Annotated in this window: 57 protein-coding genes and 6 pseudogenes (2 of these 63 running past the window's edge); 25 read left to right on the top strand and 38 right to left on the bottom strand. The window is 70.5% G+C overall.

The genetic code is table 11. The features are described 5' to 3' along the window. The 16 genes and pseudogenes from QTQ03_RS26380 to QTQ03_RS26455 all read left to right on the top strand — a co-directional run. Positions 1-1,847: the 3' portion of a [protein-PII] uridylyltransferase gene (locus QTQ03_RS26380; protein WP_289280408.1), read on the top strand. It extends 523 nt beyond the left edge of the window; the window shows 1,847 of its 2,370 coding nt (coding positions 524-2,370); its start codon lies off the left edge, out of view; the stop codon is at positions 1,845-1,847. 174 nt (positions 1,848-2,021) lie between these two features. Beyond that, positions 2,022-3,569: a signal recognition particle protein gene (ffh, locus tag QTQ03_RS26385; RefSeq protein WP_289280409.1), complete on the top strand. Its 1,548-nt coding sequence runs from the start codon at positions 2,022-2,024 to the stop codon at positions 3,567-3,569. Between the two features lie 235 nt (positions 3,570-3,804). After that, complete coding sequence (locus QTQ03_RS26390) at positions 3,805-4,884, top strand: amidohydrolase family protein (protein ID WP_289280410.1); 1,080 nt, start codon at positions 3,805-3,807, stop codon at positions 4,882-4,884. A 131-nt stretch (positions 4,885-5,015) separates the two neighbouring features. Continuing rightward, positions 5,016-6,422, top strand: coding sequence for a proline--tRNA ligase (gene proS, locus QTQ03_RS26395; RefSeq protein ID WP_289280411.1), 1,407 nt, complete (start codon positions 5,016-5,018; stop codon positions 6,420-6,422). A 148-nt stretch (positions 6,423-6,570) separates the two neighbouring features. Beyond that, positions 6,571-7,218, top strand: a complete 648-nt coding sequence (locus tag QTQ03_RS26400) for a ribonuclease FAU-1 family protein (protein WP_289280412.1) — start codon at positions 6,571-6,573, stop codon at positions 7,216-7,218. A 241-nt stretch (positions 7,219-7,459) separates the two neighbouring features. Beyond that, positions 7,460-7,918, top strand: a complete 459-nt coding sequence (rpsP, locus tag QTQ03_RS26405) for a 30S ribosomal protein S16 (protein ID WP_289280413.1) — start codon at positions 7,460-7,462, stop codon at positions 7,916-7,918. Beyond that, the gene (locus tag QTQ03_RS26410) at positions 7,893-8,153 is read left to right on the top strand and encodes an RNA-binding protein (protein WP_289280414.1); all 261 of its coding nucleotides are present in this window, start codon (positions 7,893-7,895) and stop codon (positions 8,151-8,153) included. The genes rpsP and QTQ03_RS26410 overlap by 26 nt, the downstream gene beginning before the upstream one ends. A 2-nt stretch (positions 8,154-8,155) precedes the next feature. Further along, entirely contained in the window at positions 8,156-8,698 is a 543-nt protein-coding gene (gene rimM, locus QTQ03_RS26415; protein WP_289281002.1) for a ribosome maturation factor RimM, read from the top strand. 72 nt (positions 8,699-8,770) lie between these two features. Then, the gene (gene trmD, locus QTQ03_RS26420; RefSeq protein ID WP_289280415.1) at positions 8,771-9,544 is read left to right on the top strand and encodes a tRNA (guanosine(37)-N1)-methyltransferase TrmD; all 774 of its coding nucleotides are present in this window, start codon (positions 8,771-8,773) and stop codon (positions 9,542-9,544) included. Positions 9,545-9,688: 144 nt separating this feature from the next. Beyond that, positions 9,689-10,045, top strand: coding sequence for a 50S ribosomal protein L19 (rplS, locus tag QTQ03_RS26425; RefSeq protein WP_289280416.1), 357 nt, complete (start codon positions 9,689-9,691; stop codon positions 10,043-10,045). 182 nt (positions 10,046-10,227) lie between these two features. Further along, a complete protein-coding gene (gene lepB, locus QTQ03_RS26430; RefSeq protein WP_289280417.1) occupies positions 10,228-11,172 on the top strand; it encodes a signal peptidase I in 945 nt (314 codons plus the stop codon). Between the two features lie 9 nt (positions 11,173-11,181). Further along, a complete protein-coding gene (lepB, locus tag QTQ03_RS26435) occupies positions 11,182-11,817 on the top strand; it encodes a signal peptidase I (RefSeq protein ID WP_289280418.1) in 636 nt (211 codons plus the stop codon). Positions 11,818-11,836: 19 nt separating this feature from the next. Continuing rightward, positions 11,837-12,391: an NUDIX hydrolase gene (locus QTQ03_RS26440; RefSeq protein ID WP_502889825.1), complete on the top strand. Its 555-nt coding sequence runs from the start codon at positions 11,837-11,839 to the stop codon at positions 12,389-12,391. Next, positions 12,385-13,197, top strand: a complete 813-nt coding sequence (locus QTQ03_RS26445) for a ribonuclease HII (protein WP_289280419.1) — start codon at positions 12,385-12,387, stop codon at positions 13,195-13,197. The genes QTQ03_RS26440 and QTQ03_RS26445 overlap by 7 nt, the downstream gene beginning before the upstream one ends. Then, the gene (locus QTQ03_RS26450; RefSeq protein ID WP_007075222.1) at positions 13,194-13,517 is read left to right on the top strand and encodes a DUF2469 domain-containing protein; all 324 of its coding nucleotides are present in this window, start codon (positions 13,194-13,196) and stop codon (positions 13,515-13,517) included. Before QTQ03_RS26445 ends, QTQ03_RS26450 begins: the two co-directional genes overlap by 4 nt. A gap of 994 nt (positions 13,518-14,511) precedes the next feature. After that, a pseudogene (locus QTQ03_RS26455) lies at positions 14,512-14,931 on the top strand (murein hydrolase activator EnvC family protein); the annotation flags it as partial. 55 nt (positions 14,932-14,986) lie between these two features. Here QTQ03_RS26455 and QTQ03_RS26460 read toward each other — a convergent pair. From QTQ03_RS26460 to QTQ03_RS26495, 8 genes and pseudogenes are all read right to left on the bottom strand, one after another. Next, positions 14,987-16,168, bottom strand: coding sequence for an aminotransferase class V-fold PLP-dependent enzyme (locus tag QTQ03_RS26460; protein ID WP_289280420.1), 1,182 nt, complete (start codon positions 16,166-16,168; stop codon positions 14,987-14,989). 60 nt (positions 16,169-16,228) lie between these two features. Next, positions 16,229-17,212, bottom strand: coding sequence for a tyrosine-type recombinase/integrase (locus QTQ03_RS26465; RefSeq protein ID WP_289281004.1), 984 nt, complete (start codon positions 17,210-17,212; stop codon positions 16,229-16,231). Positions 17,213-17,412: 200 nt separating this feature from the next. Then, complete coding sequence (locus QTQ03_RS26470; RefSeq protein ID WP_502889826.1) at positions 17,413-18,705, bottom strand: DNA-processing protein DprA; 1,293 nt, start codon at positions 18,703-18,705, stop codon at positions 17,413-17,415. Further along, positions 18,702-19,988: pseudogene (locus tag QTQ03_RS26475) on the bottom strand (YifB family Mg chelatase-like AAA ATPase); the annotation flags it as partial. The pseudogene QTQ03_RS26475 and the gene QTQ03_RS26470, both read right to left, overlap by 4 nt. Before the next feature lie 337 nt (positions 19,989-20,325). Then, positions 20,326-20,502 (bottom strand): hypothetical protein, encoded by a 177-nt coding sequence (locus QTQ03_RS26480; protein WP_289277950.1) that lies wholly within the window; start codon positions 20,500-20,502, stop codon positions 20,326-20,328. Positions 20,503-20,943: 441 nt separating this feature from the next. After that, positions 20,944-22,503, bottom strand: coding sequence for a hypothetical protein (locus QTQ03_RS26485; protein WP_289277951.1), 1,560 nt, complete (start codon positions 22,501-22,503; stop codon positions 20,944-20,946). Continuing rightward, complete coding sequence (locus QTQ03_RS26490) at positions 22,500-23,333, bottom strand: deazapurine DNA modification protein DpdA family protein (protein ID WP_289277952.1); 834 nt, start codon at positions 23,331-23,333, stop codon at positions 22,500-22,502. The genes QTQ03_RS26485 and QTQ03_RS26490 overlap by 4 nt, the downstream gene beginning before the upstream one ends. Beyond that, positions 23,330-24,316: a bifunctional DNA primase/polymerase gene (locus QTQ03_RS26495; RefSeq protein WP_289277953.1), complete on the bottom strand. Its 987-nt coding sequence runs from the start codon at positions 24,314-24,316 to the stop codon at positions 23,330-23,332. Before QTQ03_RS26495 ends, QTQ03_RS26490 begins: the two co-directional genes overlap by 4 nt. A 265-nt stretch (positions 24,317-24,581) precedes the next feature. On the opposite strand from QTQ03_RS26495, the gene tcmP reads away from it, so the two are divergent. Further along, complete coding sequence (gene tcmP, locus QTQ03_RS26500; protein ID WP_289277954.1) at positions 24,582-25,775, top strand: three-Cys-motif partner protein TcmP; 1,194 nt, start codon at positions 24,582-24,584, stop codon at positions 25,773-25,775. Position 25,776: 1 nt separating this feature from the next. Here tcmP and QTQ03_RS26505 read toward each other — a convergent pair whose 3' ends face one another. The 19 genes from QTQ03_RS26505 to QTQ03_RS26595 all read right to left on the bottom strand — a co-directional run bounded on the left by QTQ03_RS26505 (position 25,777) and on the right by QTQ03_RS26595 (position 35,547). Further along, on the bottom strand, positions 25,777-26,541 hold the full coding sequence (locus QTQ03_RS26505) for a DUF5131 family protein (RefSeq protein WP_289277955.1): 765 nt from the start codon (positions 26,539-26,541) through the stop codon (positions 25,777-25,779). A gap of 193 nt (positions 26,542-26,734) precedes the next feature. After that, positions 26,735-27,037, bottom strand: a complete 303-nt coding sequence (locus tag QTQ03_RS26510) for a hypothetical protein (RefSeq protein WP_289277956.1) — start codon at positions 27,035-27,037, stop codon at positions 26,735-26,737. After that, positions 27,037-27,369: a hypothetical protein gene (locus QTQ03_RS26515; protein WP_289277957.1), complete on the bottom strand. Its 333-nt coding sequence runs from the start codon at positions 27,367-27,369 to the stop codon at positions 27,037-27,039. Before QTQ03_RS26515 ends, QTQ03_RS26510 begins: the two co-directional genes overlap by 1 nt. A gap of 52 nt (positions 27,370-27,421) precedes the next feature. Continuing rightward, positions 27,422-27,871 carry a hypothetical protein gene (locus QTQ03_RS26520; protein WP_289277958.1) on the bottom strand — a complete coding sequence of 150 codons (450 nt, stop codon included), beginning with the start codon at positions 27,869-27,871 and terminating at the stop codon, positions 27,422-27,424. Between the two features lie 199 nt (positions 27,872-28,070). Further along, on the bottom strand, positions 28,071-30,338 hold the full coding sequence (locus QTQ03_RS26525) for a P-loop NTPase family protein (protein WP_289277959.1): 2,268 nt from the start codon (positions 30,336-30,338) through the stop codon (positions 28,071-28,073). Between the two features lie 106 nt (positions 30,339-30,444). Then, positions 30,445-30,669, bottom strand: coding sequence for a hypothetical protein (locus QTQ03_RS26530; RefSeq protein ID WP_289277960.1), 225 nt, complete (start codon positions 30,667-30,669; stop codon positions 30,445-30,447). A gap of 84 nt (positions 30,670-30,753) precedes the next feature. Next, positions 30,754-30,912, bottom strand: a complete 159-nt coding sequence (locus tag QTQ03_RS26535; RefSeq protein ID WP_289277961.1) for a hypothetical protein — start codon at positions 30,910-30,912, stop codon at positions 30,754-30,756. A 35-nt stretch (positions 30,913-30,947) separates the two neighbouring features. Continuing rightward, positions 30,948-31,148, bottom strand: a complete 201-nt coding sequence (locus tag QTQ03_RS26540; protein ID WP_289277962.1) for a hypothetical protein — start codon at positions 31,146-31,148, stop codon at positions 30,948-30,950. Positions 31,149-31,244: 96 nt separating this feature from the next. After that, entirely contained in the window at positions 31,245-31,412 is a 168-nt protein-coding gene (locus tag QTQ03_RS26545) for a hypothetical protein (RefSeq protein ID WP_289277963.1), read from the bottom strand. Between the two features lie 356 nt (positions 31,413-31,768). Beyond that, positions 31,769-31,939: a hypothetical protein gene (locus tag QTQ03_RS26550; protein ID WP_289277964.1), complete on the bottom strand. Its 171-nt coding sequence runs from the start codon at positions 31,937-31,939 to the stop codon at positions 31,769-31,771. Positions 31,940-32,034: 95 nt separating this feature from the next. Continuing rightward, complete coding sequence (locus tag QTQ03_RS26555; RefSeq protein WP_289277965.1) at positions 32,035-32,196, bottom strand: hypothetical protein; 162 nt, start codon at positions 32,194-32,196, stop codon at positions 32,035-32,037. 14 nt (positions 32,197-32,210) lie between these two features. After that, a complete protein-coding gene (locus tag QTQ03_RS26560; RefSeq protein WP_289277966.1) occupies positions 32,211-33,386 on the bottom strand; it encodes a hypothetical protein in 1,176 nt (391 codons plus the stop codon). Between the two features lie 18 nt (positions 33,387-33,404). Further along, positions 33,405-34,073: an NUDIX domain-containing protein gene (locus QTQ03_RS26565; RefSeq protein WP_289277967.1), complete on the bottom strand. Its 669-nt coding sequence runs from the start codon at positions 34,071-34,073 to the stop codon at positions 33,405-33,407. Next, positions 34,073-34,381, bottom strand: coding sequence for a hypothetical protein (locus tag QTQ03_RS26570; RefSeq protein ID WP_289280772.1), 309 nt, complete (start codon positions 34,379-34,381; stop codon positions 34,073-34,075). Before QTQ03_RS26570 ends, QTQ03_RS26565 begins: the two co-directional genes overlap by 1 nt. 23 nt (positions 34,382-34,404) lie before the next feature. Continuing rightward, a complete protein-coding gene (locus QTQ03_RS26575; protein WP_289277968.1) occupies positions 34,405-34,581 on the bottom strand; it encodes a hypothetical protein in 177 nt (58 codons plus the stop codon). Then, a complete protein-coding gene (locus QTQ03_RS26580) occupies positions 34,578-34,733 on the bottom strand; it encodes a hypothetical protein (protein WP_289277969.1) in 156 nt (51 codons plus the stop codon). Before QTQ03_RS26580 ends, QTQ03_RS26575 begins: the two co-directional genes overlap by 4 nt. A gap of 48 nt (positions 34,734-34,781) precedes the next feature. Continuing rightward, positions 34,782-35,108 (bottom strand): hypothetical protein, encoded by a 327-nt coding sequence (locus QTQ03_RS26585; RefSeq protein ID WP_289277970.1) that lies wholly within the window; start codon positions 35,106-35,108, stop codon positions 34,782-34,784. Beyond that, positions 35,105-35,248 carry a hypothetical protein gene (locus tag QTQ03_RS26590; RefSeq protein WP_289277971.1) on the bottom strand — a complete coding sequence of 48 codons (144 nt, stop codon included), beginning with the start codon at positions 35,246-35,248 and terminating at the stop codon, positions 35,105-35,107. The genes QTQ03_RS26585 and QTQ03_RS26590 overlap by 4 nt, the downstream gene beginning before the upstream one ends. 38 nt (positions 35,249-35,286) lie before the next feature. Next, positions 35,287-35,547 (bottom strand): DUF6284 family protein, encoded by a 261-nt coding sequence (locus QTQ03_RS26595; RefSeq protein WP_289277972.1) that lies wholly within the window; start codon positions 35,545-35,547, stop codon positions 35,287-35,289. Between the two features lie 794 nt (positions 35,548-36,341). Here QTQ03_RS26595 and QTQ03_RS26600 point away from each other — a divergent pair. Then, positions 36,342-37,706 (top strand): NsdA family TPR-like regulatory protein, encoded by a 1,365-nt coding sequence (locus QTQ03_RS26600; RefSeq protein ID WP_289277973.1) that lies wholly within the window; start codon positions 36,342-36,344, stop codon positions 37,704-37,706. Between the two features lie 5 nt (positions 37,707-37,711). Here the strand turns inward: QTQ03_RS26600 and QTQ03_RS26605 are convergent, their stop codons facing one another. The 11 genes and pseudogenes from QTQ03_RS26605 to QTQ03_RS26650 all read right to left on the bottom strand — a co-directional run bounded on the left by QTQ03_RS26605 (position 37,712) and on the right by QTQ03_RS26650 (position 47,082). Beyond that, positions 37,712-38,617 carry a phosphotransferase family protein gene (locus QTQ03_RS26605; RefSeq protein WP_289277974.1) on the bottom strand — a complete coding sequence of 302 codons (906 nt, stop codon included), beginning with the start codon at positions 38,615-38,617 and terminating at the stop codon, positions 37,712-37,714. Beyond that, positions 38,607-39,320 carry a GntR family transcriptional regulator gene (locus QTQ03_RS30450; protein WP_353890586.1) on the bottom strand — a complete coding sequence of 238 codons (714 nt, stop codon included), beginning with the start codon at positions 39,318-39,320 and terminating at the stop codon, positions 38,607-38,609. Before QTQ03_RS30450 ends, QTQ03_RS26605 begins: the two co-directional genes overlap by 11 nt. Before the next feature lie 375 nt (positions 39,321-39,695). Beyond that, entirely contained in the window at positions 39,696-41,096 is a 1,401-nt protein-coding gene (locus tag QTQ03_RS26610; RefSeq protein WP_289277975.1) for a recombinase family protein, read from the bottom strand. Positions 41,097-41,123: 27 nt separating this feature from the next. Then, positions 41,124-41,375 (bottom strand): annotated as a pseudogene (locus tag QTQ03_RS26615) (magnesium chelatase domain-containing protein); the annotation flags it as partial. A gap of 172 nt (positions 41,376-41,547) precedes the next feature. Then, positions 41,548-42,963, bottom strand: coding sequence for an IS1380 family transposase (locus tag QTQ03_RS26620; protein WP_289277416.1), 1,416 nt, complete (start codon positions 42,961-42,963; stop codon positions 41,548-41,550). 119 nt (positions 42,964-43,082) lie between these two features. Further along, positions 43,083-43,436 (bottom strand): YraN family protein, encoded by a 354-nt coding sequence (locus tag QTQ03_RS26625; RefSeq protein ID WP_289280422.1) that lies wholly within the window; start codon positions 43,434-43,436, stop codon positions 43,083-43,085. A 234-nt stretch (positions 43,437-43,670) separates the two neighbouring features. After that, positions 43,671-44,087, bottom strand: a pseudogene (locus tag QTQ03_RS26630) (transposase); the annotation flags it as partial. A 26-nt stretch (positions 44,088-44,113) separates the two neighbouring features. Further along, positions 44,114-44,785: pseudogene (locus QTQ03_RS26635) on the bottom strand (ATP-binding protein); the annotation flags it as partial. 44 nt (positions 44,786-44,829) lie between these two features. Then, a pseudogene (locus QTQ03_RS26640) lies at positions 44,830-45,423 on the bottom strand (right-handed parallel beta-helix repeat-containing protein); the annotation flags it as partial. A 30-nt stretch (positions 45,424-45,453) separates the two neighbouring features. Beyond that, positions 45,454-46,659 carry an IS256 family transposase gene (locus QTQ03_RS26645; protein WP_289280611.1) on the bottom strand — a complete coding sequence of 402 codons (1,206 nt, stop codon included), beginning with the start codon at positions 46,657-46,659 and terminating at the stop codon, positions 45,454-45,456. A gap of 108 nt (positions 46,660-46,767) precedes the next feature. Then, the gene (locus QTQ03_RS26650; protein WP_289281005.1) at positions 46,768-47,082 is read right to left on the bottom strand and encodes a recombinase family protein; all 315 of its coding nucleotides are present in this window, start codon (positions 47,080-47,082) and stop codon (positions 46,768-46,770) included. A 519-nt stretch (positions 47,083-47,601) separates the two neighbouring features. Here QTQ03_RS26650 and QTQ03_RS26655 point away from each other — a divergent pair. From QTQ03_RS26655 to QTQ03_RS26690, 7 genes are all read left to right on the top strand, one after another. After that, positions 47,602-47,745, top strand: a complete 144-nt coding sequence (locus QTQ03_RS26655; protein WP_289280423.1) for a hypothetical protein — start codon at positions 47,602-47,604, stop codon at positions 47,743-47,745. Positions 47,746-47,999: 254 nt separating this feature from the next. After that, positions 48,000-49,952: a multicopper oxidase family protein gene (locus QTQ03_RS26660; RefSeq protein ID WP_289280424.1), complete on the top strand. Its 1,953-nt coding sequence runs from the start codon at positions 48,000-48,002 to the stop codon at positions 49,950-49,952. A gap of 569 nt (positions 49,953-50,521) precedes the next feature. Then, positions 50,522-51,508, top strand: a complete 987-nt coding sequence (locus tag QTQ03_RS26665) for a Gfo/Idh/MocA family protein (RefSeq protein ID WP_289280425.1) — start codon at positions 50,522-50,524, stop codon at positions 51,506-51,508. Continuing rightward, positions 51,505-52,461 (top strand): Gfo/Idh/MocA family protein, encoded by a 957-nt coding sequence (locus QTQ03_RS26670; RefSeq protein WP_289280426.1) that lies wholly within the window; start codon positions 51,505-51,507, stop codon positions 52,459-52,461. Before QTQ03_RS26665 ends, QTQ03_RS26670 begins: the two co-directional genes overlap by 4 nt. 135 nt (positions 52,462-52,596) lie before the next feature. Next, positions 52,597-52,812, top strand: coding sequence for a DUF5988 family protein (locus tag QTQ03_RS26675; protein ID WP_289280427.1), 216 nt, complete (start codon positions 52,597-52,599; stop codon positions 52,810-52,812). A 42-nt stretch (positions 52,813-52,854) separates the two neighbouring features. Continuing rightward, positions 52,855-54,048 carry a cytochrome P450 gene (locus QTQ03_RS26680; protein ID WP_289280428.1) on the top strand — a complete coding sequence of 398 codons (1,194 nt, stop codon included), beginning with the start codon at positions 52,855-52,857 and terminating at the stop codon, positions 54,046-54,048. Positions 54,049-54,087: 39 nt separating this feature from the next. Continuing rightward, on the top strand, positions 54,088-56,870 hold the beginning of the coding sequence (locus QTQ03_RS26690; protein WP_353890617.1) for a type I polyketide synthase. It continues 12,634 nt past the right edge of the window; 2,783 of the gene's 15,417 nt are visible here — the first part of the coding sequence; the start codon lies at positions 54,088-54,090; the stop codon falls past the right edge of the window.

Raw genomic sequence — 56,870 nt, forward strand, 5'->3', positions numbered from 1 at the left:
CCCATGGGGAACTGGCCTTCCTCCTGGAAGGCGACCTCAAGGAAGCGGCCGGTGGGCTGCGGGACGTGGGCATTCTCCGCGCCATCGCCGCCGCTGGTGTCACCGATGCACTGCGACCCGCCGTCCGCGCCGCCCACCTGCGGCTGCTCGACACCCGGGACGCCCTGCACACGCAGGCCGGTCGCCGGTTGGACCGGCTGGTCGCCCAGGAACGCGACGGCGTCGCGGCCCAACTCGGGCTGCGACAGGTTCCGCCCGATGCGGCGCCGGGGGCCGGCGCGGTCGGCAACGAGGGGGATGCGCTGCTGCGTCGGGTCGCGAGCGACGCGCGTACGGTCAGTCATGCGCTCGACGACGCCTTCCGGGCCGTCGATCGCCTCCGCGCCGGCCGCCGCCGGGGCGCCGACGGTCGCTCACTGCGTCGGCCCGTCGCGCGGGACGTGGTGGAGCACGACGGCGAGTTGGTGCTCGCGCGGACCGCGATCGGGGCGCGCCCGGATCCGAGCCTGTCGCTGCGGGTGGCCGCCGCCGCGGCCACCGCACGGCTACCGATCGCCCGGGCCACCTGCGAGTGGCTGGCCGCGTACTGCCCGCCCCTGCCGGCGCCCTGGCCGGCCGCGGCCAGGACCGCGCTGGTCACCCTGCTCGGCGCCGGTCCCGGCCTGGTGCCGGCGTGGGAGACCTGTGACCGGTACGGGCTGGTCGACGGCTGGCTGCCCGAGTGGACGCGGATGCGGAGCCTGCCGCAGCACAACCCGGTGCACCGGTTCACCCTCGACCGGCACCTGGTGCAGACCGCGTACGAAGCCAGCCGGCGCACCCGCGAGGTCGACCGGCCGGATCTGTTGCTGCTCGGCGCCCTGCTGCACGACGTCGGCAAGGGGCTCGCGGGCGGTGGCGCCGCGGCGCGGCCCGGCGGGCCCGGGCGCGGCGGCGTCTCCGACGATCACAGCGTGGTGGGTGCGCCGATCGCCGAGGCGGTCGCCGGCCGGATCGGCCTGCCGGCGCACGAGGTGGCCTTGATCGGCACGCTGGTCCGGCTGCACCTGCTCCTGCCGGACGTGGCCACCCGCCGTGACCTGGCCGACCCGAAGACCATCGCCGCAGTCGCCGGTCAGGTCGGCGACACCACCACCCTCGACCTGCTGCACGCCCTGGTCCGCGCGGACGCGGCGGCCACCGGGCCGGCCGCCTGGTCGCACTGGAAGGGACGGCTCGTCGCCGAGTTGGTCGCCCGGGTGCGCACCACGCTGGACACCGGCGTACCGCCCGAGCCGCCCGCCCCCGACCCGGCGCTGCTGGCCGGGCCGCTGCCGGTCGTACACCTGACCGGGGATCGGGTGGCGGTGGCCGCGGCGGACCGGCGGGGCCTGCTCGCGACGGTGGCTGGATGCCTCGCCCTGCACCGGCTGGAGGTGATCTCCGCGGACGCCTCGACCGTCGACGGGCGCGCGCTGGTCGAGTGCCGGGTGCAACCCCGGTACGGCCTCGTGCCTGATCCGGTCGCGCTCAGCTCGGACCTGCGGCGGGCGGTGACCGGCGACGTCTCGGTGAACCAGCGGCTGCGCGGGCGGGCTCTCGCGGCCAGCGGCGAGGGGGCCGCGCCCCGGGCTGTCTGGCACCGGGAGGCGGCCACCGACGCGGTGGTGCTGGAGCTGCGCGCCGCCGACGCCGCCGGCCTGCTCTACCGTGTCACCCGAGCCTTGGACGGGACCGGAGCCCAGGTGCGGGCTGCCCGGATCTCCACCCTCGGGGCGGACGTGGTGGATGCCTTCTACCTCGTCGGCGGTTGGCCGGACGATGCGACCCGGGCCCGCGTCGAGGCCGCCGTCCTCGCCGCGGTGTGAGCAAGGCTTCTCGGTTGCCGGGACAGTGGAGCGGCCCTTGCCAACCTTTGTCCCGCGGGCCCCCGACCGCAGGGCCGGAGCGGGGGTCCCGCGGGCCGGATACGCTAGCAGTGGCCGGACGGCTCGCCCGGCCACGCTCGTGCTCGCAAGAACACTGACAAACGGGATGTTCGCGTGTTTGACACCTTGAGTGACCGCCTGTCCGGGATCTTCACCAAGCTCCGCGGCAAGGGTCGGCTCACCGACGCCGACATCGACGCCACGGCCCGCGAGATCCGCCTCGCGCTGCTGGAGGCGGACGTCGCGCTGCCGGTGGTCAAGGGCTTCATCGCGAACATCAAGAATCGGGCCCGCGGCGCGGAGGTCTCCCAGGCGCTCAACCCGGCCCAGCAGATCATCAAGATCGTCAACGAGGAGCTGATCAATGTTCTCGGTGGCGAGGGGCGGCGACTGACGTTCGCCAAGCAGCCGCCGACCGTGGTCATGCTCGCCGGCCTGCAGGGCTCCGGCAAGACCACCCTCGCCGGCAAACTGGCCCGCTGGCTCAAGGCCCAGGGCCACCAGCCGCTGCTGGTCGCCGCCGACCTCCAGCGCCCCAACGCCGTCGGGCAGCTCCAGGTGCTCGGTGGTCGCGCCGGCGTCGAGGTGTACGCCCCGGAGCCGGGCAACGGTGTCGGGGACCCGGTGCGGGTCGCGCAGGCCTCGATCGAGCACGCGAGGCGGGCCGCGCGTGACATCGTCATCGTCGACACGGCCGGCCGCCTCGGCATCGACGCCGAGATGATGCAGCAGGCCGCCGACATCCGGGACGCGGTCAACCCGGATGAGGTCGTCTTCGTCGTCGACGCGATGGTCGGTCAGGACGCCGTCCGCACGGCCGAGGCGTTCCGCGACGGTGTCGGCATCACCGGCGTGGTTCTCTCCAAGCTTGACGGCGACGCCCGCGGCGGTGCCGCACTGTCCGTCCGGGAGGTCACCGGGCAGCCGATCCTGTTCGCCTCCACCGGCGAGAAGCTGGAGGACTTCGACGTCTTCCACCCCGACCGGATGGCCAGCCGGATCCTCGGCATGGGCGACGTCCTCACTCTGATCGAGCAGGCCGAGGCGGCCTTCGACGTCGATCAGAAGGAGAAGATGACCGCCAAGCTGATGGGCGGCGAGAACTTCACCCTGGAGGACTTCCTCGATCAGCTCATCGCGGTCCGGCGGATGGGCCCGATCGCCAACGTGCTGGCCATGATGCCCGGTATGGGGCAGATGAAGGATCAGCTCGCGGACCTGGACGACAAGCACTTCGACCGGGTCACCGCGATCATCCGGTCGATGACCCCGGCGGAACGGACCAACCCGAAGATCATCAACGGCTCGCGGCGGGCCCGGATCGCCAACGGCTCCGGTGTCACCGTGATGGACGTCAACCAGCTGCTCAACCGCTTCGCCGACGCCCAGAAGATGATGAAGCAGATGGGCGGCATGATGGGCCTGCCCGGTGGGGGTCGGCGCAAGGCGACCAAGTCGCCGAAGAACAAGCGCAAGGGCACCAAGGGCGGCGGTCGGCCGCGTACCGGCGCCGGGATGCCGGGCGGCTTCCCGGGCGGGATGCCGCAGCTGCCTCCGGGCATGGACCCGAACGACCTGGCCGGCCAGGGCCTGCCGCCGGGCTTCAAGCTTCCGAAGATCGACTTCAACAAGCTCGGCAAGGGGGACAAACGCCCCCGCTGAGCGGCCCAGCCCCGCGGGTTTCCGAGCCCTGCCCCGGTCACTGGTCAGCGGATGCTGCCCGCCGAGCCCGGTCGCCGCACGTCGGCCCGGTTCGGGCCGCCTCGCGGACGATGGGGGATTTCCCGGCCTCGGGCCACCGGGCGTTCGCCGGTTCGGCGCGTCCAGCCGAGCCGGGCGACCGGGAACGCGGGTGCCGCCCGGCGCGACCAGCGGCGGATCCGGTAGGACTGAGCGCATGGCTCTGCATCTGCGCGGCGTGCTCCTGCCCGACGACGAGGTCCGAGATCTCTGGCTGGTCGGCGACCGGGTCACCTTCGCCCCGGTGCCCGGCGCCGAGACGATCGCCGACGGCGGCTACCTGCTGCCCGGCCTGACCGACGCGCACTGCCACATCGGCATCGCCCGCGGCGGCACCCCTATCACCTCGGTCGACCAGGCCCGCGAGCTGGCCCGCACCGACCGGGACGCGGGGGTGCTCGCCATCCGCGACGCGGGCTCGCCGTACCCGTACCCCGAGCTCGACGATGAGCCGGACCTGCCGCGACTGGCCCGCGCCGGCCGGCACATCGCGCCGCCGAAGCGGTATTTGCGCGACATCGGGGTGGAGGTCGGTGCGGCCGAGGTGGCCGCCACGGTCACCGCCCAGGCGCGGGCCGGCAACGGCTGGGTCAAGCTGGTCGGCGACTGGATCGACCGGGGGGTGGGCGATCTGGCGCCGGCCTGGGACGCGGACACCATGACCGGGGCGGTCGCGGCCGCGCACGCCGCCGGGGTGCGCGCCGCGGTGCACACGTTCTCCGCGGCCGGCGTGGAGATCATGGTGCGGGCCGGGGTGGATTCGGTGGAGCACGGCACCGGCCTCAGCCTGGATCTGATCGACCTGATGGCCCGGCAGGGCACCGCGCTGGTGCCGACAATGATCAACGTTCGGACCTTCGGCGGGATCGCCGACCAGGCCCGGGCGAAATTCCCCGGGTACGCCGAGCACATGCTCGCCCTGCGTGACCGCTTCCCGGCGGTGGTGCGCGCCGCGTACGAGGCGGGAGTGCCGATCTACGTGGGGACGGACGCCGGTGGCGGCATCGACCATGGACTCGCCGCCGAGGAGATGCTGCTGCTGCACGAACGCGCCGGCATGTCCGCGGTGGACGTCCTCGCCGCCGCGTCGTGGCGAGCCCGCGAGTGGCTCGGGTTCCCCGGTCTGGTCGAGGGCGGTCTGGCCGATCTGGTCGTCTACCCCGAGGACCCGCGCCGCGACCTCCGCGTCGTGCGCGCCCCCGCCCGCGTCATCCTGCGCGGACGGGTCGTCCGCTGACCCGACCTCGGGCGGCGTCTCTCGATTCAGCCATGATGGATCTACGACGTGCCGTGGCGCGGGCGCCGCGCACCCGGTGCCGACCTGCCCGATGACGGACACCGTCCCGGCGCCGCATAAGATGTGCGGTCATGGCGCGCGTGCTCACTCCCCGTGCGGAGGACTTTCCCCGCTGGTACCAGGATCTGATCGCCAAGGCGAAGCTGGCCGACAACGGGCCGGTCCGGGGGACCATGGTGATCCGACCGGCGGGCTATGCCATCTGGGAGCGGATGCAGGCCGAGATGGACGCCCGGATCAAGGCGGCCGGCGCGGAGAACGCGTACTTCCCGCTGTTCATCCCGGAGAGCTACCTCAAGCGTGAGGCCGAGCACGTCGAGGGCTTCTCGCCGGAGCTCGCGGTGGTGACCCACGGTGGCGGCAAGCAGCTCGCCGAACCGGTCGTGGTCCGCCCCACCAGTGAGACGGTGATCGGCGAGTTCATGGCCAAGTGGGTCGACTCCTACCGAGACCTGCCGTTGCTGCTCAACCAGTGGGCCAACGTGGTGCGCTGGGAGCTGCGCCCGCGGGTCTTCCTGCGCACCAGCGAGTTCCTCTGGCAGGAGGGCCACACCGCGCACGCCACCCGCGAGGAGGCCCGGTCCTACGCCCGCAAGATCCTGCACGAGGCGTACGAGGACCTGATGGTCAGCGTGCTCGGGATCCCGGTGGTGGTCGGCCTGAAGACCGCGCGGGAGCGGTTCGCCGGCGCGACCGCCACCTACACCTGCGAAGGCATGATGGGCGACGGCAAGGCGCTCCAGTTGGGCACGAGCCACGAGCTGGGGCAGAACTTCGCGAAGGCGTTCGACATCAGCTATTCGTCGGCCGAGGGGGGCCGGGAGCACGCCTGGACCACCTCCTGGGGCACCTCGACCCGGATGCTCGGCGGTCTGATCATGTGCCACGGGGACGACAACGGCCTGCGGGTGCCGCCGAGGCTGGCCCCCGTCCAGGCGTACGTCATGGTGGTCAAGGACGGGGAGGGGGTCGGCGAGGCGGCGGCCAAGCTGCGCGACGCGCTGCGCGACGCCGGCGTGCGGGTCGCGCTCGACGACCGCACCGACACCCCGTTCGGCCGCCGGGCCGTCGACGCCGAGCTGCGCGGTTACCCGGTCCGCGTCGAGGTCGGCCCCCGCGACCTGGCTGCCGGCAACGCGGTGGTGGTCCGGCGCACGGAGGGCTCGAAGTCCCCGGTGCCGGTGGCGGACGTGGTCGGCTCGGTGCTCGCCGCCCTGGCCGACGACCAGCAGGCGCTGCACGACCAGGCGCTCGCCAACCGGGAGACCCGCACCCGCGAGGTGTCGACGCTCGCCGAGGCGATCGAGGCGGCCGCGACCGGGTGGGCCCGGGTGCCGTGGTCGGCAATCGGCGTGGCGGGCGAGGCCGAGGCGAACGCCCAGGGTGTCACCGTGCGCTGCCTGGTCCGCGCCGACGGCTCGGTGCCGGACTCCGAGGACGAGCCCGACCTGACCGCCATCCTGTCCCGCGCCTACTGACGGGCAAGGAAGGCCCCCTGCTGGTGCCGGACCTGGACAGGCGGCCCGCGCCGGCGGCGGCGCCCGTCCGCACGGTGCCGGCCTCCGGCGGACGGCGGACGGCCGACGGCGGACGGCGGACGGCGGACGGCTCGGTAGGGTCGGGGCCGTGAGGTTCGAACCGGGGCGTTTGGTGGTCCACCGGAATGTGCGGCGCGGGCGGATCGGGTGGGCCCGGCCCGCACGGGTGGTCAGCGACGACGAGCGGGGCCTGCTGCTCTGGGTCGCCCGGGACTCGGCGGTCGCCAGCGAGGTCACCGAGGCCGGGCTCGGGATGCGGGCGATCCCGTTCGCCGAGTGGATCGTCTCGACCTACCGGCTGGCGACCGGTCGGTGGAAGGGGCCTCCCCTGCTGAAGTTCCTGCCCACCGGCGCCGCGCACTCGGTGTGGTGGTTCCGGGACGTAGAGGGACGTTTCGCCCACTGGTACGTCAACCTGGAGGAACCGGGTGTGCGGTGGGACGATGGCGACCTCGCCGGCGTCGACGTGGTGGACCAGGATCTGGACGTGGTCGTCCACCCCGACCGTCGCTGGGAGCGGAAGGACGAGGACGAGTTCGCCGAGCGGCTCGACTTCCCCGAGCACTACTGGGTGGCGGACGCCGCCGCGGTCCGGGCCGAGGGGAAACGGGTGATCGCGCGGGCCGAGGCGGGGGAGTTCCCGTTCGACGGCACCTGGTGCGACTACGTGCCCCCGGCGGACTGGGTGGCACCTCGGGACCTGCCGCCCGGCTGGGACCGGCCTCCGGCGCGCTGAAGGTGCCATGTTCCCCTCACGTTCCGGCGACGGCGGATGACCCGGGCCGGTCCGGTGTGAGCGTTCCCGGACCGATCTGGCAGAATGGTTGGCTGGTATCCGGCGGGTGTCCGGCGCCCTCTACCCCGGGCACCGCCAGTCCACCGAGCAGCCTCCGGCCCAAACCCCACTGTGCCGGTCGGCGCTCACCCGTGCACCGCCCGTTCCGGGCCGGTGAGATCGCAACAGGAGCGAAAGAACTGTGGCCGTAAAGATCCGGCTCCTGCGGATGGGCAAGATCCGCAACCCGCAGTACCGCATCGTCGTCGCCGACTCGCGTACCAAGCGCGACGGCCGGGCGATCGAGTTCGTCGGGATCTACCAGCCGAAGGAGGAGCCTTCGGTGATCGAGGTCAAGTCGGACCGGGTGCAGTACTGGCTCTCCGTGGGCGCGCAGCCGAGCGAGGCGGTGCAGCGTCTGCTGGAGAAGACCGGCGACTGGCAGAAGTTCAAGGGTCTGCCGGCCCCCGAGCCGCTGAAGGTCGCCGCCGAGCGGGCCGACCGTAAGGCGGCCTACGAGGCTGAGGCGAAGGCCGCCGCCGGCCTGGCGGAGACGCCGGCCAAGCCGGCCAAGAAGGCGGCCGCCAAGGCCGAGCCGGCCGTCCAGGAGGCTCCGAAGACCGAGGAGCAGGCCGGTGCGGACTCCGGCGAGCAGGCCTGACATGGAACTGCGTCCGGCGTTGGAGCATCTGGTCAAGGGCATCGTCGACCACCCCGACGACGTTCGTGTCCGGTTGGTCGACTCCCGTCGGGGCAAGCGGCTCGAGGTCCGCGTGCACCCGGAGGATCTCGGCACGGTGATCGGGCGGTCCGGGCGGACCGCCAAGGCCCTGCGCCAGGTGATCGGCTCCGTCGGTGGGCGCGGCGTCCGCGTCGACATCGTCGACTCGTACTGATGCTGCTCATCGTCGGCCGGATCGGTCGGCCGCACGGGATCCGCGGCGAGGTCACCGTGGAGGTGCGGACCGACGAGCCCGAGGCGCGTTTCGCGCCCGGCATGGTGCTGCGCACCATGCCGGGCGCGAACGCGTCCGGCGAGCAGCCCGGCGCCTACCGGGTGCCGGAGGGCCTGACCGTCGAGTCCGCCCGCTGGCACCAGTCGCGGCTGCTGGTGACCTTCGAGGGCGTGCTGGACCGCGACGTCGCCGAGGCACTGCGCGGGACCCTCGTCGCGGTGGACAGCGCCGACCTGACGCCGCCGGAGGATCCGGAGGAGTTCCACGACCACCAACTGGTCGGTCTGGCCGTGGTCACGCCGGCCGGGGACCGGCTGGGTGAGGTCGCCCGGATCGACCACGCGCCGGCCTCCGACCTGCTGGTGCTGCGCCGTCCCGGCGAACGGGACGCGCTGATCCCGTTCGTCAGGGCGATCGTCCGCGAGGTCGACCTCGCCGGCGGCCGTGTCGTCGTCGAGCCGCCCGGCGGCCTGCTCGACCTCTGACGGGGACGTAGGCCGCGGTCGGCGGGCCAGCGGCGCCAGCCGTCCGGTCCGAAAGTTGTGGGAGCATCGCGTATGCGCGTCGACATCGTGTCGATCTTCCCGGAGTACTTCGCTCCACTGGACTTGTCGCTGATCGGCAAGGCCCGTGCCAGCGGCACGCTGCGGCTGGCCGTGCACGACCTGCGGACCTGGACCCACGACGTGCACCGCACGGTCGACGACACGCCCTACGGTGGCGGACCCGGGATGGTGATGCGGCCGGAGCCGTGGGGAGAGGCGCTGGACGCCCTCGCCGCGCCGGAGGCCGCCCCGCCCCGGCTGCTGGTGCCCGCGCCGACCGGCGCTCCGTTCACCCAGGCGATGGCCCACGAGCTGGCCGCCGAACCGCACCTGCTCTTCGCCTGCGGCCGGTACGAGGGAATCGACCAGCGGGTGCTCGACCACGCGGCGGGCCGGATGCCGGTCACCGAGGTCTCCCTCGGCGACTACGTGCTCTTCGGCGGTGAGGTCGCGGTGCTGGTGATCCTGGAGGCGGTCACCCGACTGCTGCCGGGAGTGCTCGGCAACGCGGGCTCGCTAACCGAGGAGTCGCACGCGCACGGGCTGCTGGAGGCCCCGATGTACACCAAGCCGGCGACGTGGCGGGACCTGGCGGTGCCGGAGGTGCTCCGCTCCGGCGACCACGGGCGGATCGCCCGCTGGCGTCGGGACGAGGCGTTGATCCGAACCGCCGGCCGCCGGCCGGACTTGCTGGCCGCCCTCGACCCGGCGTCCCTCGACAAACGGGACGTCGCGGCGTTGGAACGGGCCGGATTTCGACCCGCGCCGGGGAATGTGGCAAAGTAGGGGGGGTGCCGCAGCCGGCCGCGCCGCGGGCGGCTGCGAGGACCCTCGACCGGGGCCGGTCCGCACCGGCAACCACCCGGGGGTCAGGAATGCCCATCCGCGCACCGACTGACGGTGCGCCGTGAGCCTCACGAGGACGCAGCAATGAACATCCTGGACGCTCTTGACGCCCAGTCGAAGCGGACCGACGTTCCCGACTTCCGCGCCGGTGACACCGTCAAGGTGCACGCACGGGTCGTCGAGGGTAACCGGTCCCGGGTCCAGATCTTCCAGGGCGTCGTCATCCGCCGCCAGGGTGACGGTCTGCGGGAGACCTTCTCGGTCCGCAAACTCAGCTTCGGGGTGGGTGTCGAGCGCACCTACCCGATCAACAGCCCGGCCATCGACCGTATCGAGGTCGTGACCCGCGGTGACGTCCGTAGGGCCAAGCTCTACTACCTGCGGGAGCTACGCGGCAAGAAGGCGAAGATCAAGGAGAAGCGCGAGAAGCAGCCGAGCTGACATCTCGCTGCGCCACGCCGCCCGAGCTGCTCGTATGCCGTACCGACCGGACCGCACTACCCTGGTCGTACGGGCGCAGTAGGGCGGTCCCCACCGCGCGGTGGGAAGGCGTCCACTGCCGCCCGGGGAGCCTCGACGGGGTTCCCGGGCGGTAGTGTCATTTCTGCGGACCGGGGAGTGGCGTGGTGCAGACCCTCGATGAGGACGGCGCGGTCGACCCGTGGCGTCGACGGGCCCGTCGACGCCACCGGCAGATGCCGCTCTGGCAGGAGTTGCCGCTGCTGCTGATCGTCGCGTTCTGCCTCGCCGTGCTGATCCGCACCTTCCTGCTCCAGGCGTTCTTCATCCCCTCCGGTTCGATGGAGGACACTCTCCTCGTCGGTGACCGGGTGCTGGTCAACAAGGTCGTCTACGACGTACGGGACCCGGTGCGCGGCGAGGTGGTCGTGTTCCGGGGCACCGACCGCTGGGCCCCCCAGACCGACGGGCAGCCCGAGCCCGGCTTCGTCGGCAAGCTCGGCGCCACGATCGGCGACCTTGTCGGGGTGAGCCGTCCCGGCGAGAAGGACTTCATCAAGCGGGTGATCGGCCTGCCCGGCGACCGGGTGGCGTGCTGTGACGCCCAGGGCCGGGTGCTGGTCAACGGCACACCGCTGGACGAGCCGTACGTGATCCGCGACTCGCCGCTGGACGTTCCGCCGAACCCGCGCGAGTGCCGGTCCCGGCGGTTCGAGGAGATCGTGGTCCCACCCGGGCAGATCTTCGTGCTGGGCGACCACCGGCTGGTCTCCCAGGACGCCCGCTGCCAGGGGCCGGTGCCGATCGACAACGTGGTCGGCCGGGCGTTCGGCGTGGTCTGGCCGTCGTCGCGGTGGAGTTCGCTGTCCGTCCCGGGCACCTTCGCGGCCGTGCCGGGCCCGGTAGGCGCGCCGACGGGCATCGCGCCGCCGGGCATCGCGCCGACCGGCATCGCGCCGACCGGCATCGCGCCGACCGGCATCGCGCCGACCGGCATCGCGCCGCTCCGGCCCACCCCGGACGGTGGTGTGGTGCTGTTCCTCCCACTATCCGCCGTGCTGCTCCGTTCTCGCGCGTTCCGGACGCCGCTCTTCAGCCGGGCAACGTAGGCTCCTTGCGTGATTGACGAGCAGACCGACAAGTCCCGCAGCTCCTTCTGGAAGGAACTGCCGATCCTCCTGGGCGTGGCGATCCTGGTCGCGGTGCTGGTGCGAGCCTTCGTGCTACAGACCTTCTTCATCCCCTCGCCCTCGATGGAGAACACGCTACAAATCGACGATCGGGTGCTGGTCAACAAGCTGGTGTACGACTTCCGGTCGCCGCACCGGGGTGAGGTGATCGTTTTCAAGGCGCCGGTCGAGTGGAGCGGCAACCCCGACGGGGAGGACTTCATCAAGCGGGTCATCGGCGTCGGTGGGGACCAGGTGGTCTGCTGTGACGAGCAGGGGCGGATCACGATCAACGGCACCTCGCTGGACGAGCCGTACCTGTACTCCGTCGACGGTGAGCGGGACAAGCCAGCCGACCAGGAATTCGACGTGACCGTCCCGGAGGGGCGGCTCTGGGTGATGGGTGACCATCGGTCCGCCTCGGGCGACTCGTTGCAGCACTGGCAGCAGTCCGGGCAGGACGTCACCGAGGCGACCATCCCCGAGAACGACGTTGTCGGCCGTGCCTTCACGGTCTTCTGGCCGTTTGGCCGAGCGCGTCTCCTGAGCGTGCCCGAGCAGTTCGACGCCGTTTCCAGTTCCTGACCGTAGACCCGGTGGGGGCATGGGCGTAGTCGGCGACGTCTGGCAGGCTGGGGCGGTGACCGTCTACACCCCTCGTCGCGCGGCCCGGGTGCTGCTCGTGGACGCGGCCGGCCGCGTCCTGCTCTTCGAGGGCAGCGATCCGGCGCGCCCCGGCCACCGGTACTGGTTCACGCCGGGCGGCGGGCTCGACCCGGGGGAGAGCCCGGCCACTGGCGCCGCTCGTGAGCTGGCCGAGGAGACCGGGCTGCGGCTCGCTCCGGCGGAGTTGGGCGCGCCGGTGTGGTCGGAGACGGTCGAGTTCCCGTTCGACCGTGTCTGGTACCGGCAGGAGCAGGAGTTCTTCCTGGTCCGGGTGGCCGCCTGGGAGGTCGACACGGGAGGCTTCAGCGCTGTCGAGCGGGCCAGCGTCGCCGGGCACCGCTGGTGGTCACCGGCGGACCTGGCGGCCAGCGGCCAGCGTTACTACCCGGTCGACCTGCCGGCGGTGCTGGCCCAGGCCCTGGCCGCCGCGCCCGCCGTGACCGATGCCGAGGTCCTGCCGACCGCCGGGGCTGACGGGGGTGGGCCGTGCTGACGCCCCCGCGCACGGTCGTCCGGCGGGATGGCGGACTGTACGCGTTGGAGCGTGCCCTGCAGCGGCGCGGCTTCCGGCACGTGGCCGGCGCCGATGAGGCTGGCCGGGGCGCCTGCGCCGGTCCGCTGGTGGCGGCCGCCACCATCCTGCCCGAGGGACGGCGCGGCGAGATCGACGGTCTCGCCGACTCGAAGCTGCTCACCCCGGCGAGCCGGGAGCGGGTGTACGCGGAGGTGGTGGCCCGCGCCCTGGCGTACTCCGTGGTGGTGATCCCGGCGGCGGAGGTCGACGCCCGGGGTCTGCACGTGTGCAACCTGGCTGCGATGCGCCGGGCGCTGGCCTCGCTCACCACCCCGCCGGAGTACGTGCTCTCCGACGGTTTCGGTGTCGACGGCCTGGACGTGCCGGGGCTGGCGGTGTGGAAGGGTGACCGGGTGGCGGCCTGCGTGGCGGCGGCGAGTGTGCTGGCCAAGGTGACCCGGGACCGGATCATGGTCGAGCTGGACGGGACGTTCCCGGGCTACGGGTTCGCGGAGCACAAGGGGTACATCACCACCGAGCATTCGACGGCGCTGCGGGAGCGTGGGCCCTGTCCGGAGCACCGGTTCTCGTACGTGAACGTTGCCGCGGTGTCCGGCCGGACCGGCGCCCCGCCCCGGGCACGTCGACCGCTGGGTGCGAGGCCGGACGAGCCGATGGAGCGTACCGGCGCGCCAGGGGGTACCGTCGGCGTGGCGTTGGGCGAGCGGCCTGGGCCCATGGCGCCGGTGGGGGAAGATGTGGTCATGGAAGGCGGAGAGGGATGAGCGCGGAAGATCTCGAGAAGTACGAGACAGAGATGGAGCTGCAGCTCTACCGGGAGTACCGCGACATTGTCCGCCAGTTTTCCTATGTGGTGGAGACCGAGCGCCGCTTCTACCTGGCGAACCAGGTTGACCTCCATGTACGCAATTCGGACGGCGAGGTCTACTTCGAGGTCGAGATGCACGACGCCTGGGTCTGGGACATGTATCGTCCCGCCCGGTTCGTAAAGAACGTGCGGGTGATGACGTTCAAGGACGTCAACGTCGAGGAACTGGAGAAGCCGGATATCTCACTTCCTGCCGACTCGGGCTTCGGCGGCTGACCCGTCCCGGTTCCGGCGGCCCGCCGCCGGCCGCACACCCCACGGCCCCCACCGCCGTACAGCGCCGCCCGCCAGCACCACGACCTCGACCCGCTGGGCGAGGTCGTTCGCGCCTCCCGCCGCTCCCCGGGCTGCTTCGACCGACCGCGCACGGCCCGAGCTCCGCTAGGCGGGCGTTCGGCGTGCACCGGCCAGACAGCCACCGCCACTCCTGCCGCCAACGCCGCCACGGGTGCGGGCCGTCGGTGTGCCCGTCCAGCCGGGCGTCACGTCGGACCCCTGCGGGGCGCCGCGCGGACCGGGACGAGGTCGCGAGCCCCACCGGCGCAGAGGCTGATCGTCCGCAGCGGCCGGGCAGGGCCTGGTCCTGGACCATCCGCGCAGCTCAGGGCGGATCCGGAATCCGATGCTCGGGTGCCTCATACCAGATCAACTTTGGCGGCGGGCGCTGTCCACAGTGCGCCCCTCGTCCACCGGCGCTCGACTACGAGATGGCGTCTCGGCGGGGTGCTCGGAGAGGGTGCCGGCCATGGGACCTCTGTCGCCTCTCGTCGCCCTGCTCTGCGCTTCCCTGTTGGTCGTCGCACCGTCCGCCGTGCCCGTGCCCGTGCCCGCGCCCGTGCCCGGAAGCGAACATCCGCTTCGCCCCGGGCCGGCCGTCCAGTCGGCGGCCGACGCCAGCCCGCCGGGGGCTGCGCCGCCGGGGCCCGCCGGGGCTGCGCTGCCAAGGCCCGCCGGGGCCGCGCTGCCAAGGCCCGCCGGGGCCGCGCCGCCAAGGCCCGCCGGGGCCGCGCCGCCGGGATCCGTGGGGGCCGCGCCGTCCGGGCTCGTGGCGGTCGGCCCGGATCAGCGCCGCGCCGTCGAAATCGGCAAAGAGGACGGCCCCTCCACCGGCCGAGATCGTCCACGAAGCGCCGCCGACCGCGGGATCCGCCGGGCGGCGGACGCTCAGCAGGGGATCCCGCTGACGGGACACGGGGCGCTGACGTCCAGGAGCTTCCGCTGGCCGCTACCGGGGACGCCGCTGGTGGTGCGGCGGTTCGACCCGCCGCCGCTGCCCTGGCTGCCCGGCCACCGGGGGGTGGACCTGGCCGCCACCCCCGCCTCGCCGGTGCGGGCAGCAGGCGCCGGCACAGTCACCTTCGCGGGTATGGTCGCCGGTCGTCCGGTCGTCACCGTGGGCCACGCCGACGGTCTGCGGACGACCTACGAGCCGGTGCAGCCGACCGTCGGACTCGGCGTCCGGGTGCCGGCCGGCGGGCAGATCGGGCACCTGCTGGCCGGGCATCCGGGCTGCCCGGCCCCGGCCTGCCTGCACTGGGGGCTGCGGCGGGGCGACGGGTACCTCGACCCGCTGGCCCTGGTGGGCCGCGGGCCGGTGCGGCTGCTGCCGCTCGCCCCCGCAGCTGGGTGAGCAGCCGGGGCGCTGGGGTGCCGGGTCCCTTGGCCGCCGCGCGGCACCGGCCGGTTCAGCGTTGCGCGAGCAGCGGGGGCAACGACACGGCGAGCCGCTCGTACTCCGCCGCCGCGTTGTACACCTGGCCGCACACCCGCAGCCAGCCCCGCCCGTCCCAGGCGTTCACGGCCACCTCGGTGTTGAGCCGGTCCGCGATCCGGGCGCGTAACGCCCGCGCGGCCTCCAGACTGGTGGCGATTCCCGGCGGCAGCGGGACGATCCGCATGGCGACCCCCGGCCCGCCGGGATCCGGCAGGTCGGCGGGGCGCACCCCGAGCGCTTCCCCCAGCACCCACTGGCCGTACCCGGCCAGCGCGGCGTTGTGCCCGCGTACCCGGTCCAGGCCGAGCGTGCGCAGCGTGAAGAGCCCCACCGGCGCGGCCAGCCACGAGGTGTAGTCCATCGTCGCCTGCCACTCCACCCGGCTGGGGAAGCCGGACTCCTGCTCCCAGGAGACGACCAACGGCTCGATGCGTTCCCGCCACGGCGGGGCCACCACCAGCACGGCCGTCCCGCGGGGCGCGTACGCCCACTTGTGCAGGTTGCCCACCCAGAAGTCCGCGCCGATGCCCCGCACACTGGTCGGCAGCATGCCGGGCGCGTGAGCGGCGTCGACCAGGACCGGCACCCCGTGTTCGCGGGCGACCCCTGCGATCGCGGCAACCGGAAGCAGCCGCGCGGTGGGGGAGGTCAGCTGGTCCACCACGAGCAGCCGGGTTCGGCCCGGGCGCAGCGCGGCGCGGACGATCTGGAGGATCTCCTCGTCGGTGGCGCCCAGCGGCACCCGCAGTGCCCGCGTGACCGCCCCACTGCGACGACACTCTCGGCCGATGGAGAGGCTGACCGCCCCGTAGCCGTGGTCCGTGGTCAGCACCTCGTCGCCTTCCCGCAGGCCGAGCGACTGGAGCGCCACCGTGACGCCGGTCGTGGCGTTCGGCACGAGGGCGGTGCCGTCCGGATCCGCGCCGAGGAACGTCGCCAGGTGACGGCGGGTGTGGGTGATGCGGTCGATGAGCCCGGCGGTGAAGAAGCGCAGCGGGTTCGCCTCCATCTCGTCGCGCAGCCGCTGCTGGGCCCGCTGCACGCCGACCGGCACGGCACCGAACGAGCCGTGGTTGAGGTGGCTCACCGCCGCGTCGAGGGAGAAGAGCAGACGGGCCCCCGGGATCGGCTCGGGTGGCTGCACGACGCTCACCCGATGATCGTAACCGTCGGTCGATTCGGGAGTCCGTCGACGCAACTGCCGCAGACCCGGTCAGGCGCGGGGATGGGCCTGCCGGTAGGCGGCGCGTAGCCGGTCGACCGACACGTGGGTGTAGATCTGCGTGCTGGCCAGGGAGGAGTGTCCGAGTAGCTCCTGCACCGCCCGCAGGTCCGCGCCGCCCTCCAGCAGGTGGGTCGCCGCCGAGTGGCGTAGACCGTGCGGGGTGGTCCGGGGCAGCCCGGACACCTCCGCATACCCGGCCACGATCCGGCGCGCGGTGGTCGCGTTGAGCCGACCGCCCCGGGCGCCGAGCAGCAGTGCGTCCAGCGCCCGCGGCCCGGTCAGTCTCGGGCGGCCATGACGCAGCCACGCGTCGAGTGCGCGCTGCGCCGGCACCCCGTACGGCACGGTGCGTTCCCGGCCGCCCTTGCCGAACACCCGGATGACGCGCCGGCCGGGGTCGACGTCCGCGACATCCAGCCCGCACACCTCGCTGACGCGTACCCCGGTCGCGTAGAGCAACTCCAGCAGCAGCAGGTCACGCAGCCGGACCGGTGCTGTGTCGTCCTGGTCCATGGGTGGGGGCGGCGCGGCACGGGGCCGGCCCGCGTCTGCCGCCGCCGGATCATCGCCCGTCGGCTGCGTTCCTGCCGGGAACGGCAGGGCCGCGGTCTCGAGGAGGGCGGCGGCCTGGTCGGCCCGGAGCACGGTCGGCAGTTTGCGGTGTGCCCGGGGACTGGCCATCGGTGCGGCCACGTCCGTGGGCAGCAGGCCAGCGCGGTGCGCCCAGGCGCTGAAGGCGCGGGCCGTCGCCGCGCGGCGGGCCAGCGTGGACCGGGCGACTCCTGTCGTCCGCTGTCGGGCGAGCCAGCTGCGAACCACGGTGAGGTCCAGATCGGCGGGTGTCCGGGCACCGGCGCGCATCGCGTGGTCGAGTAGCGAGACCAGGTCCGTGACGTACGCCCGGACGGTGTGGACGGACCGGTTGCGGACCTGCGTCAGGTGGGTGGCGAACTCGTCGACCGCCTCACGCATGGCCGGCGGCAGCGCCGCATGCAGGGCGCGGGTGGCCCGGCCGTCCCGTCGGCTCACCGGACGGCCCCCGTCCCGGCCGCTCGGCACCTCCGCTTTCCCGGCCCCGGGCTGCTGGTCGGCGCACACCCGTGCAGCTTACGGTCGCCACACTCGGACCAGGACGGGCGAGGTGCCGGTCACGACGGGTCGGGTCGGGGTGGTCACGGTCGGCGCGCGGCGCCCGCAGCGGCGAGCGCATACCCGTCGGCATGCCGGACGACGAGCCCCAGCGCCTCGAGCAGGGCCAGCTTGCGCAACGCCGTCCGCACCGCCACCCGGGACCGTGCGGCGATGTCGTCTACCGCGGTCACGCCCCGTCGCGGTAGCGACTCCAGCACCGTTGCGGCCTCGTCGTCGAGCTGGTCCCGGGTCCGCTCGGGTCCCCGGACCGGCGGCGCCAGGTCGCTGCCGATCCGGCCCACCTCTTCCAGCACCTGCGCCAGGCCGGTGACCAGCCGCGCGTCCGGGTTTTCCCGCAGCAACTCGTGCGCCCCGACCGACATGGCGGACGTCACCGGGCCCGGCACCACCATGGCCCGCCGGGCGATCGCCAGCGCCCGTCGCAGCGTCTGCGTCGCTCCGCTGCGGGCCGACGCCTCCACCAGAACGCTGCCGCGGGTCGCGGCGGCGATGACCCGGTTGCGGATCAGGAACCGCGGCCGTAGCGGCTCCGCCCCAGGCAGCCACTCACTGACCAGCAGCCCGGTGTCGGCGATGCGGTCGAAGAGTGCCGTGTTCCCGATCGGGTACGGCCGGTCCAGGCCGCAGGCGAGCACCGCGACGGTCAGCCCGCCGGCGCTCAGTGCGCCCCGGTGGGCCGCGGCGTCGACGCCGAACGCCCCTCCGGAGACCACCGTCCAGCCCCGCTCGGCCAACCCGTACGCCAGCTCGGTGCCCACGTGGAGGCCGTACCCGGAGGCTGCCCGCGCCCCCACCACCGCGACCGACCGGTCCAGTGCCTCGGCCAACGGCCAGGCTCCCCGCACCCAGAAGCAGAGCGGTGGATCGGTTTCCCGATCAACCTTCCGGGTCGCCCCGTGCAGGACGAGCCGTCGCAGGTCGCCCACCGGGGCGGGCCACTCGTCGTCGGCCGGCGTCACCAGGCGGGCGCCCAACCGATCGGCCCGTTCCAGTGCCTCGGTCGCCACCGCCACCGGGTCCCCGGCCGTCAGGCGCGTCGCGACGGTCTCCCGTAGTGCGTTGTCGCAGGCGCCCCCGTCGCGCAGCAGTGCCAGCGTGTCGACGGCGCCGTGTCGCTGAACCAGGCGGAATACGGACCGGGTGCCGGGCTCGGTGAGCCAGGTCAGCGCCACCCGGGCGAGCCGGTCGGCGTCCGCCCCCGCCGTCGGTGGGCGCGGTGCGTCGTGGGCCGTCACGTCATCGTCCAGGCCGGGCCGAGGACGCCTCGGGCCGGTTGCCCCGGGTGACGGTGACGCCGCCGCTGCGGTGGTCACAGCGCCTCCCCGGTGCGCAGGCCGATCGCCTCGCGGACGTCGTCGGCGTCGGGGCGGTTCCGGCCGTCCAGGTCGGCGATGGTCCACGCCAGCCGGAGCACCCGGTCGAAGCCCCTGGCCGAGAGTGAGCCGCAGTCGAGCCGGGCTCGCAGCTCGCGCGTGTCCGGTGCGGGCAGGCGCCACGGCGGGCGGCGCAGGACCGGGCCGGGCAGCTCGGCGTTGATCCGCCATCCGGCCCTCGACCAGCGGGTGGCCGCCGCCGCCCGCGCCGCCGCCACCCGGGCGGCCACATCTGCGGAGGATTCACCGGGACTGGCCAGCTCCGTCAGCTCGGCGGCGCGGACCGGCCGCACGGTCACCTGCGCGTCGATCCGGTCGAGCAGCGGGCCGGAGAGGCGCCCCAGGTAACGTCGGCGGGCCAGGGGCGTGCACTCGCAGGTGGCGTCCCCGGACGGTTTCGCGCAGGGGCACGGATTGGCGGCGAGGACGAGCTGCACCCGGGCCGGGTAGTCGGCGCCGCCGCGGGACCGTGCCAACCGGACCCGGCCGTGTTCGAGTGGCTGGCGCAGCGCGTCCAGGGCGCCCTTGGCGAATTCGGGTGCCTCGTCCAGGAAGAGCACCCCGCGATGGGCGAGCGAGACGGCACCTGGGCGGGCGAGACCGGAACCTCCGCCGACCAGCGCCGGGACGGTGGCCGTGTGGTGTGGCGCCTGAAAGGGTGGCCGACGGATCAGCTGCCCGCCCGGTGGCATCAGGCCCGCGATCGAGTGCAGTGCGGTCACCTCCATCGCCGCGTCGTCGTCCAGCTCGGGGAGCACAGACGGGAGTCGCTCGGCGAGCATGGTCTTGCCCGCGCCGGGTGGGCCGAGGAGGGCCAGGTGGTGTCCGCCGGCGGCGGCTACTTCGAGGGCGCGGCGGCCGAGGCCTTGGCCGGCTACGTCGGTCAGGTCGGGTGTGGATGTGGATGTGGGTGTGGCTGGGCCGGGGTGGGGTGGTGCGAGTAGTGGGTTGCCGTCGGTGATGTGGGTGATGAGGCGGTGCAGGGTGTCGATGGCGCGGACTCGGATGCCGGGGATCACGGCGGCTTCGGCGGCGTTGTCGACGGGGACGATCACGCGTTGGTGGCCGGCGTGGGCGGCGGCGGCGACCATGGGCAGGATTCCGCGGACGGGTCGGAGGGTGCCGTCGAGTCCTAGTTCGCCGAGGAGTACGACGTGTTGCAGGGGTTGTAGGGGTAGTTCGCCGGCGCTGCCGAGGACCGCGGTGGCGATCGCGAGGTCGAAGGTGAAGCTACGCCAGATCTAGATGGCGTCGCCGCCATGGCCGCGAATTGGGAAGGCCGCGGCGCCATCAGCCCATCGGCAGTTTTGGTGGCGTTCTGCTGCGCCCGCCCTGGAGTTTGTACCGGGGCGGGCGCCGTCGTCAGTGGCTTCGCATCAGGCGGCTTTTTGCCTCTCGGAAGGCCGGGCTTCACGAATGCCGATCGGCAGGTCCGGGCGCAGCAGTATGGCGAGCCGGATCCGCTGCTCAGGTGTCAGTGGAGGCCAGTCGGCAACCAGACGGCGGGCGTATTCGCGCCCGGGAGACGCGAGGGACTCGGCAGTAGATACAAGACGCTTCTTAGGCGTCGTCATGGGCGGGGTCCTCCCTCGGGGTGGCGTCGAGGTAGATGCGGTGCCAGGTAGATGGGGGCCGGTCGGGGTAGTGCCGGCTGACCTGCTGGATATGCAGCACTTGGGCGATGGCGGGGAGTGCTGCGGCTGTTTCAGCGGGTGTGCCGTGCAGCCTGATTCGCATCGTGGGAGCCTTCCGGTCGTGGGCGGTTTTTCGGCGGTGGGTTCGCAGGGTGTTGCGGGAGGAACGCGTAGAACGGCCCGCTGAGAGCGACGTAGACGCAAGATCCCGGGTGGGTCGGGTAAAGGCGTCAATGTCTCTGTGTGGCTCTCAGCGGGCTGTTCTCTGCGGGTCGGTGGCGGTTGTTTGCGCTCGTTGTGGGAGGGGCTGAACCATCTCCGCATCTCCGCATCTCCGCAAACAGGGCTGTGAGCTGCGGAAACAGGTGCGGAGATTGACGGTCGGTGGTGGTGGCCATCTCCGCAAACTCTGGTGATCTCCGCATGATCGTGCGGAGATGCGGAGATGGGTTTGGTTCTATGGGTTGGATCTCCGCAGGGTGTTTGGGCTGGTGGGCCGGGTTTTGTGCGGAGATGCGGAGATGCGGAGATGGTTCAGCGGGTTCTATCTGTCGTCCTGCTTGACCCAGAACAGGCCCCGGTCGCCTCGTTCGGTTTTGCCGGCGCGCAGGACGTGATCGCCGCGCCACCGGCCTGCTTGTCCGGTGAGCATGCGGCCGAGTTGCAGTGCGTTGGGGAGGCGGCCGGCTTGGGTGGTGATGAACTGGCCGTTCCATGGGTCGTTGATGTCGCTGCCGAGGTGCAGGGGTTCGGCGTCGCGGCGTAGTTCGGCGGCGGTCATCTGCCGGTCGCCGTGGCGGTCGTGCCAGCAGGTGAGGAACGCGCGCCAGCGCGTTTCGTCTTCATCGATTTCCCGGACGTCGGCGGCGTTGGTGAGGAACCCGGCGATGTCGTGGTGGGCGAGGAACCCGCCGAGGTATTGCGCCCACGGGGTGAACTGCCGCATCGTCACCCCGGTCACGCGGGGTGCTCCTTGGCGGGTCCAGTCGAGTACGAGCACGAGCAGGTGCCACAGGACGGTGAGTTGGTTGGCGGGGGCGGTGATCCACTGGTCGAGGTGGGGGATGCCGAACCCGGATTGGTCGCGGAGTTCGGGGCGGGGCATGTCGGGGTCGAGGTGCACGCGCACGGTGCGGGAGGCCATGTCGCCTCCGACTTGGAGGTTGTTGCCGGTGGCCATCCACAGTCGGTCGTTGGTGGTGGCGATGTTGCGGGACGCGCCTAACTGGCGGTCGGACCAGGTGCCGGCGGTGACGAGTAGGGCGAGGGTGGGTGAGTCGATGACGGTTCCTTCGGCGAGGTTGTCCCAGATGACCACGCCGACCTGTTCGGCGAACACGGCGGTGATTGATTTGCGGAGTTCTTCTTCGGCGTAGGCCCAGGGCATGACGCGTTGGCCGTAGAGCATGCCGGGGCCGGCGGTGAGGATGGATTTGCCGGATGAGGGCATGGTGGCGTCGATGAGCGCGAACGGGGTCAGGGAGTGGGTGAAGTGCCGCAGGATCGGCGTGGCCAGCAGGGCGATGTAGTTGGCCCGGTCCGCGGCGCTGGCCCATGGGAAGTCGCGCAGGAACCGGCCGAGCAGGAACCGGCGGGCCTCCGCTACCTGCTCGCTGGTGGGCGCGTCCGGGACGGGTGGCAGCGCGACTTTTGAGGCGAGGTAGAAGCCGGTCGCGGGGTCGTAGCCGGGCTGTTGGAGCAGGGTGCCGTCTCGGCGGAGCACGGGAGCGCCGATCACGCCGCGTAGTACCGGCACGCCCGGCCATGTCTTTCCCGCCAGCACGGACGACAGCACCTCGCGCGAGGGGGTGGTTTCCTCGTCGTAGGGTTCCGGGTTGCCCTGGTCGTTCTTGCGGGTCCTGGTGCGGTACACCCGGGCGTACTCGGCGAGCAGCCCGGCCAGTCCCGCCGGAGTGATCACGCTGGCCGACACCGGCAGCGGGGAGTCCTCATCGGCGGCGGCGGCCAGCCCGCCGGAGACGGCTTCCATGTGCACTAGCGCCCCGGCGGAGACGTACGTGTCGGGCAGCAGGCCCTGCGCGAGTTCCTGCTTGAGGACGCGGATGGTTTCGGGGCCGGTGCCGATGTGCAGCTTTTTGATCACGCTGCCTCCTCTCGGTGGTGCGCCGGGTGTCGACCGGCCGCAGCTGCGAGCACGGCTGTTCGCCAGTGCAGGGCATAGGGCAGGCAGTTGGCGCAGTTGCGGTGCCGTGCGGCGCGTACGCATTCGGTGAGGGCGGGTCGGCGGAGTTTGCGGGCGTCGATGGACCAAGCGAGGGAGTCGGCGGAGGTGAGTAGGTGGCCGTACTCGGCCAGGCCGAGGGTTTTGAACCCGAAGCCGTGCAGCCGGCGCACGCCGCGCTGGTGCAGCCGGGTCAGGATCGGTGCGGCGGCGCGGGTTCCTTGTCGGCGGCACACGGAGCCGAGCCCGACCAGCGGCATCGTGGTCAGGTCGACGCGCAGCATCGTCCAGTACAGGTCGACGCAGCGTAGGTAGTCGTCGGCTTCCCACCCTTGCACGACGGGGATGATGGGCAGCTCGGGGGCGCGCTCGCGCAGCTGCGCGTAGTTCGCGACGGTGCGCCGCTGATGCTCGGCGACGGTGAGGTGGGTCCCGGCGAACCGCTGCCCGGCGGCGGTGCCGCCGTTGATGACGATCGGTTCGCACATCCAGTCCTGCGGGGCGGCCCACAACAGGCGGCCGATCTGGTCGCGGTAGCGGCGTAGCCGGTTGATGTAGTCGGTGGGGGTGACGGTCCACCGGCCGTACTGCTGGAGCTCGGTGAACCCGCCGGAGTCGCACGCCCACGCAGCCGCGGCGCGGGGCAGCGTCTTGTACACCCGTAGCCGCCGGTCGGACACGAACAACGGCACACCTGCCCGTGCCAGCCAGCCGGGCTGATGGGTGCCCAGCAGGAACAACGCCCCGCTCATGCGGCCCGCCCTGCGGCGTTCAGGTGGCGGGGCCGTCGCGCGCCGGCACGCAGGCCGGAGGCGATCGTGCGGGCCACCTCACGCGCCGACAGGCCGGTCGACAGGGCGGCCGGCTCCAACGCGGCGGACACGTCGTCCTCGGTGAGCACGCCTCCAGCGACCAGCTCACCGAGTACCGCCGCGCTGATGAACAGCACGTTGTTCCGCTCTCCTTCGGGGGCGGTGGTGAGGTGGTCGACTTGGCGGCGGATCGCGGCGGCGACATATCGGCCGTGCCGGTCCGGCGGCAGCGCCACCGCGGCGGGCCGGTAGGCGGGCCGTACGGCCGGAGTGAGCAGCGACGCGAGCCATCCGGGCAGCGGGCAGGGGTCGCAGTCCAGGGCGACGGTGTAGGGGCGGGCGTTGATGGTGGAGCCGGCGGCCACGACGTAACCGCCGTGTGACTTGGTGTCGACCTTCCAGCCGAGCCCGCCCCGCTCGCCTACGGTGTTGCCCAGGCGGGGGCCGGTGTCGGGGTGGCGGTAGAACAGGTGGCTTCCGCCCCGCCCAGTGCTCTGCGTGTACGTGGCATCAACGGTGCCGCCGTGGCGGGCGGCCAGGGCGGCGAGCACGTCCACGCCGTCCCGCATGCCGGCCCACTCGGCCGGCGGGGTGTCGTCGGGATGCTTGGGCACGTCTAGGTCGACCACCAGCAGCCCGGACGGCCCGCACGCGATGCCGACACCGTAGGGCCGGTGCGTCCACGCCCGCCGGATACGGGTCGGGTCGGTGGTGGCGCGGTCTTCCCACCCGACGTGCCGCTCGGCCGCCCGGCAGCGGGGGTCGGTGCGGTCGCAGCGGGCGGCGGTGCACCGGTTCGGGAATGCCGGTCGTTTCGCCTCGTCCTCGGCGGCGTGCGGGTGGTCGGGGCGTAGGGGGAACACGTGCCAGCCGCGCGCCGCACAGGTGAGCGCGGCGGCCAGCAACACGGAAGCCTCAGGCATGAGATTCCTTCCAGGCAGCGGCGAGCGATGGCCAGCGCCGGACGGGCGCTGGCCACCAGGTGGTGAGCGCGCGAAGCGCGCCGGTCAGGGGTTCGGGGCTATCCGCTGTGGTGCCGGTGGCGGTAGACGTTGTTGCAGGTGGTCGCCGGATTGGCGGTGTTGGACGCATCGTTCGGTCTTCTTCGCCCGGTCCTGTGGGGTAGCCACGATGGACACTCATAGCTATCGTTTGATTACTCAGGGATTCGGTGTATGGGGAGGCCGGGTGTCGAGCAACGATGACTTTTTTGCCACGAAGAAGGCGGCAGCGGTTTTCAAGCACGGCATTCTGTCCCGGTATCCCGTGGTGTTCGCCGCGAAAGCGGGCATGAACGTGCGCGACCATCGAGTGACGTTCCTGGACGGCTACGCTGGGCAAGGTCGCTACGGCGACGGTGAACCTGGTTCGCCGTTGCTGTTGGTCGAGTCAGCCCGCCAGGTCGAGAGTTTCCGGTCGGTACGCGGAATTTTCGTTGAGCGGAATGACGCGAATTTCGAGAACTTGTCCCAAGTGCTCAGCGAGGTTGAGTGCGTCAGGAAGCCGGTGCTGTTTCACCGTTCTTTGGATGACTGCCTGCCGGAGATTCTGGATTTGGTGAAAGAGGACGCGTTGTTCGCGTTCCTGGACCCGTTCGGGCCGGCGTTGGATTTCAACCTGATACGGTCCGGTCTGCTGAGCCGTCCCGAGCGACCGCCAACAGAGGTGTTGCTACATATCAGCGTGTCGACGGTGGCCCGCATGGGAGGGCAACTGCGTACCGCACGCGCAGACGGTAAGCCGTTGACGGGATCGCCGTTGGCCACGGCGCAACGCCTGAACCGGTTCCTCGGTGGCGACTGGTGGCAGGAGCATTTCGCTACCGTCTCCGACAAGCACGATGATTATCAGGCGACGCAGGCCGCGCTGACGGTCGCCGACAAGTACCGCGACATGATCGCCGCGGGGACAGGTTTCATGTCGATGAGCATGCCGGTACGGCCCCGACCGGATCTGCTACCCAAGTATGTGCTGGCGTTGTTCACCCGCCACGTCGAGGGGGTATGGTGCTTCGCTGACGCGTTAGGCAAGGCCGGTGCTGACTGGCGTCGCGCGTGCACGGCCGCGGCGTGGAACCGCGGCATCTCACCGGACCAGCCGACCCTGTTCGACTTGGAGATGCTGGCCCCGGGCGGCGATGTCACCGAGTCGGCCAACAATAGGGACTGGATCGCCACGATCGCCGCGAACATTCTGCATCTGGCAACGACCGTCGGCCCGTTCCGCATCGCGGACCGGGTAACCGACGTATACGGTGACACGCTCGGTTCGGCGTGGATTCCGCACGTGCGGTCCGCCGTGCAGGACCTGCACCGGCAGGGGCTCATCGCGAACGACGGAAAGGGCAAGCGCTTCCACTATGCCCTGATCCGTCGCTACTGACTCACACCGCTACCGCCACGAGGTCTCGCGCCGGCATCTGGTCCCAGGTGCGTCCGTCGAGGGTCCGCCCGCCGGCCTTCGGGGTACGGCCACCCCACTGCTTGAAGAAGAACGGCACACCACCCTCGACGCAGCGATCTCGCACAGTGCGTGCCCATGTCGGCGACATCGGCCGGGCGGACTGCCCGGACTCGCCTCCGACGATCACCCAATGCATCCCGGACAGGTCGATGCCCGGCAACGGGCCGAGCAGGGGCTCGGCCGAGACGAACCGCACCGCTGCGGGAACCTGACGCAGATAGTCCAGACGGGCAAGCTGGTCGGCGTCTTCCACGCTGACCCCCATCCACACGTTCGCCGGCCAGTCGAACAGGTGCGCGACCTTGGCCAGACGGGCAGCGCGTTTGGTCAGGATCTGGTAGGTGTGTTGCGGCGTCGCCGTCATCACGTCGAAGACCTGCTGGATGAACGAGGTTGGCACGCGGGCGTGGAACAGGTCCGACATCGAGTTCACGAACACCATCCGCGGCTGGTGCCACCGCAGCGGAAGTCTCACCGCGTCTGGGTGCACGGTCACCGCGAACCCGGGACCGGACGTACGGGGGTCACCGTCGTTTTGATACTTCGCCGAGCCCATCGCCTTCAAACGCTTGGCCAGCGTCAGGGCGTAGCAGTTGTCGCAACCAGCGGAGATACGGTCGCATCCGGTGGTGGGGTTCCACGTGGCCTCGGTCCACTCGATCGCACTGTGATCAGCCATGGCCATCCCCTTTCCTTTTATGATCGACATCCTGTCGCACATAGGTACGGCTCGAACAGAGAGCAAATCACATGCGTGTGACTCGCCGTCACCCTGTGTCCCGCAACGGGTAACGGCAGGTTTCGGGGCAACGACACGGCGCCAGCCGACACGCAGGCAGGCCGGCAGGCCATGACACGCCGGCAAACGATCAGAGGATTCACGCCGCGCCCCCGGCCAGCCGGTCGGGAAACGGCAGCATGGCCCCGCCGTCACCACTGGCCGTCCGGGTGGCCCGTCCGGCCTGCCGGGCGGGGGTGATGTTCAGGCGTAGGTAGAGCCGGGCGAGGCCGGCGTCGGCGCCGGTCAGCGGCCGACGCTGGCCGCGCTGCGCGATGTGGCCGGCGGCGGCCAGGGCGCGGGCGGCGGCGTCGAGTTCGGCCGGCGTGCCGATCAACCACACCTCCAAGCCGGACAACCGCGCGTCACGCAGCGACGGCCGGTCGCCGTAACCGCCGGTCATCAGACACCCTCGGGCGGGAAGCACGCCGGGCAGGCCAACGCGCCGAGGTGGTCGGCCCACCCGGCGGTGTACTCGGCCCACCCACGGCCGGCGTGCGGGTCGGCCGGGTCGGGGGCGGGGGCGGGTTGGCAGGCCGGGCCGATGACCCAGCGCCGGTCGGCGGTGAACACCAACCGCCCACCGGTCGGCGGGTTGCCCTCTGCGTCGATGCTGTGGTGCGCGGCCTTGTGCGCCAGCACGCCGGGGGCGAGGCGGATCGGGGCGCAGACGATGAGGGCAGCGCGCTGGCCGTTGGTGAAGCGGGCCGCCGTCGCGGTCGTGGCGGTGGTCATCGGTCTCCTTGTCGTGAAGGTCACGCAGGTGGTCGAGGGCGACGCGGCGGTGCTACCCGTGGTAGCGCCGGTCGGTGTCGTCGGCGGGCTCGCGTAGCGTGTCGGTGTAGGTGTTCGGGGTGAAGGGGCGTGCCGGGCGGGCGGCGGGCGCGGTGGGGGCGGTGTGGGTGGCGCGGCGGTAGGTGTTCATGACGGCGCGTCCCCACCGGATGCGGACGCCTCTGCCTCGGCAGGGGCGGCACGGGCGGGTGCGGCGGGTGTGGTGGTGGCCGCTGCCTTTGCATCGCAGGCACGGTGAGTAGGGGGTGCGGGAGCACTGTTCCCGGTAGATGAGCGCGCCAGCGGCGGCGGTCGTGAGGCCCCACCACGGGTGTCCGAGCCAGCCCGTGAGGCTACCGAGGGTGATCAATGTTAGTCCGGGTGTGGTGCGGGCGGTGAGCCAGAGCAGAGCGGCGAGCAGGGCGAACATTGCCCATAGCGGGTTGCGGGTGGGGGTGGTCACCAGGGCCTCCAGGGCGGTTTTTGGGTGTGCGGCACCTACCGGCCGCGAGGGTGCGAGTCGGCTGGTGGGGTTGCGGTTAGGGGGCGAGGGTGGGGCCTAGCGGACCCGCGAGGCCTCGCGGGTGATGCCGCGAGGCCTAGCGGCCCGTTCTTGATCGTTGGGGTGCCGGCCGGGCCGGTTTCGACTCGGCCGTCGGGTGTTACTGACCCTTCTTGTTGTCACGCTCGGTGATCGCGGTTTCGAGGTGGGCAAGGCGGATGCCCTTACGGGTCTTCTCGACCCCGGCGTCGACCGGGGCGTCGGCTGGGCGGAGCTGTCCGACGTCGACGGTGGGTGACTTCCACCCGGGCGCTTCGGCCTTCAGGGCGGCCGTCAGAGCGGCTTGGGACTTCCACCGGCCGGGGTGGCGGGTGTTGACGCGGGTGTAGATCACGTCGCCGTGCAGGGCGATGTCGTCGCCGATGAACACCGCCCGCACGTCGTCGAGCGCGCTGAACGCGGGGGCGGTTTCGGGCTGCTCGACGATGCCGGCCGCCGTGCCGATCAGTGTGCCGGCCTTGGTTCGCCCTGCGAGGGCGGTGGTGACGATCCGTTTGACGTCGGGGAGGACGAAGGTGGTGCGCACGCGGACGGGTTCGCCGCCTTCGGAGCCGATGTACCAGCAGGATCCCCGGTCGTCGGCGGCGCTGCCGGCGGCGCCGCGCCGGAACGCGGTGGCGTCGACGCCGCGCTTGTAGGCGCCGGTGCCGAGGATCATGTCGTTACCGGGCTGTCCGTTCTGGTGGAACGCGACCCGCACGATCGGCAGGGAACTGATCGAGGTTGGGATGGAGTCGGTGTCGGTGCGCTGCGAGGCGATCTCGACGTGGATGCCGCAGGCCCGGCCGATCTTCATCAGGTTCGTCAGCAGGGCGGCGATTTCTTTGCCGTATACCGGATCGGCGAGACCCTCGTGGATCTCATCGATGATGATCAGGATCCACGGCATGGTGTGTTTCTTCGACCGGGCGAGCCGGTCGGTGAGCGCGGCGGCGTTGTTGTCCAGCAGCTCGGAGCCGACTTTCTTCAGGTCGGTCAGGACCCGGCGGCGGCGGATGACCTCCCGCGTGGTGGCGTTGAGGAACTCGACCAGCATCCGGCCGGTCTCGGTCGGGTCGGCGTCCGCGCCGTAGGCGTAACAGACCGGTTCCAGTTCGGCGTAGTCGCCCATGCCCTTGAAATCGAAGATCGCGACCTGGGCGCCGTCCACGTCGGAGCAGCCCAGACACGCCAGCCCGATCAGGTAGGCGGTCTTCCCGGAGCCGGGGGTGCCGGTGGTGATGCCGTTCGCGCCGGGCAGCGGCCACCGCACCGGCCGGTTACGCGGGTCGTAGCCGATCGTGCATGGAGCGCCCACGTTGACCGGCTTGCCGAGGTAGGCGAACCGCTTCGGCTTGGTCTGCCCCGGGTCGATGTCCAACACCAGGATCTCCACATGCCCGGGGACGCCGGTGGGGGCCTGGGAGAGGTGCACCATCGCGGGCGGGCGTTTCAACCCACCGGCGATGACAATCGCTTTGGCCATCACCATCTGCGTGGTCACACCCGGGATCGGATGGGTTTCGGCGATCTTCCCGCCTGCGCTGTCATCGCGGAAGATCACATCGACCGGGGAGTGTCCGGCCTTCACCACCTCGCGGAACTGGCCGATGCCGGTGGCCAGCAGCGCCCCGGTCACGGTGTCGTTGGTGACCGGCGGATACGGCGACGGCTCCCGAAACTGCGGGAAGAACGGGGCGGTGCGGGCGCGGCCGTACCAGACCAGCCAGCACCCCAACCCCACCCACACCGCCACAGCGGCGCGGCCGGCGTTGCCCCGGATCACCTCACCCCGGCCGAGCCACAGCAGCACCCCGACCACTACGACCAGCCCGGCCAGTGGCAGGAGTGTGCGGGAGCGGACCACCTTCCGGCGGTCCTTGACCTCCCGGTGCCGCTCCGCGCGGGCCTTCAACCACGCGTCCACGTCGGCTTTGCCGTCCACGGCCCCGGCGGTCTGATCGGCCACCGTCAGGCCCTGCCGGTCATCAACGAACGCGAAGAAGTCCGTGACCGAGCGGGCCACGCCTCGGAACCACCAGCCGGACGCGCGCACCGACCACGCGCCGAGCACCACGAACGTGTTCCACACGTAGCGCCGCTTGTAGGTCCACAGCCGGCGGGCCTTGTGCCGCCACCCCACCGCCCACGCCCACTGCTTCAACTCCGGCGGCGCGTCGGTGACCTGCGCGGCCACGATGTCACCTTCCAACACTTCCCCCGCGTCCCCGGGCCGGCCGGTGGGCGCGGGCGGCGGGTTGTCCTGCACTGCGGGCGCAACGCCGGTCGAGTTGTCGCGCCGCTGCCGCGCGGCGTCGAGGTCGACCACCTCACCGAGGTCCTGCTCTGCGGCCTGCCAGTCGAAACGGTCCTCATTCGGGGACGTCATGATGGGGGCTCCTCCAACGGTCATGGAATCGGGTGGGGGCCGGCGGCACGGCACGGTTTGCGAGGCCAGGGCCGTGCCGCCGGGCGGGCGACGGGTCAGCGGGCGGTCAGTAGCCGTGTCGGCGGAGGGCGTCGTAGGCGGCGGCCTGGTCAGCCGGCGCGGCGGAACGGAACGCCCGCTCGAACGTGGTCTTGGCGTCGCGGAACTCGCGGCTGTCGATGTCACGATCAGCGGCGTCGGTCTCGGCCATGCCGAGCTTGAGCAGGGTGCGCACCGCATCCCGGTTGATCGGGGCGGGGGTGGGGGTGGGTTTCTTGCTGAACAGACCCATGACGGGTGCTCCCTTCCAACCGCCAGACGCTCTGGCAGCCACCACCCGGCACCGGGCAACCCGGTGCCGGACGGAGGCGGCCAGTTAGCGGCGGCGGCGCAACAGGCGGGTCAGGGGGCCTTCGGTGATCGTCTGGGTGGTGTACTCGTCGTATCCGCGCAGGTGACGCGGCAGGGTCGTCTCGACCACTTCCACCCGCCCGGAGCTGATCTGGTGGCTGTACTGGCGTTTCGTGCCGAACACGCGGGGTCCTCTCGTAGGGGGTGAGGGCAGGTGGGTTACCGGATGGTCAGGCCGCCCCGGATCTCGTCGGCCTGCCGGCCGACCGTGGCGCGGCCAGCACGGATGTTCTCGGTCCGGCCCGGTGTCGTGTCGCTGGTGTCCTTCGGGGTCTTGCTGCCGGTGTCACGGCGGCCGAAGACCTGCCCGGCCTGAACGGCGACGCGGTCGTTGCCGGATGCGCGGTTGGTGCGTCCCACGGTGGTTCTCCCTTGGTTGTGCCGTCAGCGGGTCTGGCGGCCACCGCACCCCACCGGACCGGCGACGATGATCCGGTGGGGGCGGAGGCGGTCAGGTCAGCGCCGCCACCACGGGACGTTCTTCTCCGCGTCGATGACCCGCCTGTTGGCGGCCAGGTACTCCGGCGTCACGTCCCGGCTTTTGCGACTGACCCGATCCAGCTCACGGCGGGCGTCACGGTGGCGTTGGATCGCGGCCTTCTTCTCGTCCTTGCTCTTGCCCATGTCGGGCGCTCCCTTCCGGCCGTCCAGACGGTCTGGCGGCCACCACCCGACACCAGCCCTCGGGGGTTGGTGCCGGACGGAGGCGGTCAGGTCAGCGGCGGGCGAGTCGGTCAGCCGCGGTACGGCCGGGACTGCCAGCGGGGAGTCGGGCCTCTCGGGTGGCGGTCACCGCGATGCTGGGGCAGTAGCCGCACCGGCCGGTGTTCGCGCAGGTGCAGGCAGGGGGGCGGGTATTCTTGGCCATTCGGATCGGACTCCTGTCCGTGAAGGGCCGGCGGCACAGCACTGGTTTCTGAGGCCGTTTGGGCTGTGCCGCCGGGCGGGGGGTTAGTTGGCCGGGCGGCGTACGCAGGTCGTCAGCGCTTCACAATCCGTGCGGTCGACCCCTTGGGGTACCCGCCCGTTTTCTCCACGCTGTTCTTGATTCGCTCGGCGTCTTTCAGGTCGCGCGCATCCGTGGCCCACGTGCACGTGCGGCCCGGGTGGTTCTCCGTCGCGACTACGTAGTACGGGTCCTTCTTCGCCATAGCTGGGGGTTCTCCTTCGTCTGGTCGCCGGGGTGGCGGCCTCCGCTGACCGCCCGGCCTGGTGCGGGTCCGGGCCGGGCGGCGTACGCAGGTCGTCAGCTCTGGCTGGCCTTGCGCTGCTGCGCGTTGGACGCCTTGCGCTGCTTGATGGCCTTGTCGCTCAACCACGACGGGTTGGCCTTCTGCGCCCGGCGGGACAGGTCGGTCATCTGCCGGTCGCTGATCGTGTTCGGGACGGTGGTCTTCTTGCCGAACATCGGTTCCTCCCGGTTCAGGCGGCGATCGGGGCGGGGGTGGCGGCGACCGGCGTCGCCGCAGCGTCCGGCGCGGATGGTGAACCGGTCACAGGGCGGGGCCGGTGGCGCTTGACGGTGCTCACGCTGACCTGCGCGAGCCGGGCGATGCGTTCGTGGTTGGCGGTCGGTTCGGTGGTGTGCGCGTCGATGACCCGCTCAGCGGCGGTCAGCGACCGGGCCGTGACCCGGGCCGGGTGAACCGGCTTACGAGCCGGGACGTGCGGGGTCGGGATGACCGGTTCAGCGTGGTCCCACGGGTCGGCCGGCATCTCGTCCGGCGTCGGGTCGACCGGCGGCGTGGTGACCTTCTGCGCCTGGTTGGCCTTCCGGGCGGCGGTGCGGGCGGCGCGTTCGGTGTGGTACCCGTCCCATGCTTTACGCGGGTCCCGCTCGTTGTGCTCGATCGACCAGCGGGCCGCCATCAGGGAACGGATCGGGAACATGCGCCGCCGTTTAGGGGAGAACTCCACCCCGGCGTCATCGATCAGGTCCGCGTCCTCAGCGAGGAGCTGCACGTGTTGGGCGCGGCGGGTGTGCAGTCCCCACAGCCACGGCGACAACAGCGACAGCAGCGCGAACGCCACCGCTGCGGCTGTGGGGGCGATGCCGTCGGCGAAGTGGGCGTAGTTGATGGCCGCGACCACCGCTGCGATCACCCACGCGGCGCGGCGCAGGCTGGCGGCGGTGGCGTGGGCCTTGAGCAGGAGGGCGTCGTGGGCGTGCCACTGCACGTAGACGGCGATGGACTCCAACGCTGCGGCGAACGCGATGGCGAACGCCACCCGAGAGGTCGTGTTCCAGTCGGCGGGGGCGATCTGGTTGTAGGCGTAGGCGGCCTGCGCGTACGCCGCGCCCCCGTTGATCAGCAGCAGCGGCAGCACCGGGCGCAGCTTCGCGGCGAACTCCGCCCGCGCCTTACGCTGCCGCTCCCGACGCTCGGCGCGCTCGACGCGGCGAGCGGCGTCGCGGCGGCGGCGCTCCTGCTCATCGGCGATAGCCTGGCGGCGGGCGTGCTCGGCGGCGGCCTCCTGCTGCTCCCGGTCGAGCTGCGCCATCAGCCGGGCGCGCTCCACCTCGGCAGCGGCGGACTCACGTTGGGCCGCCGCGCGGGCGGCCAGGATCGACGGGTCCTCCGGCGGGCGACGAAACATCGTCGGTGTCCTTCCTGGTCAGTCGGTGAGGATGTCGGCGAGCAGGGCACGGTGGGCGGCGAAAACCTTGCCGCGGTAGGCGTCGGCCAGGTGCCGCACGACGCAGCCGTAATCGACTGCGGGCACCCACACGGCGCGGCGGGCGTCGTCGGCGCCGGTGACGTCGGGCAGCGCTCCGACGTGGCTACCGAGGTCGATGCGGACGGGGACGGTGACCATCCACGCCTCATCGGAGGCGCGCGGGTCGGGCACGTAGCGGGCCGGCAGCGTCTTCGCCCACGGGGCGGTGTGGGTGGCGATCAGGCCGGTTTCCTCGGCCAGTTCCCGGAACGCCGCGTGGGTGGGGTTCTCGCCGGGGTCGACGTGCCCGCCGGGCAGCGCCCACCCGTGTCCGTCGCCGCGCTCGATCAGCAGCAGCCACCGCCACCCGTCCGGGTCGCACGCGGTGACGATCGCGTCGGCGGCCAGGGCCTCGCCCCAGTGGCCCAGCTCGTTACGCCCGTACCGGACGCCGGTCGGCGCGTACGGGTTGACCGGACGGCCGTCCACCAGGGGGAACGGGATCGCGGCGGCGGCCCGCCGTGCGGCCCAGTCGATGCGGGTCGGGTCCATCTCCGGGTCCGCCCACGATGCTCCGGCGGCGATGCCGGCCACCACGGACGGGTGGGTGAAGGTGCGGCCCGTCATCAGGCCACCGCCAGGGCGGTCAGTCGGTCGGCGGTGGCCGGATCGAGCGGCGCGGTGTCGGTGTACTCGCGGGCGTGGGCGTAGAACTCCCAGCCGTGCCAGGTCGGATAGGCGACCTGCGACCGGTACGGACGGCCGTCGCTGCTGGTGCCCTCGTGCTCGGCGGTCAACAGGTCCGGGTCGGTGAGTCCAGCCAGGTGCAGCCACGACGTCAGGTCGGCGATGCTGTCGAAGTCGACGGTCAGGGAGGTGCCATCCGAGTGGACGGCGATGCCGGTCGGGTTGGCCAGCAGGATCAGTTCGGCCAGGATCGCGCGGCGGTTCTTGCGGGTCATCGAACCAGCTCCATTCCGGAAGTGGGATGGTCAGCGGCGGGGGTGGCGCGGCGGATGGCGGTAGCCGTGCCGTCCGCGTGCTGCTCGACCAGCCGGCGGGCGACCAGCAGGGGCACGAGCATCGCCGGCGGGCCACCAGCCACGATCAACAGGACGTACCCGGCGGCGGTCACCGGGTACTCCCGGTCGACACGCACATGCCCGCCGCGCCGCTCTGGTCGGGGCGACACGGGTGTGTGGTGTGGTTGGAGTAGGCGGCCAGGGCGGCGAGCACGGCGCAGATCAGCACCGTCCGCTTCACCAGCCGGTCAACGAATACGCCCACAGCGGGCACCTCCCACGGTCATCGGTGTGGTCACCCGCGGGGTGGCGGTCATACGGCGGCCACCGCGGGCAGGAATTCCGTCGGCGTGGTGGCGGTCGGCTCGCAGCACCTCAGCCGCAGCCGGATGCCGCGCCAATCGCCGTGCACGTTGGTCAGTACCTTCGGCACGTCATCGCTGCGGTAGGGCTGGCTGCGCCGGTCCGTGTCCGACAGACACAGGAACCGCACCCAGCGGCGCAGGTCGGCGTGCGTGGCGAAGTCCAGCTCCAGACCCCACGCGTCGGACGCCTCGACCCTGGCCGGCAGCGGCAGACCGTCACAGGCCATCACCGCCGCGGCGGTGAACAGCACATCAGGCAGGCTCGGGGCCGTCACTGGCCACCCCCGGCGAGGGTGGCGGCGAACGTGCCGATCCCGGCCACGACCGACCGCACCATGTTGGCGGTGTCAGTCGGGTTGGTGACCGCGTAGAACACCACGAAAGCGGCCACCACCCAGCCAAGAAGCTTGCGCATCACTACCTCACAAGAAAGAAAAGAAGGGAACAAGGAGGTCAGGCCGCGTCACGACGCGGCACGGCATCACGCGACACGGCGCGGGCGGCCAGCAACGCGCAGGCCTCCCGCAACACCCGACGCCGCGCCCGGCGGACCTGCTGACGAGTCACCTCGGTCAGCCCATTGCGCAGCACCGCGATCTGCGCGTCCAGCAACAGCACCTCGGCGTCGATCAACGGCATCTCCCGCTCGATCTCCGCCAGGTCATCGACGCTCGGCCCGTCCGGGCCGGCGTCGGTCAGGTCGTAGCTGCTCACTTGCGGTTCCTCCCGGAACGACGGACACCCGACGCCGGACGGCGGCGGGCGGTGGACCGCTGCCGGCACAAGCGGCAGCGGTCCTCATCAGGAGCGAGGGGAGCGAGGGAGCCGCACCCGTTGCAGTCGCGCCACACGGCGTTGCTCTTGGTCGTAATCCGCACGGCGGCGGCGATGCTCACGGACATGACGGCTCACCTCTCCCCAGCTCGAATCAGGTCGGACGAACAGCCGGAGCGCCGCCAGGTCGGCGCGCTCCGGGTGGTAATCAGGGCGTGCCGTACTGGCACACCGGGCGACCCTCGGTTGGGCAAAGCGAGCGGACAGGTCTTGCGGCCGGACATGTCACGGCCGACACCCGCAGCCACCCCTAGGTCGCGTGCGTCGGGACCCAATCGGGGAGACGGATCTCCCTGCGCCCCGGACCTCTGTGCAGTTGTCAAGTGGAGCCATGCGCCACGGCGGTCCAGCAGATTCACGAGCGGCGCAGCCGAAGCCACCTCCGCCGGCTGTGGAGCCACCAGCCTGTAGCCTACGTGTTCTATGTGCCATAGAACACGTATACATGCGACCTGTCAAGCACTGCGCCGTGCTCTGTCTGGAAGGTCGCAACTCTCGTGCTTGGTGCTGAGAACCAGCTAAGCCGCTATCGACGCAGGTCAACAGGGAGATCAAGGGGGTTCATTGGAGCGGCCGGGGGGTTCACTGGGGGAGCACTTGCCTCGGCATGGCCTTGACCTTGCGCCTCAGTACACACTTGACTGCGGAGTGCGTTCGACCATCGGGGAGGTAGCGTGCCGAACGAGCTGCTTGCGCAGGCGCTCGGACGAGCTGGTTGGTCCAACAAGGGCTGCGCAGCCCGGCTCCGGGCCTTTGGTGAGGCCAAGGGAGTTGCGGTCCGCTGCACCCATGTCGATGTACGCCGTTGGTTAGACGGTGTACAGCCTCGTCCTCAGACCGCCGTTCTCATCGCCGAAGCACTCAGTGACGCGGTAGGGGCGCTGCTGACGCCTTCCGCGCTCGGCTTTGACTATCAGTCGCACGGCGGACTATCAATCGATGCACTGCGGTATGCCGACGCGCTGCCCGACACCTATCGCAGCCTGACCAGCACCGCTGAGCACGACATTGCCGGCTCTATTGAGCTACAGAAGGCGGCAGCCGTTTCAACCGCATGGACCGGTCCACTCATGGCGTGGCTTCTGTCTCGACCCGAGCCTGTGCCCACCAATTCAACGGGTCTGCGAGTAGGAACGGCAGAGGTGGCTGCCATTTGCTCGACCATCAAACTATTCATGAATCTTGACTTCCAGTTCGGTGGCGGACACGCCAGAACGGCTCTCGCCCAGTACTTCCGGCATGACGTGCTGCCACTACTCGACGGCGGCTATTCCGAGGAAGTTGGACGCAAGTTGTTCTCGGCAGCGGCAGAGGTGGCACAGCTTCTCGGCTGGACAGCCTACGATCTCGGGCAACACGGCCTGGCGCAGCGCTACCTAATTCAGGGTCTTCGCCTTGCTCAGGCAGGCGGTGACCGCGTTATGGGAGGCCGTTTGCTCTCCAACATGAGCCATCAAGCGAACTATCTAGGGCAATACCAGGAGGCGGCCCAACTTGCGCGGGCCGCCCAAGAGGGCACACGAGGTGCAGCGAGCGGCACTGTCTCAGCCATGTTCCTTGCAATGGAAGCACGAGCACGTGCCGGGGCTGGTGACGGCCGTAGCTGTGCAAGCGTCCTACGTGAGGCGGAGAACGTGTTCAACCGTCGTGCTGTCTGCGACGATCCGCCCTGGATCTACTACTTTGATGAAGCCGAGATGGCAGGCGAGGCTGCTCACTGCTTCCGAGATTTACGCTCGCCCGGACTGGCGCTGGAATTCGTGACGCAGGCTATAGAGCTAACCGATCCTGCCTACGTTCGCACTCATGCCTTCATCAGGCTCGTGAACGCGGCAAGCTGTCTACACATAGCAAGGCCAGACGTGGGGAAAGCGGCTGAAGTGGCGCTTGAGGCAATACAGCTCGCCGGGGCGCTCAAGTCGGAGCGCTATCTACGATACGTAAGGGATCTCCGGTCCGACTTCACGCCGCATGCCGGCAGCGCCGAGGCAAAGCGAGCGCTCGACGCCTTCGACGCGGTACTAGCGCCTCAGCGCTAAACTCCCTAAAAGGGCTGCCACCCCGATGTTATGGCTGACTGCCGTAAGCTGGTCAATCGTCTGTCGAATTCCTCAGCGTGTAGGTTGCTTTCGCCTACGTTCTGCATTAGCCAGGTCGTCATTTTGAACAGGTTGATATCCCGAAGCACCTGGAAGCCGTTCCATTCCCGTACGTCCGCCCCGTACGCCTCACAGAACGCCTCATAGTCGGCCGGGCTGTGCCAACCGACCTCGTGCTCTGTAGCCGTCACGGCCAGGTCTACCTCGGGCGGTCCGAAACAGAATGCCTCGAAGTCAATCAGGATTGCCTCCTTGTTGGGAGTGCAAATCAGATTCTTGACGTGGGCGTCTCCGTGAAGCGCGACGGAGGGGCTCGGAAACGAGAGTGCCGCGTACGCCGTTCTCAGGTCGCTTAAGCGAGAGCGGAGGAAATCGACGGCTTCCGGCGGCACGTCCGTGGCCTTATCCAGGCGGGCACCAACCCTGCCGAAAATGTCGAGTTTTGGAAGCGCGACAGCACCATCAATTTCGCAGTTGTGAACGGAGCGAAGCGCTGAGCCGAGGTCGCTGGTGGAAGCCTTCTCGCCGCTGTCGGCCACTTTGAGCCAAAACGTCACGGGATGGTCGTTTATCATAAGCGGTTGCTCTGCCGGATAGAGGCGAACGGCCGGCACGTCACAACGCTCTAGCCAGCGAGCGACACGAACCTCTTTCTCTGCATCCTTCAAGTGCTCCTTGCCGCGAGCAATTCGAACGACTAGAGAGGGATGCTCAACGCAGAAGATTGCGTTCTCTCCAAGCCTCATCAGTCTCACATTGACCGACGAAGCGCCGACGACGGAACAGGCTTCCTTAAGAACCAGTGTTGCTGCTGTTGAGCTGAACGGCTGGGATGCCTTCTTAGTCGCCAATTTGCCCATCCGAGGTGATGTCGCTCGATAGAACCACGCGAGGCTTTCCCGGTAGTCTCGCGATTAAGCCACTGGACTCTAGGATTTCTAGTGCGCGGCGCACTGTGCTACGCGCCGCACTATGGCGCTCGGCTATGGTCTTCTCCCCTGGAAGTTCAGCGCCGACCGGCAGATTGCCGCTACGAATTTCCTCTTGCAGGGAGCGCGCGATTTCTTCCGCTCGACTCCTTGTCTCGTCACCTCCCTGAGGTGAGGCGACGAAGCGGCCCCGACCGGGGATAGTGGCAGTAAAACCCCCTCTGTCGAGGATTAGAAGCGCTTGACGAGAGGTGCCACGCGCAACCCCGTATTGCGTGCTCAGCGACGCCTCGCTGTCCACTCGCATACCGGCCGCTAGTCGGCCGCTTTGGATGGCTTCTCGAATCTCCGCAGCAATCGACTCGGCGCGACTGGCGGCGCGTGGCTGTTCCTGATCCCCCGCCTTCACGAACCGGCCTCGGCCAGCAATCGATTCGATCAGCCCGTCAGCCTCCAACGCGGCCAGTGCCCGACGTGCGGTCACTCTGGATACAGACCAGCGCCTGCATACCTCCGACTCGGGCGGCAATGCCGCTCCGGGCGCTAGCTCCCCGGTGCGGATCGACTCCCGCAGCGTCTGAGCGATCTCGCGATAGCCGGCACCTGAGATGCCTCCGGTTTTCACAGGTCTCCTCGCCGTCGTCGTCTACAGCTCAGGCTAGGCCCCTGCCGGCATCGCGGCCACCGCCAGGGCGGAGACCGGAGTGGTCTCAGTTGCGGTCTCATTCGGGGCCGTACGCGGGGGTTCACCGGAGCATCGACAGTGTTCCGGCCGCAGCTCACGTACGGTGTCGACCCATCCTGTACTGGTGAGCGCAGACCTCGAAAGCGTGTGACTCCCGTGCCAGAAGATGCCCGACAGGACGTCAGGGGGCATCGGGGAGACGCCGGAGACTCGCGGTAGATGCCCGGGTCCCGGAGCAGACCATGAGCGTGCCAGATCAGGCGGCGGCGCCGTGCTGCAAACGGGGCTATCTCGCCGCAAAGTAGCCACACATGATCACTTCGGGATGATCTGTACCGTTCTCGGATCAAAGTACGACTGGCCGGACTTCCAGCCCTTCGGCCTGCCCCTGCCGGCCCGTTTGATTCTGATCGTCATCAACGCATCGACGATCGCACGGCGGCGGTCGAGATCCTTGACGTCCAGATACGCCCTGGCCGGGTTATCAGCGAGAAGAATCGCGACGAGCGCACCATCGGCACCAGACGCCACCGAGGCCGCATCCAGCTCCGCGATGCGCTCATCGAGTCGCCTCGCGTCGCGGCGTACCTCGTCCTCCGTCAACACACCTTCGGTGAGCAGGGTGGACAGGCTCCGGCGCCGCTTGCGTAGCGCGTGCAGCTCGTCATTCACCTTCCCCCCGTCCGCCTTCGAGCGGACGAGTAGGTCGGCGGCATCCTTTCTCGACAGCCGCTCGACCACCACGGCGTCGACGTACTCGTCGAGCTCGGCGGCGTTGCGCACGACGTGCCGGCCCTTGCGGCAGGTGTAGGAGGGTTTCAGTCTCGAGCCGCCGACCTGGGTACACAGCACCGGGGCGCCGCAGACATCACACAGCGCAATCCCGGACAGCAACCAGCGTCGAGCCGATGACCATTGGGTGCGGCGTCCGGGGTCTTCGAGGATCGCCACGCATGCCCGCCAACGGTCCTCATCGACGATTGCCGGCCACGATGCCGGGCCGATGACCTGACCCCGATGCTCCATCAGGCCGGCGTTGCGTGGGCGGATCAGCACTTTCCGTACGGTGTCCTGCCGCCATGGCTTCCCGGTCGACGTGACGAGGCCGCCGCGGTTCCACTCGGCGGCCAGTCCGCGCAGGCTGCCTCCGGCGATCACGGCATCAGTGCCGGTGTCGATCACTGCGGCTTCGGACTCGCGGACCGTCATGCCGTCATCTTCGTAGCCGTACGGCCGCCGGCCGCCCTTCCACAGGCCAGCGGCGGCGGCCTGGTCCTTCTGCCGCTGGACGCGTTCGGCGATGTCTTCGGCTTCCCCGGCGTCGTTCGCGGCAAGGATCCGGGCGATCCGGCGGCCGGCGGACGTGTTGAGGTCGAAGCTGGGCGATCGCATGTATTCGAAGGTGATGCCGTGCTGCTCGGCCAGCTCGATCAGGTCCTCGTTCTCTCGTGGCCGGCGGGTGATACGGCCGGATGTGTACGCGAGGATGACGTCGAAGCGACCGGCGCGAGCGTCGGCGAGCATGCGCCGGTAGTCGGGCCGTGGCTTGCGGGAGCGTGTGGAGGCGCCAAGGTCGTTGTCGCAATAGTCGGCGACCACAACCAGGTCGAGGCGGTCGGCGAGCGCGTCGAGGTCTTCGTCTTGGCGCTCCACGCCGAGGGCCAGGCCTTCACGGTCGCGTGAGATCCGCTTGTACTTCGCCGCGCGTTTCGACATGTGCTTAGTATGTCACAGCGGTACTTTCGCCAGGTCGAAGGAGGAGCCGTGTTTGGGTAGGGTGGCGGGGAGTAGGTTGATGGTGATCCGGCGGTTTGGCCAGGGTCGGCCGGAGTTGACGATGGCGGCGCGGACGCGGTCGCGGGCTTCGTGCAGGGTGGTGTCCGGCAGGCCGGTGATGGCCACGGTGGGTAGGCCGGGTGCGAGGTTCGCCTCGACCTGGACCACGTGCCCGGTGACTCCGACCAGGCCGACGCAGAACACTCGGGCGTAGCTCACCGGTGTGTTCCCATGTCAGACCCGGATCCACGGATAGCGGAGGCGTGATCGCTACGCATCGGTGATAGGCGATGGGTGGTGTGGTGTTTCGGTGGGTGGGCATGCCGGTTTCCCGGGTGGCGCCGGGTTCGCTGGTCTCCGTGGGCTGGGACATGGCCGATGGGCCGAGTGGTCAGGTCCAGATGGGTAGCCGGCGGAGCCGGGCCAGGACCTGAGCCAGTAACTGTTGCCTCGGGGGTAGCCGTAGGGTGACCTGCCGGGCGTGGCGGACCAGCCGGGCGGGCACGGTGATCAGCCGGTGGCGCAGGGTGCCGAGGTGGTTGCGGCCTCGTCCGTCGCCGTCGTCGAGGCCGGCCAGTTCCTGCAGCCAGGCGGACAGGTTGACGGCCAGCAGCGCCCCCCACATCCACACCGTGTTGGCCGCCCGGCTGCCGGAGGGCAGGTGCCGCAGCGCGGCGCCGTGCTTGGCATCCCGGATGCGATCTTCGATGTCGGTGCGCATCCGGTGCCAGGCCTCCACCGCGACCGTCTTCGCCGGGGTGGACACATCCAGGTTGGTGGCGATGAACGAGTACGCGTACACGTGCCCGACCAGGCCGTCCAGGGCGAGCGTGAGTTGAGCTTTGGGGATGGTGCGCCGGCGGCGGGCGCGTGGGTCGGCCGAGATATCGGTAGCGTGGACCTTGACCCGCCGCACCACGGTCATGGTGGCGGGTGGCCAGCCGGCCGGTGCGTAGTCGCACACGGCGACCTGGGCGCCTTTCATCCGTTCGGCTTTGCGCCATGCATCGTCGGGGATCGCGGCCGCGGCTCGCCAGACCGCGGGGTTGCGGGTCACTCCGAGGGAAAAGTCGCAGCCGGCCTCCACCGCGGCCTGCGCGATGTCCTTGGCGAAGTAGCCCACATCGCCGCGGACCTTCGGCCGGGCGGTGACCCCGGCCGCGTTGAGGGTGGCCACGCTGCGTTCGATCAGCGAGCCCGCTCCCGGGCGGGGGTCTTCATCACCGGCGAGGAGGTCCGCGGCGGTCACCACCCCGGCCTCCGCCCACGTGGCCACGTGCGGGCGCCCGGCCCGGGCGCCCTTGTAGCTGTAGGCGATCCCTTCCTTCTTGGCCCCGTACACCTCGACGTCGGTGCCGTCCAGGTCGATGGTGGCCCCACCGGTGCGCAGCACCGCCCGCCGGGCGGCCGGCAGCAAACCGACAACCCGGCAGGCGATCTCCCCGATGCCTTCCTCGATACCAGCCACCTGCGCCGGACCGAACCGAGACGCCAACTCCACCGCGGTGCTCGCCGCCGGCGTGGGCACCGCGGACAACGCCTCACCCGCCGTATCGGCGCGGCGGCGATCCAGACCCACCCAAAACTGCGCGCCGCACATCTGCGCCTGCGCCACCGCGACCAGGAACTCTCCGCCGGACAATCCTCGATCCCGCTGCTTGATTCGGCCCACGGCGTCGTCCAGCGCGGCGGTCACGCCCAGCCGGCCGACCAACTCGGCCACCGCCACCACACCCGAGACCGGCGTCAGCGACGCGTCCGGTGCGCCAACACGGACACGACCTGCCAAACCAGGTATCTTCTTCACCGAACGGGTGTCCTTCCCACAGCGGCGGATTGGTGTCTCGACAACCCCAATCGTCCCTGCTGGCAAGGCATCCGTTCATCTATGCCACGCGGTGGCATATCCCTATCCGCGGATCCGGGTCAGAACGCTGCCTTGAGGTGTTCGATCCGGTGTGGGCCGGTGAGGTGGATCGCGACCACGTCGAATCGGACCTCGGTGGCGGTGGTGCCGGTTTCGGTCAGCCAGCGGGCGGCGAGGTGGCGTAGCCGGCGGGCCTTGGCGGGCACCACCGCCTCGGTGGGGGTGCCGTAGTCGTTGGTGCGTCGGGTTTTCACCTCGCAGAAGACGAGGATCGGTCCGTCCCAGGCGATGATGTCGATTTCGCCTTCGGGGCAGCGCCAGTTGCGGGCCACGGGCTGGAGGCCGGCGGCGATCAGGTGTCGTACGGCGCGGCGTTCTCCGTACGCGCCGGTCGCCTGGTTCCGTCTGCTCATGCCCGCCACGGTGCCCGGGCCCGGGCACCCGGGGCAGCCCCGTCCCGCCGACCTGTGGACGACGAGGTCCCCTGTGGATGACAGGAGGATCATGCCCCGGGTGTGCTATGACGGACCAGGTCAATGCAGATCAATGGTTTCTGCTTGAGAGTGTGTGCTGGGTGCGGGCATGGTGAAGGCCCGGCGCGTGGGCCGGGTCCCTCCGCGGTGGTTGTCGGGCGTCGGGGTGATGGTTCAGTTGGCGGGGCGTGGTAGTGCGGCGAGGCGGCCGAACGCGGTGACCAGCGGGTTCGTCCAGGGCCAATCAGCGGCGATCGCGAGGCGGGTTCGGCGGGCGGTGCGGGTGAGGCGGACGGCGACGTGCAGCAGCCGGTAGCGCAGCTTCTTCGGCTCCGCGCGGGCCAGGTCGCTGTCGAGGAGCAGGTTCTGGGTCCAGGTGAGCAGGTCGATGCCGGTCAGAGCCAGCAGGAGCCAGGCCTGGTTGATCGCGAAGTGCCGGGAGGGGAACCGGCCGAATCCGGTGTTCTTGCCGCAGCGGATGCGGTCCTCAACCCGGGCGTGGGCGCGGTGGCGGGCTTCGAGGAACTGGATGCTGCCCTGGCCAGGTGGGGTGTCGGTGGCGATCAGCTGGTGGCGCCATCCTTCGAGGGCCTTCACGTCGGTGAGTAGGGCATGCTTGCCAGCCGGAGCACCCGGTCGAAGCCCCTGGCCGAGAGTGAGCCGCAGTCGAGCCGGGCTCGCAGCTCGCGCGTGTCCGGTGCGGGCAGGCGCCACGGCGGGCGGCGCAGGACCGGGCCGGGCAGCTCGGCGTTGATCCGCCAACCGATCCTCGACCAGCGGGTGGCCGCCGCCGCCCGCGCCGCCGCCACCCGGGCGGCCACATCTGCGGAGGATTCACCGGGACTGGCCAGCTCCGTCAGCTCGGCGGCGCGGACCGGCCGCACGGTCACCTGCGCGTCGATCCGGTCGAGCAGCGGGCCGGAGAGGCGCCCCAGGTAACGTCGGCGGGCCAGAGGCGTGCACTCGCAGGTGGCGTCCCCGGACGGTTTCGCGCAGGGGCACGGATTGGCGGCGAGGACGAGCTGCACCCGGGCCGGGTAGTCGGCGCCGCCGCGGGACCGTGCCAACCGGACCCGGCCGTGTTCGAGTGGCTGGCGCAGCGCGTCCAGGGCGCCCTTGGCGAATTCGGGTGCCTCGTCCAGGAAGTCTGATGCGCGCCCAGCCTGGCTGGTGTCGTTGCCGTCGTTCGTGGCGTTGATGTCGCCGGCCGTTGTCGTGGTGGCGGTCGTCGGGGTGCTGGGCCGATGACCGTCAGGGGATAGGTAGAGGGGTTCCGCCCTCGCCGCCAACCGGCGAAGGGGCGGAACCCTTCATGATACCCAGACGACGGGGATCAGCCAAAGCAGCCGGGGACGTTGACGCAGTTGTTGGGCCGATTCTCGATGACGATGGTGCCGGTGGCGGTGTTCAGGTTCACGGTGCCGCCCGCTTCGTTGAAGATGCCCCCGCCGTCGGTGACGGCAGTGTTCTTGACGATCTTGGTAGCATAGATGGTGAGCGTGCCGGTGGGTCCATTGGAAATTCCGCCGCCCGACCCAGTGGCTTGGTTGCCGGTGACCTTTGTGCGCAGCAACGTCATTGCGCCCAGGTTGCGTATGCCACCACCGTCGACCCCGACGTTGTTCTTGATGACGCTGTCCTCGACAAGCATGGCACCGCCTTGCAGGAATATCGCACCGAAGCCTTGACCGCCTGTAGCGGTGTTGTTGGCTATCGTGACCCGCGACACGGTGAGCTGCGTTGGCGCACCGGCAATGGCAGCACCGCCTTGACCCGTTACCGCGTTCCTTTCGATGCGCGTATCGGCGATCCTGCCGAACCCGCCGCCGAAAATGAAGACACCGCCGCCGTCCGCGGCAGCATGATCAACGATCTCACTTCGGGTAACGCTGAAACTACCGCTGACCGTGATGCCGGGGAGTGTCAAGTTAACGGCTGATCTTGGTTGTTGAGGTGGTCAGTTGTTGGCCGGGGTGAGCCGGCCTTCGAAGGCGATCTGGAAGGCGTTCAGTGGTGCTTTCCAGCGCATGGTCCAGCGTCGGCGGCCGGCTCCGGTCGGGTCGAGGCTCATCAAGGCCATGTAGACGCACTTGAGTGCGGCCTGCTCGTTCGGGAAGTGGCCACGAGCTCGCACGGCCCTGCGGATACGGGCGTTGACGGACTCGATCGCGTTCGTGGAGCAGATGACCTTGCGGATCTCCACGTCGAAGGCGAGGAACGGCACGAACTCCGCCCACGCGTTCTCCCACAGCTTCACGATCGCCGGATACTTACGGCCCCACGCCTCGGCGAACTCGAGGAACCGCTCGGTGGCGGCGTCCTCGGTCGCCGCGGTGTAGACCGGCCGCAGCGCTTTGGCGATCTTGTCCCAGTCCTGCCGGGCGGCGTAGCGGAACGAGTTGCGCAGCAGGTGCACCACACACGTCTGCACGATCGTGCGCGGCCACACCGTCTCCACCGTCTCCGGCAGTCCCTTGAGCCCGTCACAGACCAGCATCAGCACGTCGGCCACGCCGCGGTTCTTCAACTCGGTGAGCACGTGCAGCCAGTACTTGGCGCCCTCGCCGCCGTCACCGGCCCAGATACCGAGGATGTCGCGGTGGCCGTCGACGGTGACCGCCATCGCGAGGTAGATCGGCCGGTTCGCGACCTGACCGTCCCTGATCTTGACGTTGATGGCGTCGATGAACACGACCGGGTAGACCCGGTCCAGGGGCCGGTTCTGCCACTCGGCCATGCCGTCCATGACCTTGTCGGTGATCGTGGAGATGGTCTGCTTCGACACCTCAGCGCCGTAGACCTCAGCCAGGTGCGCGGCGATCTCGCCGTGGGTCAGGCCCTTGGCCGACAGCGACAGGACCATGTCGTCGACGCCGGTCAGACGCCGCTGCCGCTTACGCACGATCTGCGGCTCGAACGTCCCGGCGGCGTCGCGTGGGACCCGCACCTCGACCGGCCCGACGTCGGTGAGCACCGTCTTGGTCCGGCTGCCGTTACGGGTGTTCCCGCTACCCCGACCCGCCGGGTCGTGCTTGTCGTAGCCGACGTGGTCGGTGATCTCCCCATCCAACGCCGACTCGAGGACCCGCTTCGTCAGCTGCTGCAGCAGCCCACCCTCGCCGGTCAGCTTCAACCCGTCACCACGAGCCCGATCGACCAGCATCGCGATCAACTGCTCATCCGTGACCGCACCCACCGGCTCCACGGCCGGCTGTCCCACGGTGGTCTCGGTCGTCATCTGGCGTCTCTCCCTTGATCGGTCGATCAGCCGTTATTTGTACAGTCCCTTGACCCGGGGACGCGGCTTCCGGTTGGTCGCGCGGTCGCTGAGTTGGGTCTGAAGCGCGCGCCATGTCTCATCCGTCAGGATCGGTTCAGCCCGCCGCACGCGCCGCCCCGCGTCGTCCACGATCGGCGATCCGTCCGCCGTGACGAGGTATCCCCGCAGCGTGTCAGAGCGAAGGAGGTTCGACAGGTTACCGACGCGCCAGAGTGTTCCGCGGGGCTCCTTGCCGGCCCGGATGCGCTGGACGTCGAGGGATGTCGGCACCCTGCGCTTGTTCGTGTCCGCCACGATTGCATTGATCGACTCGTCCGCGACAACGGGAACCCGGCAGCGTCGGTGAGCAGGCCGACGGTGATCTGCCGTTCACCGTCGAGTGGGACGCGCGGACGGTCGGCTGCCTCCAGGAACAGGCCAGCACCTCGTGGGCGCCCGCCCTCCAGGGTGGCAGAAGCCCTGACCCGACTCTACAGCGGACATACCCGGCTAGCCCAAACCAGCTCAACAGTTGTGTTCAGCCCGAATCATTCAAAGAAAGGAATGTCGATTCCGATGTGATTCGCGCCAGGCGATTAGTGTCGGAACCGAGATGCCGTGCCGCCGTGCACTATCAGTGGAGGGGGTGCGCGGCCGGCCGTTTCGCGGCTACGGTTTCGACCGGGCCGTAGACCGACCACCCCCATGCGGATCGCATGGTCCCGACGCGAAGGGAAAGCTTCATGACCACCACTGGCGAGAACCGACCGAAACGGTCGATATGTTCTCACCAGAAGTCGTCGCTGAAACCGGTCTGCTGGCTCCCGTCCCGCTACCGCGAATACCATGTACAAACAGATTTCGGACACCAAGGCGACCGTGCTGGCCGGCTCCGACGTAATGCAGATGATCCCCTGGGGCAAGCACACCGCCAGCTGGCCGATCTCGACGTCCTCCCTCGAGGACGCCTTGTCCACGTCGGCGGGATGACGACGTGGTCGCGGCTCTGCCCCGGGCCCCAGCCGACCGGCATCTCACGATGGCGACTCTCCACTCCGCACGGTCACGCGCACATCGCCGTGCAGCCGGTGATCCTCGCGGGACCGGTTCGTCCGGGTCGTGTGACCGGCAGGTGCTGGCCCGGAAACCGGCGCGATGTTCCGGTGGGAAATCGGTGACGGTCACGGTCAATCATTGCGACCCAACGGGTGTACACCCCTGAGATAACGTAGGAGAAAGTTCCGATGGATGACGTCGTCGACCGTCGCACCTTCCTCGCCTCCGCGGTGCTGGGTTCCGCGGGCGTCGTGGCGGGTGTGAACGTGCTCCCTCCGAGTGCCCCGAGGGCGGCAGCCTCGGCGGTGACCGGCAGCGGGCAACCGATACAGTCCGCGCCGCCGAACTTCGGTCTCACCAAGTTCCTCGACCCGTTGCGGATTCCGCCGACGATCCGGTCATATTCGCGGCGGAACCGGGACGAGCTGACGATCACGATGACGAACGCGCGGACCCGGCTGCACTCCCAGCTGCCCGAGACGGTGTTGTGGACCTACGAGGGTCGGTTCCCCGGCCCGACCATCGAGGTGCGCAGCGGCAGGCGACTGCGGGTGGCGTGGACCAACGAGCTCCGGGGCACGGTACCGCTCGTGGCGGTGCGGGTGCCGTTCGCGAAGCCGACCCCGGCGAACCTGCCCGGCTACCGCAACCCGGACGGCAGCCTGCCCGCCGGGGTGGAGCTGATCGACGGTGTCGCCGACCTGCCGCCGTGGACCGTCGTGCACCTGCACGGCGCGCTGGCGAACGGCGGCAGCGACGGCTGGGCGCACAACGGCATATCGCCGGGGTACGCGCAGCTCACCGAGTACCCGAATCGCCAGCCAGCCACCGCCCTCTGGTACCACGACCACGCGATGGCCGTGACGCGCTTCAACGTCCACGCCGGACTGGTCGGCATGTACCTGGTCCGCGACAGGGAAGAGGGCCGCCTGCGACTGCCAGCCGGCGACCACGAAATCCCACTGATCCTCACCGACCGCAACCTCGACACCGACCCGGCGACCGGCGCGCTCACCGGCCAGCTGCTGTTCAAGTTCCAGTATCTGCCCGCGACCGGCACGTCGGCTCCCGTCACCGGCCCGTTCACCCTCGTCAACGGCGTCATCTGGCCGCACCTCGACGTCGAGGCGCGCTGGTACCGCTTTCGGGTGCTCAACGCGGCGAACGGTCGGTTCTTCCGCCTCGACCTGGTCGACGAGGCGGGCATCGTGCACAACGACGCGGTCCGGATCGTCGGCACGGACGCCGGCCTGCTGCCCGCCCCGGCGGCGGTGCCGGCGGGCGGGCTGACCATCACCCCGGCCGAGCGCGTCGACCTACTGATCGACTTCGGTCGGTTCACGGGGCAGCGCCTGCGCCTGGTCAACACCGGTGCCTCGATCGAGCCGGACATCATGGAGCTCCGCGTCGAGAGTCGCGGCCGCAACGACGCGTTCACGCCGCCGGCTCGCCTGTCCCCATCGTACGTTCGGCTCGAAAACGGGGTGACCGTGCCGGAGGACCACGACGAGGTGTTCGTGGCGACGACCGTGCCCGGTGCGGCCGGCCGACCGCACCCGGAGATGTGGGAGCTGAAGGAGATCACCGATCCCGCCGAGCTTCCGACGCACTTCCCGGAGGAGGGGGTCATCCAGCTCACCGACCCGGTCACCGGGCAGGTGCGAACGTTCCGGAAGGTCGCGCGCCTGTTCGACGACACGACGACGATCTTCATCGACCGGGGTCGGTGGGCGGTGTGGAACCTGATCCAGCTCGGCGGGCCCCCGCACCCGATGCACATCCACATGGCACGGTTCCAGCTGCTGACCCGGTGGCGGTTCAGCGACCTGACGGCTTTCGACATCGCGGTCGGCGGCACCACCAGACCGCTGCCCGCACCGGGCGATGGCCCGCCGATCGAGAAACACGAGGAGGGCTGGAAGGAGACCTTCCAGCTGTGGTCGGGTGAGTGGATCAGGGTTGCCGGTCAGTTCGAGGGTGCTACCGGCCAGTTCATGTACCACTGCCACATCCTTGACCACGAGGACGAGGGCATGATGCGACCCTTCGTCGTGCACCCGCCCGAGGTCGCCCGGTTCCACATGCACTCGGGTAGCTCGGGTCACCACTCGGGGGGCTCGGGCCACAACGGGCACTCGTAGCCAACCGACGGCGGACCGGCCCCGCCTCGGCGATCGACCCGCGGCACCCGGGCGGGGTCGACCCCGCCCGCCTCGAGCGCGGCGGATGCCCGATCAAGGCGGGAAACGGGTTCGGTCAGCGTGAGCACCACGACGCGTCGTCCTCACGCTGGTCGGACACCCGGGCCTGCCGGCCACCGACCGGCAGGCCCGCGACAGGGTTGTGGTCCGCTGGTTCCACCATCGGGGCGTCCAGCCCCAGTCCGCCCCGTCGATGATCATGCTGGTGGCTCTTCTCCGGTGACCATCAGAACTCGACACCGAGCTGGTCATCGACGAGTCGCGGGCCCCTCGCGTTCGGGCCGACTCCCGCCCCGAACCCTCGCTCAGCTGCGCAGAGTCAGGGGCGTCCCGGTCGCGGCGAATCTTGTCGCCCGCACGATTACCACAGCTCAGTGGACTCGTCGCCGGTGAACTACCCACGTTGGTTATGGCCCCTGGCAAGCGGGGTGGGCGAGTCTGATCAGGCACAGAACATCCGCACCCGTGAGTTCCGTGGGCCCGGATGTGGAAGAAGGGCTGGAAAAGCCATGCGACAGCTTGAGGTAGCGCTGATCGGCGCGGGATTGATTGCACGCTTCCACCTACAGGGATGGATCGACGCCGGAGCCGCCGTCCGGATTCATTCCGACGACGGCCGGGCCGCCGAGTTGGCACACGAGTTCGGTGCCCGGGCCGCCGGCTCCCTCGCCGAGGCGCTGGATGGTGTGGATGCCGTGGACATCTGCACCCCGACCGGCACCCACCGTGAGATCGCCCTGGCCGCCATCGGCAAGGGCGTGGATGTGGTGTGCGAGAAGCCCCTGGCGGCCACCGTCGCGGAGGCCGAGGAGATCGTCGAAGCGTCGGAGCGGGCCGGTGTGCGGCTCTACCCGGCCCACGACGTGCGGTTCGCACCGGCATTCGCTCGGCTCCACGATCTGGTGGCGTCCGGCCGCGTGGGCGAGGGCGCGGTCGCTCGGTTCTGTTTCTCCGCCTACCACCCGCGACCCTGGACCGGGCACGCGTCCGCGCAGTCCGGCGGGATCCTGACCGACCAGATGCTGCACGGTGTCGATCTCGCGTACTGGATCTTCGGGGAGGTCGTTCGGGTGTACGCCTGCTACCAGGGTGAGATCGCCACACCGGCGCCGGCGGGGGCCGTGGCGACCGGCACCGCCGTGCTCACCCACACCAACGGTGCGATCAGTCAGGTCGTGAGCCGGTGGACGGCCACGCCGCAACCGCCCGTCCGGGTGGCCTTCCACGTCTCGGGTACCGGCGGGACGGTGAGCCACGACTCGCGGTGGCCCCAGCAGGTGCGGGTCGCCGACGGTGCGGCCGGCGACGTCGGCTACGGCGGGACGTCGGTGTTCGCCACCGAGATGCGCGAGTTCGCCGATGCCTTCGCGGGAGGGCCCGAGCCGCGCCTGGGGGCCCGCGACGCACTGGCCGCGGTCCGCCTCACGCAGGCCGCCGCGGAGTCCGCGTGGACGGGCCGTGCCGTGGAACTGCCGGTGAAGGGAGCCGCCGCATGAGAGTCGCCGTCCTGTCCCTGGCGCACGAACACGCCAGCACCTACGCCCGGGTGTTGCACGAGATGCCCGACGTCGAGCTGCTCATCGCCGACCCCGACGGTTCGCCGGACGGCCACGCTCTCGGCCAACGCGTCGCCGGGCAACTCGGTGTTTCCTATGCGAACGACTGGGACGAGGTGTTCGAGTGGCTACCCAACGCCGTGGTGATCACCAGTGAGGTCGGCCGGCACCGGGAGCTGGTCGAGCGGATGGCCGAGGCGGAGACGTTCGTGCTCTGTGCCCAACCGTTGGCACCCACCGAACTCGACGTCAAGGCCATGGTGGACGCCTGCGACATGGCGGGGGTCCGGCTCACGGTCGCGTCCCCGGCCTGCCACAGCGAGGCGTTCGCCGCGGTGCGCCGAGGGATCGCCGACGGCGTCGTCGGCACGCTGACCACCATCCACGGCTCCTACCACACCCCCCCGGTCGGCGGGGACGGCGGAGTGCTCGCCGTCAACGCCGCGTACCTGCTCGACCTGGTGGACATGGTGCTCGACGGGGACCCGGCGACCCGGGTGTACGCCCAGACGAACACCGTGCTCAGCGGACGGACAGGTGCCGAGAGCGCGGCCGTGCTCACCGTCTCGTACCGCGGTGGCATCGTCGCCTCGTTCGACTGCGGCTGGAGCCGGTCGGCGGGTGGACCAGCCCTGACCTTCGTCGGCGACCGGGCGAGCGTGGAGTACGACGCCGCGCCGCGGCTCCTCGGCGGATTCGACGCCGCCGCCGGCGGTGAGCGGTGGGAACCGGGCGGCGAGGACCTGTACCCGCTGATGCTCAGAGATTTCCTCGGCACGATCGAGACCGGTACGGGAGTCGGCCCGGACGGCCAGGCCGGGCTGCGCACGCAGCGGATCATCGAGGCCGCCCACACGTCTTTGCGGACCGGCCAGCCGGTCGACATCGGATGACGCCGCCGGCCCCTGGCCGGGGGCGACGAACGAGCGGACGGAACGCAACTCCCGGATGCGGAGCCAGATGTGCCGGGGCGGTCATCTCGCGCCCAGGTTCCGGGCGGAACGACCCGGCGAGAGTTGGAGGCCGTGATGAGTGTCACGCAGGTGAAGGTCATTCTCAGTGGTGGACCGGCCGATTTGTCGACGATGCAGCTCAGTGTCCCGGAGGTGGCGCTGGGACAGACCCTCAAGGTTCGGCACGGGACCGGCTACGAGCACTTTCTCCACGACGGTGAATACCGGACGGAGAACGGATACCAGGCCGCGGTGTTCCGCTGGACCGGCCGCACGAAGATCGCCGAATAGCAGCCGCTCATCCGCACACCATCACCGAGTGAGAAGGACGCCATGACCGACGCCATTTCCTTCGAGGTGCCGTGGGCGCGAACCGACAAGTTCGATCCGCCCGCGGTATTCGACACGTTGCGCGAACAGCGCCCGCTCGCGCGGATGCGCTACCCGGACGGGCATGTCGGCTGGATCGTCTCCAGCTACGAGCTGGTGCGTGAGGTGCTCAGCGACCCGCGGTTCAGCCACAGCTGCGCGGTCGGTCACTTCCCGGTGACGCACCAGGGACAGGTGATCCCGACCCACCCCCAGATCCCCGGGATGTTCATCCACATGGACCCGCCCGAGCACACCCGTTACCGCCGCCTGCTGACCGGTGAGTTCACCGTCCGCCGCACAAGCCGGTTGACGGGGCACGCCGAGGCCGTGGCCGCCGAGCAGATCGAGGTCATGCGTGCGCACGGGGCTCCGGCTGATCTGGTCGCAACCTTCGCCCAGCCGCTCGTCCTGAGGGTGTTGTCCGGGCTGGTCGGCCTGCCGTACGACGAGCGTGACCGCTACCTGCACGCGGTGACCCTCCTACACGACGCGGAGGCGGACCCGGCGGAGGCCGCCGCCGCCTACGAGAAGGCGGGGGCGTTCTTCGACGAGGTCATCGAGAGGCGCCGCGGGCAGCCCGCCGACGACCTCATCAGCACCCTGGTCGGCAACGGCGAGCTGACCGGCGAAGAGCTGCGCAACATCGTCACACTGCTGCTGTTCGCGGGCTACGAAACCACGGAGAGCGCGCTGGCCGTCGGCATGTTCGCGCTGCTGCACCACGCGGACCAACTGGCGAGGCTCCGCGCGGACCCGGCGAAACTCGACGCCGCGATCGAGGAACTCCTGCGCTACCTGACGGTCAACCAGTACCACACGTACCGCACCGCCTCGGAAGACGTCGAGCTGCACGGCGAGGTGGTCAAGAAGGGGGACAGCGTCACGGTGTCGTTGCCGGCGGCGAACCGCGACCCGGTCAGGTTCGAGTGCCCCGCGACGTTGGACATCGATCGCGAGACCTCGGGGCACGTGGCGTTCGGCTTCGGCATCCACCAGTGCCTCGGCCAGAACCTGGCGCGCGTCGAGCTGCGTGCCGGCCTGTCGGCACTCCTGCGGGCGTTCCCCGACCTGCGGCTGGCCGTCCCGGCCGACGAGGTGCCGCTGCGTCTGCAGGGATCCGTCTTCGCGGTGGAGAAGCTGCCCGTCTGTTGGTGAGCGTTCTTTCCCCGAGTGCTCGAAAGGATCTACCACGCCGTGCGAACCGACCTCATCAAGCCGCTGCCCGTCGCACTTCAGGAGAACGCGGCCCGCTTTCCCGGCAAGGTGGCTTTCGAGGACGACCGCAGAGCGGTGACGTACACCGACCTCGAGGCGCGGACGCGTCGGCTCGCCGGGCACCTGACGGGCCTCGGCGTCCGGCGCGGCGACCGGGTGGCCATCTGGCTGCGCCAGTCGGTGTCGACCGTGGAGAGTTACCTGGCGGTCGTGCGCGCGGGCGCCGTCGGGGTGCCGCTCAACCCCGCCGCCGCGCAGGCGGAGCTGGAGTACCTGCTGGCCGACAGCGGCGCCACGGTGGTCATCACCGATGCCGTCCAGGCGCAGCGGCTCCGGCCGATGCCGCACCTCACGCTGGTGGTGGCGGGTGACGTCCCGGCGGGAGCGCTGTCGTACGACGAGCTCGCCGTCAGCGAACCGGACCAGCCAGCCGGGGACGACCTCGGCCTCGACGACGTGGCCTGGATGTTCTACACGTCGGGGACGACCGGCAAGCCCAAGGGTGTCCTCTCGACGCAGCGCAACTGCCTCTGGTCCGTCGCCTCGTGCTACGTGCCGATTCCCGGGCTGACGGACCAGGACCGGGTGCTCTGGCCGCTCCCGCTGTTCCACAGCCTCTCGCACATCGCCTGCGTTCTGTCCGTCACCGTGGTCGGCGCGACCGCCCGGATCATGGACGGCAGTTCCGCGCAGGACGTGATGCGGGCGCTACACCAGGAACAGTCGACGTTCCTGGCCGGTGTGCCCACGACGTACCAGCAGCTGGTGGCTGCCGCCAGGCGGCACGGGTTCACCGCACCGAGCCTGCGGATCGGCCTGGCCGGAGGAGCGGTCCTCGGGGCCGGGCTGCGCCGGGAGTTCGAAGAGACCTTCGGGGTGCCGTTGGTCGACGCCTACGGCAGCACCGAGACCTGCGGAGCGATCACCATCAACCCGCCGGACGGCCCGCGGGTCGCCGGGTCCTGCGGATTGCCGGTGCCGGGTGTCGGGGTCCGCATCGTCGACCCGACCACCGGGCGAGACCTTCCCACCGGCGCGGAGGGAGAGGTGTGGGTCAGGGGGCCGGGTGTCATGGTCGGCTACCACAACAGCCCGGAGGCGACCGCCGAAGCGATGCGCGACGGCTGGTTCCGCACGGGCGACCTGGCCCGCCGCGACGACGCGGGCTACGTCACCGTCTGCGGCCGGATCAAGGAGCTGGTGATCCGCGGCGGGGAGAACATCCACCCCACCGAGGTGGAAGCGGTGCTGCGGACCGTCCCGGGTGTCGCCGACGTCGCGGTGGCCGGCGTGCCGCACGACACTCTCGGCGAGGTGCCGGTCGCGTACGTGATCCCCGGCCCGGACGGGTTCGACGTCGAGTCGCTGTTGACCCGCTGCCGCGAGCGGCTTTCCGCCTACAAGGTGCCGCATCAGGTCCATGAGGTCACGAGTATCCCCCGGACCGCGTCGGGAAAGGTCCAGCGGCGGCTCCTGGCGGAACAGACCGGTCGGTTGGTGTACGTGGCAGTGGATCACCACGACGCGCAGCTGAGCGTGGACGAGCCCGACGCCGCCATCGCGGCGGCCCTGCGCAATCGGCTGTCCGGGCTGGACGAACGGGCGCAGCTGGCGCTGCTGGAGGACCTGGTCCGAACGCAGACCGCGTCGGTGCTGCGCCAGCCGGGGCCCGACGCGGTTCCGGCCGACCGGGCGTTTCGTGACCAGGGCCTCACCTCCGCGGCCATCGTCGACCTGCGCAACCGGCTGACGGCGAGTACCGGACTGCGGCTGCCGACCAGCGTCGTCTTCGACCATCCCACCCCGATGGCGCTGGCGTCCTGCCTGCGGGCCGAGGTTCTCGGAATCACCCGGCTGGTCGCCGAGCCGGTCCTGGTGGCCGACCCCGCGGAGCCGATCGCCATCGTGGGGATGGCCTGCCGGCTCCCCGGCGGCGTGACGGGTCCGGAGGACCTGTGGAACCTGGTGGCCGCCGGAGTCGACGCCGTCGCCGAGTTTCCCGGCGACCGGGGCTGGGACCTTGACCGTCTGTTCGATCCCGACCCAGACCGCGCAGGCACCTCGTACGCGAGTCAGGGTGGCTTCCTGCCCGAGGCGGGGCTGTTCGACGCGGGATTCTTCGGGATCTCGCCGCGCGAGGCGCTGGCGATGGATCCGCAACAGCGACTGTTGCTGGAGACCTCGTGGGAGGCGTTGGAGCGGGCGGGCATCGACGCTCTGTCGCTGAAGGGCGCCGACGTCGGCGTGTTCGCCGGCGTCTTCGGTCACGGCTACGGAGTCGGCACCGACGCTCCGGAACTGGAAGGATTCGTGACCACGGGGTCGGCCGCCAGCGTGGCATCGGGCCGGATCTCCTACGTGTTCGGCTTCGAGGGGCCGGCGGTCACCGTGGACACGGCCTGTTCGTCGTCACTGGTGGCGATGCACCTCGCCGCGCAGGCGTTGCGGCAGGGCGAGTGCTCCGTCGCGCTGGCCGGCGGTGCGACGGTGATGGCCACGCCCGGCACCTTCGTGGAGTTCTCCCGCCAGCGGGCGCTCGCACCCGACGGACGGTGCAAGGCGTTCGCCGCCGCCGCCGACGGCACCGGCTGGGCCGAGGGCGCGGGTGTGGTCGTCCTGGAGCGGCTGTCGGCGGCCCGCGAGCGCGGGCATCGGATTCTGGCCGTGCTGCGGGGCAGCGCGGTGAACCAGGACGGCGCGTCGAACGGCCTGACGGCGCCGAACGGTCTGGCGCAGCAGCGGGTCATCCGCCGGGCTCTCGC

The organism is Micromonospora sp. WMMA1363 (assembly GCF_030345795.1).
Taxonomy (GTDB): Bacteria; Actinomycetota; Actinomycetes; order Mycobacteriales; family Micromonosporaceae; genus Micromonospora.

Excerpts from the sequence above, each read along its gene's own strand:
- QTQ03_RS26655 (WP_289280423.1), top strand. The coding sequence starts at position 47,602 with ATGTACAAACAGATTTCGGACACCAAGGCGACCGTGCTGGCCGGCTCC.
- QTQ03_RS26490 (WP_289277952.1), bottom strand. The coding sequence starts at position 23,333 with ATGAGCGGGGCGTTGTTCCTGCTGGGCACCCATCAGCCCGGCTGGCTG.
- trmD (WP_289280415.1), top strand. The coding sequence starts at position 8,771 with ATGCGCGTCGACATCGTGTCGATCTTCCCGGAGTACTTCGCTCCACTG.
- QTQ03_RS26495 (WP_289277953.1), bottom strand. The coding sequence starts at position 24,316 with ATGCCTGAGGCTTCCGTGTTGCTGGCCGCCGCGCTCACCTGTGCGGCG.
- QTQ03_RS26675 (WP_289280427.1), top strand. The coding sequence starts at position 52,597 with ATGAGTGTCACGCAGGTGAAGGTCATTCTCAGTGGTGGACCGGCCGAT.
- QTQ03_RS26645 (WP_289280611.1), bottom strand. The coding sequence starts at position 46,659 with ATGCTGGTCGATCGGGCTCGTGGTGACGGGTTGAAGCTGACCGGCGAG.
- QTQ03_RS26530 (WP_289277960.1), bottom strand. The coding sequence starts at position 30,669 with ATGGGTCTGTTCAGCAAGAAACCCACCCCCACCCCCGCCCCGATCAAC.
- QTQ03_RS26565 (WP_289277967.1), bottom strand. The coding sequence starts at position 34,073 with ATGACGGGCCGCACCTTCACCCACCCGTCCGTGGTGGCCGGCATCGCC.
- QTQ03_RS26505 (WP_289277955.1), bottom strand. The coding sequence starts at position 26,541 with ATGGCCATGGCTGATCACAGTGCGATCGAGTGGACCGAGGCCACGTGG.
- QTQ03_RS26625 (WP_289280422.1), bottom strand. The coding sequence starts at position 43,436 with ATGAGCAGACGGAACCAGGCGACCGGCGCGTACGGAGAACGCCGCGCC.
- proS (WP_289280411.1), top strand. The coding sequence starts at position 5,016 with ATGGCGCGCGTGCTCACTCCCCGTGCGGAGGACTTTCCCCGCTGGTAC.
- QTQ03_RS26545 (WP_289277963.1), bottom strand. The coding sequence starts at position 31,412 with ATGGGCAAGAGCAAGGACGAGAAGAAGGCCGCGATCCAACGCCACCGT.
- QTQ03_RS26555 (WP_289277965.1), bottom strand. The coding sequence starts at position 32,196 with ATGTTCGGCAAGAAGACCACCGTCCCGAACACGATCAGCGACCGGCAG.
- rplS (WP_289280416.1), top strand. The coding sequence starts at position 9,689 with ATGAACATCCTGGACGCTCTTGACGCCCAGTCGAAGCGGACCGACGTT.
- QTQ03_RS26525 (WP_289277959.1), bottom strand. The coding sequence starts at position 30,338 with ATGACGTCCCCGAATGAGGACCGTTTCGACTGGCAGGCCGCAGAGCAG.
- QTQ03_RS26680 (WP_289280428.1), top strand. The coding sequence starts at position 52,855 with ATGACCGACGCCATTTCCTTCGAGGTGCCGTGGGCGCGAACCGACAAG.
- QTQ03_RS26660 (WP_289280424.1), top strand. The coding sequence starts at position 48,000 with ATGGATGACGTCGTCGACCGTCGCACCTTCCTCGCCTCCGCGGTGCTG.
- QTQ03_RS26610 (WP_289277975.1), bottom strand. The coding sequence starts at position 41,096 with ATGTCGAAACGCGCGGCGAAGTACAAGCGGATCTCACGCGACCGTGAA.
- QTQ03_RS26510 (WP_289277956.1), bottom strand. The coding sequence starts at position 27,037 with ATGACCGGCGGTTACGGCGACCGGCCGTCGCTGCGTGACGCGCGGTTG.
- QTQ03_RS26450 (WP_007075222.1), top strand. The coding sequence starts at position 13,194 with ATGAGCGCGGAAGATCTCGAGAAGTACGAGACAGAGATGGAGCTGCAG.
- QTQ03_RS26550 (WP_289277964.1), bottom strand. The coding sequence starts at position 31,939 with ATGGCGAAGAAGGACCCGTACTACGTAGTCGCGACGGAGAACCACCCG.
- QTQ03_RS26440 (WP_502889825.1), top strand. The coding sequence starts at position 11,837 with ATGGGCGTAGTCGGCGACGTCTGGCAGGCTGGGGCGGTGACCGTCTAC.
- QTQ03_RS26390 (WP_289280410.1), top strand. The coding sequence starts at position 3,805 with ATGGCTCTGCATCTGCGCGGCGTGCTCCTGCCCGACGACGAGGTCCGA.
- QTQ03_RS26665 (WP_289280425.1), top strand. The coding sequence starts at position 50,522 with ATGCGACAGCTTGAGGTAGCGCTGATCGGCGCGGGATTGATTGCACGC.
- QTQ03_RS26480 (WP_289277950.1), bottom strand. The coding sequence starts at position 20,502 with ATGCGAATCAGGCTGCACGGCACACCCGCTGAAACAGCCGCAGCACTC.
- QTQ03_RS26465 (WP_289281004.1), bottom strand. The coding sequence starts at position 17,212 with ATGCGTGAGGCGGTCGACGAGTTCGCCACCCACCTGACGCAGGTCCGC.
- QTQ03_RS26560 (WP_289277966.1), bottom strand. The coding sequence starts at position 33,386 with ATGTTTCGTCGCCCGCCGGAGGACCCGTCGATCCTGGCCGCCCGCGCG.
- QTQ03_RS26515 (WP_289277957.1), bottom strand. The coding sequence starts at position 27,369 with ATGACCACCGCCACGACCGCGACGGCGGCCCGCTTCACCAACGGCCAG.
- QTQ03_RS26590 (WP_289277971.1), bottom strand. The coding sequence starts at position 35,248 with ATGCGCAAGCTTCTTGGCTGGGTGGTGGCCGCTTTCGTGGTGTTCTAC.
- QTQ03_RS26670 (WP_289280426.1), top strand. The coding sequence starts at position 51,505 with ATGAGAGTCGCCGTCCTGTCCCTGGCGCACGAACACGCCAGCACCTAC.